We start from the raw sequence: 55,712 nt of genomic DNA, 5'->3' as shown, positions 1-55,712 counted from the left end.
CGCAGGGTCGCGCCGGAGCGGCCCGCGAGGACGGCCACGGCGAGGCCGAGGAGTCCGGCGACGGCGCAGGCGGCCAGTCCGGCCGGGCCCGGGTTGTTGGTGTCGAGCAGCCGGGAGACGGCGCCCTTCAGCGACTGGTTGTCGACCAGTTCGGTGACGCCGACGCGGCGGGGATCCCAGAGGTACTTCGTCCAGAAGCCGTACGAGGCGCCGGGCAGTGCGAGCGCGCCGAGCAGGGTGGCGGCCAGGAAGGTCGCGCCGGAGACCGCGGCCGCCCTGATCCGCCCGGTGAGCAGCAGGTAGACGGCGAACAGGCCGGGGGTGATCTTGATGGCGACGGCCAGGCCGATGCCCACGCCCTTGGACCGGCTGCGGTCCGGCCGGCCGAGGTCCCAGAGGACCAGGCAGAGGATGCCGAGGTTGACCTGTCCGTACTGGAGGGTGGTGAACACCGGCTCCAGCCAGACCCCGAAGCCCGTGGCGAGCAGTACGGCGGCGGCGCGGTGGCGTGCTCCGGGCCAGCCGACCAGCCGGAAGGACAGGAGGGCGACCAGGGCGAGCAGGACCGTGTTGGCGAGCATCACCAGGACCCGCAGGGTGCCGATCTCGAACCAGGTGCTGGGCACGAAGAGCATCGCGGCGAAGGGCGGGTAGGTGGCGGGCAGGTCCCAGCCGGGCAGCCGCATCGCGTACAGGTCGCTGCCGCTGACGACGGCGGCGCCCTCGGCCCGGTAGACGAGCATGTCGACCATGGACGTCTGCTGGAAGTGCCGGACCACGGCGTACACGGCCAGCGAGATGGTCGCCGCGCAGGCGGCGGTGGTGGTGGCGCTCGCCGCCGGCTGCCGGCGTGCGGGTGTGCCGGTGGGGTCCGCCACGTCCGCCTGTCGTGCCCAACGCTCCGGACCGAACCCGCGCACCTCGATGGCACCCCGCTGAGCTAGCCAGATCGATCCCGCGTCAGCGTCTGGATCCGAACACGATATCCGACCCCTCGGATGCGGACCGCGACTCAGGTCACGTCCTGCGTCACCGTGGCGTAACACCTTCGGCGTGGCGGGGCCGGGGTGCGTCGGGGCTTCCGGGTCGGGTTCGGGCCCGCGAGGGCGGGGCGCTTCGTCCTCGACCGGTCGGTCGGGGGAGGGCGCTCCAGGGGGAGGCGGGCCGGAGCCCGGCCGGGGTGCGGGCCGGGCCGCGTCCTCGGCGCCGGAGTTCTCCACAGGCTGTGGACGGCGACCGTGCCGCCGTGTCCGGATCCGTCGGCCCGGCCGTCGGGCACCGGCGTGCCCCTCGCGCCGATCCCGCCGTCGGGCACCGGTCGGGCGACCGTCCGGCGTCCGCTCGGCGTCCAACGGGGTGACATCGCGCCGAGCCGTGACCGGCCACAGTCAAGCGCGAGCTTAGCGTGACCGTATGAATACAGAACGTTCTCTCGGTGCCGCGAGTGGCCCGGCCACCTCCGGCACGCCCCGGCGAAGTGGGCTCGCGGCGGTGTTCGTGCTGGCCCTCGCCCTGCTCACGGCCGTTGCCGCCATCACTCCGGCCGCGGCTGCCGCGCGCCGGGAGGGCGGCATCGTGACCGTCTCCTTCGTGAACAACAGCGACCGCGATCTGATCGGGCTCAGCGTCACCGTGCCGCACGGCTGCGTCACCCCGTTCGTGCCCGGGCGGATCGACGCGGGCACCACCGGCCAGTGGACCGCCGCCGCCTGCGACGACCCCGCCGGCACCGAGGGGACGGTCGTCTACCAGATCGCCGGCGAGAGTGCCGCCACGACCGTCCGGGTGGGGTGGAACGTCCCGATCGTCGCGCCGAACACCTACACCGAGGCGGCCTCCACCGGCTACGTGGTGAGCCACAGCGGCGGCGACGGCGCGGGGGCGGCCGTCCGGTTCACCTTCGACTGCAACTCCACCACCTGCGACGGGATCCCCGACGACTGGAAGCGCAACGGCGTCACCATCACCCCGGGGGACGGCAGTCCCGCGAAGTTCATCGACCTGCCCAAGATGGGCGCGGACGTGAACAAGCCGGACATCTTCGTGCAGCTCGACTGGATGGCCGACACCACCCACAGCCACGCACTGGACCCGGCGGCGATCAGGCGGGTGGTCGACGCGTTCGCGAACTCGCCGTTCAACCGGCACTCCCCGACCACCGGGATCAACCTGCACGTCGACGCCGGCCCGAACAGCATCCTCAACTTCGCGACCAACACGACCTGGGGCGACCTCAGCAGGGCGAAGTCGCAGACCGAGGTCGCCAACCTCGGGACGGCGGACGCGAACAAGATGTACCAGTGGACGGCCTTCAACGCCCTGAAGGCGGCCACCGGAGGCTTCGTCAGCACCGGGCGGTCGTCGATCTTCCACTACGCCGTCTCGGCCCACAACCTGGAGGCCGGGTCCACCTCCAGCGGCATCTCCGCGGGCGCTCCGGCCAGTGACTTCATCGTCAGCCTGGGCAGCTTCGCCAACAGCGTCGGGACGGTCAACCAGCAGGCCGGGACGTTCATGCACGAGCTGGGCCACAACCTCGGCCTGCTGCACGGCGGCAACGCCAGCACGCCGAACCACAAGCCGCAGTACTTCAGCGTGATGAACTACTCGTACCAGATGGGCCTGACCTCCGGCACCACCGGCGGGCTGATGGACTTCGCCCGCCAGCAGGTGCCGCTCAACGAGAACACCCTGAACGAGCGGCAGTACCCGCCCACCAGCAAGGGCTACGACGTCAGCCACTACTGCCCGAACCGCACCGGGGGCGGTGCCTTCGTCACGGTGCCGTCGAGCACCGGGCAGGTCGACTGGGACTGCGACGGCACGATCAGCCAGGTGCCCGTCGCCTTCGACACCAACAACGACAACGCGATCACCACGCTCGGCGGTTTCGACGACTGGAGCGCCCTCCAGCTGCGCGGCGGCTCGATCAGCCACCCCGGCAGCCCGGCCGGCGTCCCGGCGCCGACCAAGGACGACGAGCTGTCCATGGAGGAGGCCATGATGGACCTCCCGGTGGACACCACGGCGCCCGTCACCGAGGCGACGACGCACCCGCACGCGTCGAAGCACGGGGTCTTCCGCGAGGACGTCACCGTCACGCTCACCGCGACGGACGACCTCTCCGGGGTGGCGAGGACGGAGTACGACCTCGACGGCGCCGGCTGGACCGAGTACACCGGGCCGGTCAGGGTGAGCGGTGACGGCGAGCACACGCTGCTGTACCGCTCGATCGACCTCGCGCAGAACCACGAGGAGGACCGGTCGCTGGTCCTGCGGATCGAGTGCGAGGAGGAGGGCTGGCACCGGACGTCGTGACGGGGGCCGCCGCGCTCCGGAGCCGCGCCCCGCGCGGGGCGCCGGAGCGCCGCGGATCCGCGCGACGCTGAACCGACCCCCGTCGAACCCCCGGACCGATCCCGGTCCGGGGGTTCGCGCACGTCCGGGGCGGGCGGCCGTCAGGAGTGCTCGGGCAGGCCGACCAGGGCGGCGTCCTCCCGCACCAGGGCGCCGGCCTGGTCGACCGTCAGCGGCTGGGCGAAGAGGTAGCCCTGGCCGAGCGGGCAGCCCATGGCGGCGAGGAGGTCGCGCTGGGCGGTGGTCTCGATGCCCTCGGCGATGACCTGCACGCCCAGCGTGTCGGCGATCCGGGTGATGCCCTCGACCAGGGCGTACTGCTGCTGGGAGACGCCGAGTCCGTCGATGAAGGACTTGTCGATCTTCAGCAGCGAGATCGGGAACTCCCGCAGGTAGCTGAGCGAGGAGTAGCCCGTCCCGAAGTCGTCGATGGCGATCCGCACCCCGAGGTCGCTGAGCACGGCCATGTCGGCCCGGACCCGGTCGTCGCGGCGCATCAGGACGCTCTCGGTGAGTTCGAGGATGAGCGAGTCGGGCTGGATGCCCGAGGTGTCGATGATCTGCCGCACGGTGTCGACGAAGCCGGCGTCGCGGAACTGCCGGGCCGAGACGTTCACGCTGACGTGCAGCGGCGCTCGGCCCCGGACGGCCCGGGGGGCGAGGCTCATCCGCTGCCACCGGGTGGTCTCGGCGGCGGCGTGCTCCAGCACCCAGGCGCCGAGCGGCACGATCTGGCCGCTCTCCTCGGCCAGCGCGATGAACTCCTCCGGCGGCACCATGCCGCGGCGGGCGTGCGGCCAGCGGACCAGCGCCTCGAAGGCCACCAGCCCACCGCCCGCGAGGTCCACGATGGGCTGGTAGTAGAGGGTGAAGGCCGACTCGGAGATCGCCGAGTCGAGGCTCTCGTTGAGCTCGTGCCGCTCCGCGAGGCCGGCCTGCAGGGCGGGCTGGTACTGGCACCACTGGCGCTTGCCGGAGGCCTTGGCCGAGTAGAGCGCGAGGTCGGCGTGGCTGAGCAGTTCGGTGGAGTCGATGCTGTCCTCGGTGGTGGCCACGCCGACGCTGGCGGACACCCGGACGGCGCCGGCGCTGAGCCGGAACGGCTCGGCGAACGCCGCCAGCACGCTGTCGGCGATCCCGCCGACGTCGGCCGGCGAGCGGGCGTCCTCGACCAGGACGGCGAACTCGTCGCCGCCGAGGCGGGCCGCGGTGTCGGAGGTCCGCAGCGCGGTGGAGACCCGCAGCGAGACGGCGACCAGCAGTTCGTCCCCGACGCCGTGGCCCTGGGTGTCGTTGACCACCTTGAAGTCGTCCAGGTCGAGGAAGAGCACGCCGGTCACGGTGCCCCGGCGCTGACTGCGGGTGAGGGCGTGGCTGACGCGGTCCTGGAAGAGCACCCGGTTGGCCAGGCCGGTCAGCGAGTCGTGGAAGGCCCGGTGGGTGAGTTCGCGCTCCATCTGCCGCTGGTCGGTTACGTCACGCAGGGTGAGGACCAGGCCGTCGACGGTCGGATCGTCCCGGAGGTCGTTGGAGCGCACCTCGACCTCGATGCTCCGGTGGTCGCCGCGCAGCAGCCGCCAGTGCTCGCGCTGTTCGGGGCGGTCGCGGTCGCCCCGGCGCATCCGGGCCAGCGCGAGGACGACGGTGTGGCTGTCCTCGGGCGGGACGAGGTCGGTCAGCCGGGCGCCGACCAGGCCCGGGTGGCCGAGGACCCGCTCGGCCGAGGAGCTGGCGTAGCGGACGGTGTCGTCCTCGTTGAGGATCAGGATGACGTCGGAGGCGCTCTGCACCAGGGTGCGGAAGTAGGCCTCGCTGTTGCGGGCGTTGATCTCCTGGCTGAGGATGACCCGCTCGACGGCCAGTGCCGACTGGGCGGCGAGGATCTCCAGGGAGCTGCGTAAGGCGGCGAGCCGCTGCTCCGTCCCGCCGACGATCAGCACGCCGACCAGGTTGTCGCCGGACGGCCGCTCCTCCAGGGCCAGCGGGCAGACCAGTGCCCGGGGCATGCCGTGGAGCAGTTGCGCCAGCTCCCCGCCGAAGGCCTGGGCCGGCAGCAGCCGCGATCCGCCGGCCTCGGCCGGGGCGGGCAGCAGCCGGGTCTCGCCCACCGCGACCTCGGCCGGCAGCCCCTCGTCGGCCAGGCCGCGGTCCTCGCCGAGGGCGAGCGTGACGACGTGGTGGGGGGTGTCCGGCATCAGCGTGGAGACGGCGGTGCGCACGGCGTCCGTGACCTCGTCCACGGTGACCGCCGAGCTGAGTTCGGCGCCGGCGGCGCGGAGCACGCGCTCCCGGTCGAGGGCCTGCCGGTGGACCAGCACCACGCCCGAGAGCCGGGCGAGGACGAGCAGGAAGAGCACCGCGGAGAAGGCCGCGATCACCCCCGCGTGGCTGTTGTCCCCGTGGGACACCTCGATCAGCAGGACGGCCGGGGCGATCAGTGAGGCGAAGGCGAGCAGGGCGATCCGGCCGCGGGTGATGTGGGTGGGCTGGACCGGGATCGGCTCGGTGAGCTCGACCATCGACGGGTGCAGGGCGGCCGCGCCCCAGAGCGCGTAGAAGGCGGCCCAGCCCAGGTCGACGGGGGTGCCGATGCTCCAGGTGCCGTGCAGCAGGATCAGCCCGTACAGCACGTCGGAGACCAGGATGCCGATGGTGCCGGCGGTCAGCAGCTGCAGGGAGCGGCTCTTGCCCCCGCGGGGCACGAGCAGGCGCAGCAGCATCGCCAGCACCAGGACGTCCCCGAGCGGGTAGGCGATCGAGATGGCCCGCTGCACCCAGGTCAGTTCGGGGTCGCGGGTGTAGGGGAGGATCAGGTAGATCCAGGAGAGCAGCGCGAGACCGACCGTCAGGGTCAGTGCGTCGATGAGGCTGCCGCGGTCCTGATGGGCCGTCCGCCACCGGATGAACCCGAGGACGCCCAGCGCGTAGAGCACGAACTCCGCCAGATAGAAGCCGTCGGCGATCGACGGGAAATTCGTCTGGTGCAGGTAATTCGTCAGGATGACCTGGACGACCTCGCCGGCCGTGAAACTGAAATTGGCGGCGGCCAGGAAATACCAGGGAAGTGCGTGTGCGGGGCGGTTGACGCGGGCCCCCACGATGATGGCGGCGACCCCGCTGAGTCCGATTCCCGTCCACCAGACGATGCGTCCGCCGGGGTACATGTAATAGATGACGGTGAGCAGTGCCATCCAGGCGAAGTAACAGGCCATCAAGCGCTGTCGGCGAGGTGTCAAAGCACTCTCCCCCCTTTGCGGCACTGGTCCGCGGGAAGGTCGATGCAAGGAGGGTGGGCCACCGGTCGGGCCCACTTAGCATACACAACTCCCCATTGCTGGATATAGTCGAGGAGTGGGCCGCCGCTGACGGCGGGCCATGTACTGTCAGTATTCCCTCGTATGCATTTCGAGGTCTGGGCCAGTGGACACGTCTGATATTTCCCGGGCGCGGAATTCCGGGCTGAGTACCGTCCTGCTCGGCGGGAGCGGGCAGTACGCCCTGTGGCCCGGCCACCTAGCGGTACCGGCCGGTTGGCGCAGTGTGTACGGGCCCGCCCCGGTCGCCGCCTGCCGCTCCGAGGTGCGGGGCCGGTGGGCGGACTCGCTGGCGCCCGGAGCCCGCTCCACCGACGCCAGGGCGGCCGACTCCTGGGCGGTGGCCGAGTTCGCACCGCTCGCGGCGCTGAACGGGGCCCGCCGCCCCGGCCCGCCGCCGGGCGACGGCGGACGCCCTCCGCTCGGCGTGCCCGAGCTGTTCCGGCGCAGGGCCGCCCGGGACCCGGACGCCGTCGCGGTGATCGCCGAGGACGGCGAGATCGGCTACGGCGAGCTGGACTCCCGCAGTGATCGGCTGGCCCTGCGGCTGCGCGAGCTGGGCGTGCGGGCCGGGACGGTGGTGCCGGTCTGCCTGGAGCGCGGCGTCGCCATGGTGGGGGCGCTGCTCGCGGTCCTCAAGGCCGGCGGCGCCTTCCTGTCGCTCGACCCGGCGCACCCGGACCGCCGGCTGCGCCAGCTCGTCGAGGACGCGCGCGCCCGCTTCGTGGTGACCAGCGCCGAGCAGGTCCTGCGGTTCCGGACCTGCAGCGTCTCGCCCCTGTTCGCGGAGGAGCACCTGGTGCCGGCGGCCGGGCCCGGCCCGGTGGACGTCAGCGCGCCGGGCGACCTCGCCTACCTGATGTACACCTCCGGCACCACCGGCTCGCCCAAGGGCGTCCTGGTCGGTCACGGTCCGCTCGCCCTGTCGCTGGCCAGGGCCGCCGCGGCGTACCGGCTGACCGCGGCGGACAGGGTCCTGCAGCTCGCCGCGCTGGGCTTCGACACCTCGGTCGAGCAGATCTTCACCCCGCTCATCAGCGGCGCCACCCTGGTGCTCGGCGGACGCCGGACCTGGGCCCCGACCGAGCTGCTGGCCCGGCTGCCGGAGCTCGGGGTGACGGTGGCCGACCTGACGCCCGCGTACTGGCACCAGTTCCTGCGGATGGCCGAGCACGGGGGCCCGCGGGCGAGCGGCCTGCGGCTGCTGGTGGTGGGCGGGGACAGCCTGCGGTCCGACGACTGCCGCACCTCGCTGCGGCTGCTGCCCGGCACCCGGCTGGTCAACGCGTACGGCCTGACCGAGACGGTGATCACCTCCACCCTGTGCGAGATCACCGACGACCTGCTCGCCCCGGAGCCGGCGCCCGTCCCGATCGGGACGCCGCTGCCCGGCAGCCGGGTGTACGTGCTGGACGAGGGGTTGCGTCCGGTGGCGGACGGTGAGCAGGGCGAGGTGTTCATCGGCGGCCGGGTGCTGGCGCGCGGCTACTGGCGCCGGCCCGAGCTGACCGCGGAGCTCTTCCTGCCCGACCCGTTCGCGCCGGAGCCGGGCGCCCGGATGTACCGGACCGGCGACACCGGGCGCCGGCGGCCGGACGGGCGGCTGGAGCTGTTCGGCCGGACCGACCAGCAGGTGAAGGTGCTGGGCTTCCGGGTGGACCCGGGCGAGGTCGAGTCGGCGCTCGCCGCCCACCCCGCGGTCGGCCGGGCCCGGGTGGTCGCGACCGGCCGTCCCGAGGGCGGGCGGGTCCTGACCGCGTACTTCACGCTGCACAGCCCGGCCCGGGCGGACACCTTCCACCGCGGGGTGCGGGCCTACCTGTCCGCGCGGCTGCCCGAGCACATGGTCCCGGCCGCGTTCGTGCACGTCGACCGGATCCCGACCGAGGACGACGGCAAGGAGCTGGTGCGCCCGGCGCGCCCCGAGCCGGCCCGCGGCGGCAGCGGCACGGCGGTGGAGGCCGGGCTGGCGCACCTCTGGTCCGAGCTGCTGGGCGTCGAGCAGGTCGGCCCCGACGACGACTTCTTCGCCCTCGGCGGCAACTCGCTGATCGCCATGGAGATGCTGGCCCGGGCCCGGATCCTGTTCGGGATCGGCGTCACCCAGATCCGCTTCCTGACCAGGTCGCTGCTGCACCACCCGACCCTGCGGGCCTTCGCCGAGGTGACCAGGTCGGCCCGGACGGGCACCCCCGGGGAGGCCTCGCAGCCGGTGGACTTCGTCGCCGAGGCCGCGTTGGGCGTCCCGGTCCGGCAGGGGGACGGGCCCGCCCCGCGCTGGCGGGAGCCGGCCGAGATCCTGCTCACCGGTGCCACCGGGTTCTGCGGCGCGCACCTGCTGAACACCCTGCTGGCGACCACCGGCGCCCGGATCCACTGCCTGGTCCGCGCGCCGGACGAGGAGCGGGGCCTGGAGCGGATCCGGGCCGCGCAGCGCCGGTTCCTGCGGCGGGAGCCGGCCACCGACCGGGTGGTCCCGCTGGTCGGGGACCTCACCGAGCCGATGCTGGGCCTGACCCGGGAGCGGTTCGAGGAGCTGGCCGCGCGGGTCGACGTGATCCACCACTGCGGCGGGCAGGTCAACTTCATCTACCCGTACCAGGACCTGCGGGCGGCGAACGTCGGCGGCACCCGGGAGGTGCTGCGGCTGGCCGGCCACGCGCGGGCGATCCCGGTGCACTACGTGTCCAGCATGGCCGTCATGGCGGGCTTCGGGCCGGCCGGGGTGCCGCTGGTCACCGAGGACACCCCGCTCGGCCATCCCGACCTGCTGTCGGTCGGGTACGTGGAGAGCAAGTGGGTGGCCGAGGCGCTGCTGCACAACGCGGCGGCGGCCGGCCTGCCGGTGGCGGTCCACCGGGCCGACGACGTCACCGGGGATCTGGCCACCGGCGCGATGAACACCGGCACGGAGGTCTGCGCGATGATCAAGTTCATCGCGGAGAGCGGGGTCTGCCCCGACGTCGAGCTGTGGCTGGACTTCGTCCCGGCCGACCGCTTCGCCGAGGCGGTGGCCCACATCGCCGGGCGGGTGCCGGCCGCCGGGGAGGTCTACCACCTCACCAACCCGCGGCACGCGCTGCTCGCCGAACTGGCCGACCGGCTGCGGGCCCGCGGCTACCCGGTCGAGCAGCTCCCGTACCGGGCCTGGGTGCACCGGCTGGTGCGGTTCGCGGCCGGGCATCCGACGCACCCCATGACAGCGTTCGTCCCGCTGTTCGTGGACCGTTGCAGCGGCGCCGACCTGTCGATCAGCGAGATGTACTTCCGGCCGACCCTGCCGCTGTTCTCCCGGACCCGGGCCGAACGAGCGCTGCGCGGCAGCGGGATCGAGTTCCCGCCGGTGGACGCCGAGCTGCTGGACCTCTACCTGGACGACCTGCTGGCCGTCGGCTTCCTGGAGCCGCCGGGGCCGGGGGACTGAGCGCGGAGGTCGGATCGGTGGTCGCGGTGTACGGGTCGTGGAGCTCGGTGGACGTTCGCGCGGCGCTCGTCGACGCCCCGGCGGCGTTCTGCGCGGACCTGAGCCCGGAGGGCCTCCTGGCGGGCTACCGGGCCGGCGCCTACCCGATGCCCGCCGAGGACGAGTACACGCGGTACCTCAGTGAGGCCCGCTTCGAGGACCTGGTCGCCGCCGGCGAGATCCCGGTGATCGGTGCCGGCACCGGCACCGACGAGGTGCCCTACGAGGTGGCCTGGTGGTCCCCGGACCCGCGCCCGGTGATCGCCCCCGCCGCGGCCCGGGTGGGGCGGCGGCTCGCCCGCACCCTGCGCACCCGGCTGGACTGGTCGACCAGTGTGGACCTGGCCTTCGCGCGGGTGGTCGAGGAGTGCCGGGCCGGCCGCGTCCCGCGCTGGCTCACCGACCCGCTGACGGCGGCCCTGGGCGAGCTGCACCGGGCGGGACGCGCGCACAGCGTCGAGGTGTGGGAGGACGGTGAGCTGGTCGGCGGGGCCTTCGGGGTGCGGGTCGGGCCGGTGCTCAGCCTGGACTCGATGTTCCACCGCCGCCCGGGTGCGGCCAGGGTCGCGATCGCCGATCTGGGCGCCCGGTTCGCCGAGGCCGGCGGGCTGCTGCTGGACGCCCAGTGGGACAGTCCGGCGGTGCGCAGCCTCGGCGGCGCGCCGATGCCCCGCACCGAGTACCTGGAGCTGCTGGGCTCCACCCGGGAGGCCCGCCCGGTGGCCGGTCTGCGTCCGGCGGCGGGTGAGCCGGGGCCGACCCCGCAGTGAACGGCCCCCGTACCGGATCACCTGCGGGCGGCCGGGGCGGTGGGAGCGCGAAGGGGAGCGGGGGTGTCGCGTGCGCCGTGGGGCCCGGGTTTCGCGCCCCTCCATCAGGGCTCTGAGCAGCGACGATGGCTAGCATCCGCGACATGAGCGACGGTACGGAACCGGACTGGGCGGAGCTCGCCGACCGCCACGAGGCGGCGCTGCGCCGTCGCCGCCGGCTGCGGGCGGGCGGGATCGTCCTCGGAGGGTGCCTGCTCGCCGCCGGTGCGGGCCTGCTGGCCGTCGGCGGCCCGGGCCACCGGCCCGGCGTCGAGGCCGCGCCGGAGCGGCCCGGCCCCGGGCCCGCCGAGGAGTCGCCGGCCCTGCTCGCCGACCGCTCCGGGCGGGCTTCCGTCGCCCTCGCCCCGGCCGCCCGGGTGGAGGAGGTGCCGGACGGGCACGTCCTCAGGCTGACCGGCGGCCCCGACTCCTACGGCAGCTCGGTGGACCGGGTGGTCGACGTCGGCCGGAGCTTCACCCTCACGGCCTGGGTCTACAACGACGCCCCGAGCGGCTCCCGGGCGGTGATCAGCGAGGGCGACGGCCCGTACTCCTCCTTCGAGCTGGGCCGCGCCGAGCCGAACGGCCGTCCGGCCTGGTCGTTCCGGGTGCGCACGGCCGGGCCGGCAGCTGGCGGGGCCGACGGGGGCGACACCGTCCAGGTCGTTGCGGACGGCGCCGGCACGGTGGCCGTCTGGGTCCTGCTCACCGCCACCTACGACGCCGAGCGGAGCACCATCGCGCTGTACCTGGACGGCGTACCGGCCGCCGCCGCGGCCGTCCCCGGGATCCGGCCCGCCGAGGGACCGTTGCAGTTCGGCCGGAGCCGGCAGCCGGACGGCTGGGGCGGCCACTGGTCGGGCGCGGTCGGCCGCGTCCGGGTCTGGGACCGGGCGCTGGACGCGGCCGGGGTGGCGGCCCTGAGCGCCGGCGCCCCCGGCGCGGCCGGCGCCCGGCCGATCGGCTCCTGGCTGGTCGACTGAGCGGCCGGTGCACCGAGCGGCTCATGCACCGGTGGGCCCGCGGGCCGTTCCGCGCCGCCAGGGGCCGGGGCCGGGTCCGGGGCGAGCCCCCGGCCGGGGCACGGGGTTAGCCTCGGAGAGTGAGCGACGAGAGCCGGACCGAGCGGCCTGAGCAGACGGGCGGGGGCTTCGAGCGGGGCACCGACGGGCCCAAGGTGATCGTGGTCGGGATGGACGGCTCCGAGGCCGCCGCCCGCGCCGCCGCGTACGCCGCCGGGCTGGCCCGGCGGCAGAACGCGCTGCTGGCCGTCGTCTACGTCCAGCCGGTGTACGTCGGCGCGGCGGCACTGGGCGCCGCCGTGAACGAGACCACCGAGGAGGTCGCGGACGAGCTGGTGCGCGAGATCCGGGCGGCGGCGGAGCGGCTGCGCGGGGTCTTCGAGGTCCGCTGGCAGTTCCACACCTTCCGGGGCGACCCGTACCAGGGGCTGGTGCAGGCGGCCGACCGCTTGAAGGCGGACGCGGTGGTGGTCGGGGCCTCCGAGCAGGCCGGGCACCGGATCGTCGGATCGGTGGCGGTCCGGCTGGTCAAGGCCGGGCGCTGGCCGGTCACCGTGGTGCCGTGACCGGCCGCCGACCGGCGGACCTCACTCGGTCTCGTCGAGCTCCAGGTCGAACTCGCCGGCGTCGCTGCCGTCCGGCGTGCCGCTGATCGCGTAGCCCTGCCGGCGGGCCTCGTAGCAGGCGACGGAGGTCGCCGAGGAGACGTTGAGCGAGCCGACCCGGCCCAGCTGCGGGACGAAGGCGACGGTGTCGCAGAGCGCCAGGGCCTCGGCGGTGACGCCGCGGTCCTCGTGGCCGACCACGAACGCGGTCGCCGGGGTGAGCTTCGCCGCGAACAACGGGACGGCCTCGTCGGCCAGTTCGAGGCCGACCACCAGGAACCCGTCGGCCTTGGCGGCCGCGACGGCCTCGGCGACCGTCTCGAAGTGCTCGGCCTTCAGGTACCGGTCGGTGCCCATCGCGGCCTTCTGCGCACCGGCCGAGCGCACCGAGGGGGTGTCGCCGGTCAGGTACAGCTTCTCGGCGCCCATCGCGGACGCCGTGCGGACGATCGAACCCACGTTGAAGGGCGACTGGAGGTTCTCCAGGATGATCGCCAGCCTGAACTCGTTGCTGCGCCGCCACTGGCGGTGCAGGCGCTTCAGGTCGGTCCCGCGGAGCTGCTTCACGACGTCGTACCTCGTCCAGTGTCGGTGCCGGCCGCCTCGGGGCGGGGCCGCGCTTCAAGAATCCGGAATCCGTTGACCGAGGTGACCCGCGTGGTCGGGTAGCCCTCGGTGTTCAGCCACTTCTGCAGCGAGTCCGAACCCAGGTTGCGCTGCACGACGAGGAAGGCCGAGCCGTCCGGCGTCAGCCGCGGCAGCCACCGGTGCAGCAGGCGGTGCAGAGCGCCCTTGCCGATCCGGATCGGCGGGTTGGAGTAGATCGCCGTGAACCGCAGGTCCTCCGGCACGTCGTCCGGCAGCACCGCCTGGACGTTGTTCAGCCCCAGCGCCTTCGCGTTGTCGGTGACCAGGTCGAGCGCCCGGGTGTTGATGTCGACGGCCCAGACGGCGGACCGCTTGCGGCGCGAGGCCCAGGTCAGCGCGATCGGCCCGTACCCGCAGCCCATGTCCAGGATCGGCCCCTTCACCCGGGGCGGCGGCGCGTGCTCCAGCAGGATCCGGGTGCCCGGGTCCAGCCGGCTCCGGGAGAAGACCCCGGTGTCGGTGGTGAGCTCCAGGGTGATGTCAGGCAGGGTCACGGTGATCGGACGCCGCTCGCTGGCGACGTCGGGTGCACCGGTGAAGTAGTGCGAGCCGGACATGATTTCCCCGTCGGGTCGTAAGGGCCGTCGTAAGGGCCTGGGGCCACCGGGTGGGCGCGGGCCGGCCCTGCTTGTTCGGCCCTGATCGTAACCCTTCACCCGCCACCACCCGGATCCGTGCAGGTCAGGCCCCATCCCGACGGGCGCCGATCAGCCGATGCCGGGCACCTTCCTGGTGCTGACGGCGATCCGGTTCCAGGTGTTGATGGTGAAGATCAGCGAGAGCAGTTGGGCCAGCTCCGCCTCCTCGAACTGCTCGGCCGCCCGGTCGTAGACGGCGTCCGGCACGCCGTCGCCGATCCGGGTGACGGCCTCGGTGAGGGCCAGCGCCGCCTGCTCCTTCGCGCTGTACACGCCGGCCGGCGCCTCCCGCCAGACCGACAGCAGGTAGAGCCGCTCCTCGCGCTCGCCGGCCTTGCGGGCGTCCTTGATGTGCATGTCCAGGCAGTACGCGCAGTTGTTCAGCAGCGAGGAGCGGATCTGCACCAGCTCCACCAGCGCCGGGTCCAGGCCCTCCCGGGCGGCGGCGTCCAGGGCGAGCAGCGCCCGGAAGGCCTTCGGGGCGGCCTTCGCGTAGTTGACGCGGGCGGCGGGGGCGGGGGGCGTGGTGCTGGCGGTCGCGGTGTTCTCGGTGATCGTCATGGGGACAACTCTAGGAGTGGAATGCACCCTGTTCATGGTGCATTCCACGTCCTGATTCAAGGGTCAATTCGTCGTTGTGACGGCTGCCCCGGCGCAGCGGCTCAGGCGTCCACCGCGCACCAGACCAGACCGTCCCGGCTGGAGTGCCCGAACCTGTCGGCGAGACCGAGCGCGGGCAGCGCCGCCAGCTGCCGCCCGGGATCGTCGGGCACCGGGGCGGTCAGCAGGTAGCCGGCGGGCGTCCTGGTGAGCCGCACGTCGGTGCCGACGCCGGTGGCCAGCCGGGCGGCGATGGCGTGCGCCCGTTCAACGGCCCGCATCGCGCGCAACACGCACGTCGTCCGCGGGCGGCGTCGCGAACGGTGGCACCCGGTCCAGCCACCGGCCGTCCACGTCCCACTCCACCCCGCCGCCGGCCGGCCGGAGGAAGACCACGGTGCCGACCCGGTCCATAAACACGCCGGTCCGCCCGTTCAGCGTGTCCAGGACCAACTCCCCCGACCTGGAGGGGCGGTGTGGGCGCTCGGGCGGCTCGACCCGTCCACCCCCGGCCGGCGCGGCCGGGTACGGGCTCGCCAGCGTGAGCTCCGCCTCCGGTCGCCCGCCGCAGTTCGCGGGGCAGCGGCAGGCGGGCAGGTTCCGGTCGCCGGCGGCTGGTGCGTGGGCCTTCTGGTCTTCGGGCTGAGGGATCGTCACGATCGTTTCTCCATGGAGGTCTTGGGCTCGGCTGCCCTTACTTTCCGTAGTCCGATCGTCGCGCTCCGGCGCTACGCTGGGAAGGCACGGTATGTCTCACGTTGGAAGCTGGCACACGAAGGAGTGCGCCGATGGTGTTCCGGCCCAATGAGTTGCACCCCACCCGTTCGAACCGCGATCTGTACGGGTGGGAGATGCGCGCTCACCGCAAGCGCGCCGGTGACATGTCGCTCGATCAGCTGACCAATGTGCTGGACGGATTCTCGAAGAGCCATCTGGCCCGGGTGGAGCGTGCGGCGTCCATGCCGTGCGCCCGGCTGTCCCAGGCCCTGGACGCGGCATTCGGTACGGACGGCACGTTCGGGCGGTTGTACGAGCTGGCGAAGAGGGAGAAGTTCCCCGGCAAGTATCGGCGGGCCATGGACCTTGAGGGTCGGGCCGGCATCATCGAGGAGTACACCAGCGCCACGATCCCAGGGCTTCTCCAGACGCCCGGACTGGCCCGGAGATCCCTTGAGGCCGGACATCCACATGCGTCCGCGCAGGAGATCGACGGCATGCTCAGTGCTCGCCTCGACCGGCAGAAGCGGCTCGATTCGGCTCCTGCTCCGCGCTGCTGGTTCATCCTCGACGAGGCGGTCCTGCGTCGCCCGGTGGGCGGGTCGGAAGTGATGCGTGCGCAGTTGGCGGCACTGCTGGATGATCGGCGCTCGCACGTCACCCTGCAGGTGTTGCCATTCGGGGCTGGTGAGCACGCGGAGATGGGTGGCTCGCTCACGCTCTACACGGTGCCCGGGAATCCGCTGATCGCCTGGGTGGAGGGGAGCCACTCGGGTGTGATCATCGAAGACCCGGAAGGCGTCGCCGCGCGTCGGGAGTCCTACGATCTGCTCAGGGCTAAGGCTCTCTCGCCCCGGGACTCCTCGGCGATGATCAGAACCGTGATGGAGGAGTGCTGACGCCATGCGATCCGACGAGAACGAGCAGTGGCGGAAGAGCAGTTACAGCAACAACGACGGTGGGACCTGCATCGAGGTGGACGACGCACGCCCCGGCGCCGTCCGTGACTCCAAGGACCCCGAAGGCCCCCGGCTCCGCTTCTCGCCCGACGCCTGGAGCGCGTTCGTGCGGGCCGTCGCCGACGGGGAGTTCGACGCTCCCTGAATCCGGACGCACGCGTCGGCGCGGGTCGGCTCCCCGGAATTCCGGGGGCCGGCCCGCGCCGTCGTGTTCCGGAGGCGGTCAGCCGGTGACGGACGGGGTGACCTTCACGGTGGGGGCGGTGTGGCCGTCGGCGGTGGCGCCGATCTGGACGGGGAGCTTGTCGCCGCCCATCCAGCCCTTGTCGACGCCGACCCGGAAGGTGTACTCGGCGGTGGCGCCGGCGGGCAGGGCACGCTGCAGGGAGGCGGTGTCGACGGCGAGGTACCCGTCGCAGTCGTAGTCGGCCTTGAGCGCGCGCCACTGGCCGTGGTCCTGGACCATCACGAAGAGGTCGTCGGGCGAGACGACGTGCTGGGTGGAGTCGCCGGAGCCCGGGGCCGTCATGGTCTGCAGCCTGAGCGCCGGGGCCGCCGAACGGAAGGCGCTCCCGGTGGGGTTGGTGACCTTCACGGTGTACCGGGTGCCCTGCTGGCCGACCACCACGGCGCCGGGGCCGCCGGTCACGGTGACCGCGGGGAGGTGGCTGTCCACGACCTTGGTGTCGACGACCTTCTTCTTGCCGATCTCGTTGAACGTGGTGGTGCTCCCGTACGAGGCGGCCTCGACGGACAGGGTGCCCGGGCCGTTGTCGGCGGTCAGGTGGATGCGGTACCGGATGGTGCGGCTGGCGCCGGAGGCGAGCGGGAAGGCGGCCGCCTTGCCGGTGGTGGCGTAGTCCATGCCGCCGCCCTGGCTGAGCGGGAACCCGTGCCAGGCGTTGCCGTCCTTGCGCTCGACGGTGCCGTCGGCCATCGCCAGGGTCCTGGCGCAGTGCGCGCCGTCGTACTGCCGGGAGGAGACGACGGGGACGACCGTGTCGTAGCGCGTGGTGCCGGTGTTGGTCCAGGTGACGGAGAAGGAGACGGTGCCGCCGCCGGCCTCGATCCGCTGGCCGGCGTTCAGGCCGTCGAAGCGGATCTCGATGCCGCCGCCGGGCTTGACCACGCTCGTGGGCTTGGCGGCGGGGGTCTTGGCGGCGGCCGCCGTCGCAGGGGCTGCCGGGGCAGTGGTGCTCGGCGCGGTGGCCGGGGTCTCGGTCGCCGCCGCGGTGGCGAACGGGGTCGCGGTCGCCGACGGCGTGGCGGCGGGGGTGGTGGTCGCCGGGGCGCTCAGGGTGGGGGCGGCGCTCGGTGCGGCGGTGGTGGAGTCGTCGGGGGTGCAGCCGACGGCGATGACGGCGGCGAGCGGCAGGGTGAGGGCCAGGCGGCGGGAGCGGCCCTTGGCGGAGCCGGCGGTGACGATCTTCGCAAAACGGTTGATAACGGACGTGTTCATGATGCAGATCCCCCTGGGAAGTGGTCGTGGGTGTTTTGACTCGGCGAGGCGGCCGGCCTGCCCCCGGCTGTGTTCGCCGGTCCGTCTCGCTGGCCCTCACCCTGATAGACGTGCATCCCCCCGGGGGGTTGCAGGTGGATCCGAAAAACTTTTTCGCCGCTCACCGGCGCCCGCCGACCCGTCCCGGCGAGCCCTCCGTACGGGCCTTCGCAACACGCCCACGCCCGGGCGAGGCGTCGCGTCCGGTGCGCTGCGGACGGATACTTCAAGGGCCCCTTCAGGCAGGACCCGGCAGGGTCCGGGTGGGGCTCCGAGCAGCGAGGACGACGCCATGCCGCAGAATCCCGAGGACTACGTGGACGAGGTCGCCGCCGAGGTCGCCGAGCCGGAGGAGGACGATCCCGAGGCCGACGAGTACGACGAGCTGGTGGAGCGGCGGGCGCTCGGCGCCGATCCCGCCACGGACGTCGCCGACGCGGCGGAGCAGGCCCGGGTGGTCAAGCTGGACGAGGACGAGTACCGCTGACCCGGAGCGCTGCCCGCCACCGCAGCGCCCGCCACCGCATCGCCCGCCACCGCATCGCCCGGCAGCGCCGGACCGGCACTCCGGGCGCCCTGCCGCCCCGTGCTCAGAGCGCCTTGCGGCGCTGGAGCCAGGCGAAGGCCGCCCAGCCCGGCAGGACGGGCAGCAGGAAGGTCAGCAGGCGGTAGAGCACCACGGCGGCCACCGCGGAGCCGTCGTCCATGGCGGCGGTCACCACCAGCATCCGGGGCAGCGTCAGCTCGATCCAGCCGGCGCCCCCCGGGGTCGGCGCGGCGCTGCCCACGGCGTTGCCGACCAGCAGCACCACCGCGACCGAGGCGAAGCCCGGCCGGCTGCCGACGGCCTGCGCGCAGCAGTACAGGCAGGCCACGAGGCAGAGCGACACCAGCAGCTGCCCGGTGACACCGGCGGTCAGCCGGGCCGGGCTGCGCAGCAGGTCGAGCAGCCGCGGCAGCACCTCGGAGGTGAGCGGACGCAGCCGGGCGGCGAGCCAGCGCCGGGCCGGCGGGACGGCCGCGACCAGGGAGAGCAGCACGGCGGCGCCGGCCAGTCCGCCGACCAGGGTCGGCAGCGCGTCCAGCTCGGAGCCGGGATCGGTGCCCAGCAGGTAGACGAAGGCGCCGAGCTGGAGCAGGTGCAGGGTCAGGCCGATCAGCTGGCCCACGCCCACGCTGGACAGCGCCTGCGGAGTCGGGACGCCCGAGCGTTGCAGGAAGCGGGTGTTCAGGGCGATCCCGCCGACCCCGCCGGGCGAGACGATCTTCACGAAGCATCCGGCCACCTGGGCCAGCAGGGCGTGCCAGAGGTTCACCCGCTCGGGCACGAAGCCGACGAAGCCGACGGTGGCGGCGACGTGGCTGGCGGCGGCGGTGAGCACGGCCAGGGCCATCCAGCCCGGGTCGGCGCCGGCCAGGGTGGCGATCGGGTTGTGGTCGGTGGTGAAGAACTGCGGCAGCAGCAGGCAGCCCGCCACCACGCCGCCGACCACGGCGAGCAGCGTGCGCGGCCGGAGCCGCTCCAGCCGCACCGCGCCGACCGCGGCCTGGGGGCGGGTGCGCAGCACCTCGGCCCGGATCGCCTCCAACACCTCGGGTTGCTGCCTGAGGTCGGCCCGGGTCTGGCGGGCCAGCGCTATCGGCTGGAGCAGCGGCAGGGCCGCGCCGACCGCGACCGGTCCGAGCACCGCGACGGCGGAGCGCACCGCCCGCTCGGCCCCGGCGCGCAGGGCGAGGGTGGTGAGCAACTGGGCGGTGTCCGCCCGCAGCACCAGCTCGCTCGCCGCGATGTCGCCGTCCGCGAGGTCGACCAGGTGCACCGCGCCGCACTCGGCGACCAGCACGGCGCCCGGGACGAGCGCCCGGTGCGAGATCTGCCGGGTCTGCAGCAGCTTGAACTGGGCCCAGGTGTCCGCCAGCAGTTCGTCGGTCACCTCCTGGTCGGCGAGCAGGTCCAGGGTCCGGCCGGGCACGTGCTCGTACGCGACCAGCGCCGCGTCCGGGCCGAGCTCGGCGCTGGCGACGACCCTGCGGGTGCGGACCCCGGCGGCCACGGCGGCGTACGAGACCAGCGCCTCGTGCTCCAGGCCGGTGCGCAGTGAGCGCAGGACCCGGGGGTGCGGGGCGGTCCGCAGCCGCAGCCGGCGCCAGACCCGCTGGAAGAGCGCGGCGACCAGGGCCTGCCGGTCCAGCAGCAGCACGTCCAGGTCGGGGCGGCCGTCGTCCTGCCCGACCAGGTAGCGGTCCGGCCCCGACGGGGTGATGGTGCGCGGGCGCAGGCCGACCTGGCGCAGGCTGAGCGCCAGCGCGGCCGGCCGGGGGCGGGGGTCGGGGACCCCGACGGCGTACAGCGTGCCGTGCGCCACCGTGGCACCGATCAGCAGCCCCAGCACCAGGGCGAGCGGGCCGGCGTACCCCGTGAGCAGGCCGGCCACCCCGGACAGGGCGAAGGCGACCCGGGGCCGGTGGCGGTCGCGGGCGCCCGACGCGATGAGGAAGGCCAGCACCGGCGCCAGGTAGCCGTACACCGGCTCGGTGTGGCCGGCGCCGTCGGGCAGCGGGTGGGTGAGGGCGTCCAGCAGCGAGGCGGGCGCCGCGCCGTCGACCCACAGGTCGAGGGCGACGCAGAGGCCGTACGCCACCGTGGCGGCCAGCAGGCCGTCCGCGACCTGCTGGCGCCCGCGCCGGCGGTCGCGGCCGAGCAGCAGCCGGGCGCCGGACACGGCGGGGACGAGCAGCAGGGCCGCGGTGGAGAGCGCGCCGGCGATCCGGGCCACCGCGCGGGGCAGCAGGCCGACCCCCTGGGCGATGTCCGTGTCCATCCCGATGGCGGTGGCCTGGGCGTACTCGGCGAGCAGCAGGGTCAGACAGATCGCGGCCAGGCCGAGCAGCAGCCGGATCAGCGCGGCCGGCTGCCGCACCCGCTCGGCACTGCCGGTCGGCCGGAAGGAGGGCGCGCCGGCGGGCGGTCGGGCGGGACGGTCGGTGCCCGTGCCGCTGTCCTGTCGATCTGTCACCGTGGCCACGCGGCATGCTCCCATGCCGGGCCGCGCCGGGGGAGGGGCGGGCCCGGTCCGGCCGGGCCCCGGGTCCGCCCGGCGGGTGCGGGCGGACCGTACGGCGCCGCCGGGCGGGCGGGCGCGGGCCGGGCGGCGGCCGCCGCCGGTCAGGCCTGGCCGGTGGGCAGGACGATCAGCTGCCGCAGGTTCACCTCGCGGCGCCGGCTGACGGTGTAGCCGATCAGGTCGGCGACGTCCTCGGCGCCGAGGGCCGGGATGGCCGCGAACATGCCGCCCAGCTGCTCGCTGAGCTCCGGGTTGTCGATGTGGTCCCCCAGCTCGGTCGCGGTCAGCCCGGGCTCGACGGTGCTGACCCGGACGGCGCGCGGGCCCAGCTCGCTGCGCAGTGCGGCGGAGAGCTGGGTGAGGGCCGCCTTGGTGGCCGAGTAGACCGCGTAGTCGGGGAAGGTGACGTGCGAGGCGATCGAGGAGACGTTCACCAGGTCGGCGGTGCGGCCCTCGGCGGCCGCGGCGAGGAGATCGGCGGTGAACGCGCGGGTCACCCGCAGGGCGCCGGTCAGGTTGGTGTCGATCATCCGGGTCCACTCGTCGATCCGGCCGTGGTCCAGCGGGTTCGGCAGCATCACGCCGGCGTTGTTGACCACCAGGTCGACCGTGCCGTAGGCGCCCCGGACCCGGGCCGCGGCGGCGTCCACCGACGCCTGGTCGGTGACGTCGGTGGGGACGGCGAGCGCCTGGCCGCCGTCCGCGACGATCTTCGCGGCGAGGCCCTCCAGCCGTTCGGCCCGGCGGGCGAGCAGGGCGACCCGGACGCCGCTCGCGGCGAGCAGGCGGGCGGTGGCCTCGCCCATGCCGCTGGCGGCTCCGGTGACGACGGCGGTGCGTCCGGCGAGGGCGGGGTAGGTCATGTCGTGCTCCAGGGATGCTCGGTGGGGTCGCCGAGGGGCTCGGTACGGCCGCCCCTCGTGCTGGTGGACCCACTCTCGACCGGGGCGCGGCGGCTGCCCAGGGCCGTGGTTTTCCTGGGTACGCCAGGACCAGGCTCCGCCGGACGCGGGAGCGGCCGCCCGGGCGGCGGAGCACCGGCCGGCCGCCGGCGGTCGGCCCCGCGGGCGGGTTCCCGGCCCGTGCGGTGTGGTTCCCGGCCGCCCGACCGGGGCGTCACTACCCTGCCTACATGAGCGCCTGTGAAGACCTTGCGGCAGCCCCCCGGGACATCGTGGCGCAGCCTCCCACGGACGGATGCGCCGACTGCCTGGCCGCCGGCAGCCGGGACTGGGTGCACCTTCGGCTCTGTCTCGACTGCGGGCACATCGGCTGCTGCGACAACTCGCCGCAGCGGCACGCCAGTGCGCACTTCCACAACACCTCCCACCCGGTGATCCGCTCGTACGAGCCGGGCGAGGAGTGGCGCTGGTGCTACGTGCACGAGGCGATGGGCTGAGTGCCCGGCCGGGCCCGGCGGACGGGGCCCCGGCCGCGGTTCGCCCGGTCGGGTGCCGGGCCGCCTCCGCGTGCCGCGCCACCGCGGGCCCGCCCCTAGGTCGGCGCGCGCATCGGGCGGCCCGGAGCGGGTGGGCGGAGCGAGCGGGGCGGGTCCCGCCGACTGGTTTTCGACTGGGCAAAATGTGTATAGCGGTTAAAATCCGGACATACAGCCCGTGCGGCCCCCTCGCCCCGCAACCGCGCCGCGAGCGCCGCCGAAGGGAGGTCAACGATGACCAAGCAATCGTCGGCCCGGATGAGCAAGCTCCAACGCGGCACCCAGGAACTGCTGGAACGCCGAGGGATGGCGGCGACCCCCCGGCCACTCGGCCCGGCGCCGCTCACCAAGGCACCACCGGCCGGAGGAGGCCGGACGTCCTTCGGCGACGCCGCCTTCCGGCACGGCGGGCGTGAGGGCTCCGCCATGTCGATGCAGTCCGCCCCCGCGATGCACGCGGAACTGAAGGGCCACCGCCACCGCGGCGCCGAGAAGCACTCCGCGCACTGAGCCGGCCGGGGGCGGGGGCCGCGGCGCCGCACAGGCCGCGCTCCCGCCCCTGACGCGTGCTCAACCGCGCCTCGGGGGCATCCCCCAGCGGGATCCGGGGCGGCTCGGGGTTCGTCCCGGATGGCCCGGCAGCGATGATCCAGCAGGCTGGTCGGCGGCAGCAACCGCATCCGGACCTCTGGAGCAGACCCCGTGAAAACGCCGACCCGCCAAGCCCGTTGGACATCCCTGGCCGTCACCGGCGCCCTGCTCGCGGCCGCCGTCGCGGCCGGTGCGGGCACCCCGGCGCTCGCCGCCACCGGCGTGGCCGACCCGGCCGGCCGGCTGGACCGGGCCGCACTCGCCCGGGCCGTCGCCGGCCTGCCGGACGCGCAGGTCACCGGTGCGCTGGTCCGGGTCACCGGCCCCGGCCGGCCGTGGTCGGCGGTGGCGGGAGCGGGCGTCGACGCCGACGGGCGGTTCCGGATCGGCAGCATCTCGAAGGTCTTCACCGCCACCGTCGTCCTGCAACTCGCCGCCGAGCGCCGGGTCGACCTCGACGCGCCCGTCCAGCGCTACCTCCCCGGCCTGCTGCCCGCCGACTACCCGGCCGTCGCGGTCGGCCATCTGCTCGACCACACCAGCGGACTGCCGGGCGGCTCCGGCCTCACCTCCGGTGACGGCAGCGCGCAGTGGTTCGCCGACCACCGCACCGACGGCTGGACGCCCGCCGAGGTGGTGGCCGCCGCCGTCACCCGCCCGATGGCCTTCGCCCCGGGCAGCGCCCAGCAGTACAACGGGATCAACACCTTCGTCGCCGGGATGCTGGTCGAGAAGGTCACCGGCCGCAGCTTCGCCCAGGAGGTGCAGACCCGGATCGCCCGGCCGCTCGGCCTGCGCGACACCTACGTCCCCGCCGCCGACGACACCACCCTGCCCGGCGCGTCGGCCCGCGGCCTCCTGACCGTCCCCGGGGCCGGCGGCGCCGACGCCCCCGCGGTCGTGGTGGACGTCACCGAGCAGAGCCCGTGGCCGTGGGCGGAGGGCGGCATGATCTCGTCCGCGGCCGACCTCGACCGCTTCATGACCGCGCTGTTCCGCGGCCGGCTGCTGCCGCCCGCCCAGCAGGCCCGGCTCTTCGGCGTCCCCGACGTGCCCAACGACCACAACAGGAACTGCGAGATCGGCCCGACCGCCGGCCGCGCCTGCTTCAGCATGGGCCTGATGAGCGCCACCCTGCCCGACGGCACCGTGGTCTGGGGCAAGACCGGCAGCCGCCCCGGCTACACCAGCGGCGTCTTCGCCACCCGGGACCTCAGCCGGCACCTCGTCTACTCGCTCAACCCGACCGGCCTCGACGGCGCGGAGTTCCCGCGGGTGTGGGGCATCGTGACGGCCGCCTTCGGGTCGCCGCAGGCGTACTGAGGCCGTGGCACAGTGGGGCGCACGTACGCCCCACGCGCCGGCCCGGTGGCCGCGCAGGTCAGAAGGAGTCGCCATGTCGGACGGCCAGTTGAAGTCGCGCGAGGAGTGGCTCGCCTCGCTGCCCCGGGCGTACTCCGCCGCCGGATGCCTGCTGCGGGACGAGGAGGGGCGGGTCCTGATCGTGAAGGCCGGCTACCGCGAGCACTGGCAGTTCCCGGGCGGCACGATCGACCTCGGTGAAGGGCCGGACGCCTGCGCCGCACGGGAGTTGGAGGAGGAGACCGGGATCGTCCGGGCGGCCGGGGAGCTGCTGGTGGTCGCCTGGACCCACCCCTCGGCCGAACTGGACCACCCCGCGATCCACTTCCTCTTCGACCTCGGATCGGTGCCGGTCGGCACCCCGGTGACCGTCCCGGCCGGCGAACTCGACCACTACCGCTGGGCAGAGGTCGACGAGGCCCTGCAACTCCTCGGCCCGGCCCGCTCGTTGCGGCTGGCGGCCGGACTGGAGGCGGCGGCCGACGGCCGGGTGCGGATCGTCACCAGCCCGGTCTCGGGGTTCTGACCGGGCCGCCCGCCGGCGGGGCCCCCGGCGCGGGGGCGAAGGCACCGGCCCGGCCGTGCGCGGCCGGCGGGGTGGCCCCGTCGCAGGTCGCGGGGGCGCGGTCGGCGCGCACCGGGACACCCCGGTCTCCCGGGCTCCGGCGGCCGTAACCACCGGGGGTGGGCGGGCGTTGTTGGGCGTGGGGGGAGCGGCCGTACCGGTCGGACCCCCGCCCCGGCCGAGCCCCCTCCCGGCCGGACCCGAGACCGTCGGGCCCGTCGGCCCCCACGACCTGGAGCACGCCGGTGAACCGCAGCACCGCGACCGGACGCCGGAGCCCGGCCCCGTCGCACCGGCCCGCCCCGCACCGCCCGCCGAGCCGGCCCGATCGCCCGGGCCCCGCCCCGGGCGGGCGGCCCGGCGGCCGGCGGGGGAGGTCGTCCGGCCGGGAGCGTCCGGGTGGCACGAGCTACGCGCCGCCCGGTGGTCCGGTCGCCCGGGCATCGACGGCCGCCGTCGGTGACCTCCGCCCGGTGGCGGGGGCCGGTGCGCCCGGCGGTCGGGCGGTCGGAGCGGGTTCCTGAGAGCGTCGTGGCCGTGGGCGAACCCCGTTGCGGCGCGCGGTCGGTGGGCCCCGGAACGGCGCCCGCGACCGCGGTGCCGGGTCAGGGCCGGCCGGCCGCCGGCGGAGCGGCCAGCAGGCGACGGCGGACGGCGGCCAGGTCGGCCGGTGCGGCGCCGGCCGCGAGCAGCCGGGCGTCCGGTTCGAAGCCGGCCAGGGTCGCGAGCAGGGCCTCCTCGGCGGTGGTGCCCGCGCGCTCCAGAGCGGCGGTGATCAGGGCGTCCTCGTCGGGGCGGCCCAGCATGCCCCACAGCGGGCGCAGGTTGGGGCCGCTGAGCAGGTAGTCGGCGACGATGGCGGCCGGTTCGACACCCACCAGGGCGAGCAGCAGCAGGGTCGCCAGGCCGGTCCGGTCACGGCCGGCGCCGCAGTGCAGCACCACCGCGCCGGGTCGGGCCCCGGCCACCGCGGCGACGATCCCGGCGATCGCGCCCGGGCACTCGTCGAGGTAGGGGCGCAGCGAGAGCGGGGTGCCGTCGAGCCCGCCCCAGCGCTGCCACCAGGCGGCGCCGGCCAGTTCGTCGAGCGGTATCCGGACGAGGTCGAGATCCGCCGGCAGCGGCAGCAGCGGCTTGTACTCGTCCGCGTTGCGCAGGTCGATCAGGGTGCGGACACCGTGCGCGCGCAGCGCGTCCCAGCCCTCGGCGGTGAGCCGGTCGAGGTTGTCGGCCCGGACGAGCGCGCCGTGGGCGGTGCGACCTCCGCCGGTGGTCGGCAGCCCGCCGAGATCCCGGACGTTGAGGCAGCCGTCCCAGGTCAGAGTGCGTTCGTCGGTCCGCGTGCCGGCCGGTGTCATCGGTTCCCCCCGTGGTCGGTGGGGGCGGTGGCCCCCTCTGTTCTGACTCCCGGGGCGGCCCGGCGGTTCCGGGGCGGGCCGCCCGGTCGGACGGTGCGTCAGGCCGCGGTGGCGGCCGACCCGGTCGCGGCCTCGGCCCGGACGAGCTTCTCCATCGGGTCGGCGGCGGCCCGGCCGAGCAGCGCGGCGAGGACGATCGCGCCCACCAGGAGGACGGTCGACAGCCAGGCCATGGTGCTCACCGGCAGCGTGAAGGCGCCGACGACCCGGGCGACGCACTCGCCGAACAGGGCCAGCCCCCAGACGGACGAGAACAGCCGCTCGTACCGCCGAAAGGCCCGGGAGCCGGCGGCCCGGCCGCCGGCCAGTCGCTCCCACGCCGCCGAGCGGAGCCGGTCCCCCTTGGTGAGGAAGGGCATCAGGACACCCGACATCAGCGGCCGGCCCGCCGCCACCGAGACCAGCACCGCCAGCCCGACGGCCCCGCTCAGCAGGCCGTCCTTGGCGATCATCAGGCGGGCGTCGCCGGTCACGCCGGCCAGCGCCAGGCCGACGAGGTTCACCGCCAGCATCAGGGCCGCCCAGGTGTTGAGCCGGCGGTCGCGGAGCAGCCCGAGGGCCGTCCGGGCGGCCGGGATCACGCCGGCCAGGCCGAGCGCGGCGACCTGGCCCAGGCCCAGCGCCGAGTGCAGCAGGAAGTAGCCGCCGAGCGGGGCCAGCACGTCGACGGCCAGCGGGGCGAAGGCGGCGCCCGGCCGCCCGGCGGCGGTCCGGTCCGTGGCCCGGTCGGCCTCGGTGGCACCGGCGGTGGCCGCGTCGTCGACGCTGTCGGTGGCGATGCTGTCGGTGACGCTGCTGTCGGTGGCGATGCTGTCGGTGGCGCTGCTGGTCAGGGTCTGGCTCATGGTGGCTGCCTCCGCCGGGTCCGCGCCGGGGTCTCCCGCCCCGCGTCGTGCCTCCAGTCTGGCGAGCCGACGACCCGTCGGAGCAGTGCCTTCCGTTGCCGGATCGGCGTGACAACCGTCATGGCGCCGGCCGTGACGGCGGCGCGAATCACTCGGGGAAGAGCCAGAGTTCACGCTCCAGCGTGTCCTGGTAGCGGACCAGCCCGAACCGCTCGTCACCGGCCGAGAGGAACCCCTCGGCGACGCTCCGGAGCACCTGCCGGGCGACCCGGTCGGCCCGGCTCCAGGCGCCGGTGAGGACCAGGGACTTGTCGGCGAGTTCGGCCCGCTGGATCCGGGCGACCGAGGCGGTCAGCAGGGCCGCGTTGACGCCGGCGAGTTCGGCCCGCGAGAGGTAGGTCTCGCCGGTCCGGTCGCGGTCCACCCGCCGCAGCAGTTCGGGCAGCGCGTAGTGCCGCACGGCGGCGACGGCGTCGTCCACGGCCACCTGCCAGCGCGGGCCCGGGAGGATCTCCCACCACACCTCGTCGTCCACGGGCAGCAGTTCCCCGATGCGGGCCCGCCAGGTCTCGACGCCGTACCGGACCCGGGGATCGGGGCGCAGGCCGGGGAGGCCGCTGTCGGCCCAGTCCTGCTTGTCGGTCAGGCTGAGGGCGAGGGTGAAGCGGACCCGGTCGGGCAGCGGGTGCCGGACGACGCCGACCAGGGCCCAGTGGGACTCGTCGGGGAGGCTGAAGGTGTGCCGCCATCCGCTCAGGCCCAGGGCACGCAGGGCGGGCGCGAACTGGTCGCGCATTCCCCGGGTGTAGAGGGCGAGGGCGGTGGTCATCACGTCTCCCTGGTCGGTGGGGCGGGGGTGCGAGCGGGGTCGGCCGGCGGCCGGCGGGGTGGAAGCGGCAGCGGTCGGCGCGAAGTCCGGCGGGGCGGGCCCGGGCCGGGCCAGGATGGGGGTGAACGAGGCAGGGCGGGGCGAGGCAGGGGCGGCGGCGGACGTGCGGCAGCGGGACGGGGACGCGGCCGGCGGGTCGCGGGGCGGGCCCGGGAACGGGCGGGCGCTCGACCGGCCGGGGCCGGGGTCGCCCACACGGAGGATCGGTGGAGGATCGGTGGTGGTTCGGGTGATTCCCACGCTATGCGGGGCCCCGGTATCGGGGCCGCGGGCGAACGGCAGCGGCCCGCGGGACCTTGGGCCCGTCGGGGCAGGGGGTTTGGTCCCGCCGGCCGCAACACGGAGTTCACCGGCCGCCTGGTCCGGCCCGGTCCCGGATGGCCCATGATGGGGCGAGTGCACAGTGCAGAACGTCCCGGCGCGGGTGCCGACCGCGGTGTCGGCACCCCCGGAGTCGTGCCGCCGCCGCGGTCCCGCTCGGCCGACCTCCCCGACCAGCGCCCCGCGCCCCGCCCGGCGGCGAGCCGGCCCGCGAGCCCCGACGGCCCGGCGGCCCAGCCGCCCGACGAGCAGGCGCCGGCCGGCGCGGTCGACCTCTCGGCGGCCGTGCAGGCCGCCCAGGCGGGCGACGAGGAGGCGTTCCGCCAGCTGTTCCGCGCCGTACAGCCCGGCTTGCTGCGCTACCTGCGGGTGCTGGTCGGCGGCCGGCCCGGCGACACCCAGGACGCCGAGGACATCGCCTCCGAGGCCTGGCTGCAGATCGCCCGCGACCTGCACACCTTCTCCGGCGACGCGGACGGGTTCCGGGGCTGGGCGGCCACCGTGGCCCGCAACCGGGCGCTGGACCACCTGCGCAGCAGACGCCGGCGCCCCATCGCGGACCTGCCGCTGGAGTACCTGGCCGAACTGGCCTCGGGCGACGACACCGCCGGCACCGCCCTGGCCACCGTGGGCACCTCCGACGCGCTCGCGCTGATCTCCCGGCTGCCGCGCGACCAGGCCGAGGCCGTGCTGCTCCGGGTGGTGATGCAGCTGGACGCGGAGAGCGCCGCGCGGGTGCTCGGCAAGCGGGCCGGCACCGTCCGGATGGCCGCCCACCGGGGGCTGCGCGGACTCGCCAAGCTGCTGGAGCGCACCGGCGCGGCCGAGGCGGGGATACCGCACCGGAGGGCTCCGCAGAAAAGGCCCCAGCAGGGTGTGACGGAACCGAGGGCCGCGACGCTGAAGGACGTGAGATGAGTACCAACCGATCCCGACGGATCGACCGCGACACGGCCGAGCACCTGCTCGCCCGTGCGGCGGCCGGTACGCCGGACGGTCAGGCCTCCCTCACCGGAGAGGACGGCGACGCGGGGCACCAGGCCCTCGTCGACCTGCTCACCGCTGCGGCTGCCCCGCCGGCGGAGGGCGAACTCCCCGGTGAGGGAGCTGCTCTGACCGCGTTCCGGATGGCCGCGCGTCCCGCCGCAGTCCCTGCCCGCACGCCCGCCGCACCGCTCCGGAGACGATCGATGGCAACCGCCGCGCTGGCCCAGGCCTTCAGCGCCAAGGCCGCCGCCGTCGCGCTCGCGGCCAGCGCGCTGGGCGGTGTCGCGGTCGCGGCCGGGGGCGGCCACCTGCCGGTCGTGCTCGGCGGGGGATCGGGCGGAACCGACCGCGCCGCCGCCGTGAGCAGCGCCGCGGTGCCCGTCGACCCGTCCTCCGCACGGCCGTCGGGCACGCCGTCGGCCACCCGTCCGGGAGCCTCGCCGGGCGGGGCGCCGCTCCCGTCCGCGGGGTCGGCCGGTACGGGTGCCTCCGCCGGTGCCCCGGTGCCCGGGTCGTCGGGCCCGGCCGTCGGCCCCGGCACGCCGTCCGCCGCCGAGCCGGGCACCGGGCAGGTCACCGCGCAGGGGTCGCAGAGCCCCGGCGCCCCGACCGCCGTGCCCGCGCTGCTCACCCTCTGCGAGGAGTTCGCCGCCGAGGAGGCCCACGGCAAGGCCCTGCGCACGATGGCCGCCGACGCCCACTACGCCCCGCTGACGCGGGCGGCGGGTGGCGCGGAGAAGATCAAGGGCTACTGTGCGGCCGTGCGCGCCGGGACGACGGGCAGTGCCCGCGAGCCCGTCACGGCCACCCCTTCGCCCACGGCCGACGGCGGCTCGCGCGGCGGCGGGTCGGACGTCCCGGCCGCCACCGCCACGGCCGCGGCCCCGACCGAGGACAGCGCCGGGCAACTGCCCGGGCGGTCCGGCAGTGCCTCCAGCAGGAGGTGACCCGATCTCCGGACGGGCGGTGGGCGAACCCCCCGGGCCCGCCGCCCGTCCGGACCTTCTCGACCCCAGCCGGGCCCTCGCTCCCGCGGCCCGGCGGGAGCGGCTTCGTAGGGCCGCCCGCGGTCCGGCCGCTATCGTGCACAGGTGCGCCGGGCGGCCGGGAGCCCCGGGCGCGGGACGGTGAGGGGAGCGGTTCCAGTGATCGGACGTGCGCTGAACGGGCGCTACGAGCTCGTCGAGGTGCTCGGCGTCGGCGGCATGGCCACCGTCTGGCGCGGGCTGGACCGGGTGCTGGGCCGTCAGGTCGCCGTCAAGGTGCTCAACGGCGGCCTCGCGGACGACCCGCGCTTCGCCGAGCGGTTCAGCCGCGAGGCGCAGCACGCCGCGATGCTGGCGCACCCGCGGATCGTCATGGTCTTCGACTCGGGAGTGGACCAGGGCTCCCCGTACATCGTCATGGAGCTGGTCCACGGCCGATCGCTGAGCAGCCTGCTGGCCGAGCGGCCGGGCCTGCCGGTGGAGCGCGCGGTGGGCATCGCCGCGGCCGTCTGCGAGGCGCTGGAGGTGGCGCACGCCGCCGGCCTGGTGCACCGGGACATCAAGCCGGGCAACATCATGATCACGCACGACGGCGGGGTGAAGGTCGTCGACTTCGGCATCGCCCGGGCCGGATCCTCGGGCGCCGGGCTCACCCAGGCCGCGACCGTGCTCGGCACCGCCGCCTACCTCTCGCCGGAGCAGGCCACCGCCGCGGCCGTGGACGGCCGCTCCGACCTCTACGCGGTCGGCTGCGTGATGACCGAGATGCTCACCGGCGAGCCGCCGTTCACGGCCGACACCCCGGTGGCGATCGCCTTCAAGCAGGTCTCCGAGCAGCCCGCCCCGCTGTCGGCCCGCCGCGCCGGCATCCCGCCCGCGCTGGACGCGGCGGTGCTGCGACTGCTCGCCAAGAACCCGGACGACCGCCCGTACGACGCCGCCGCGGCGCGCGCCGAACTCCTCGCGGCGGTGCCCCCGCCGGCCGACCGGACGGCCGAACTGCTCGGCGGCGCCCCGGCGCCCGCCACCCAGGTGCTGCCCCCCTTCGCCGACCGCCGGCCCGCTCCCGGTGGGCCGGGGAGCGGCGACCAGCAGCACACCACGGTGCTGCCGCCCGTCCCGGCCGTCGGCCACGCCCCGGCCACCGGCCACGTCCCGCCCACCGGCCGCCCGTCGGGGCCCGCCACCACGTTGATGCCGCCCGTGCCGGTCGCGCCGGCCGGCGGGGGGACGCCCTCGTACGGGCCCGGGTACGGCGCCCCGGACACCGGTGGCCGCGGCGGGTCGCGGAACAGGCCGCTGCTGCTGGGCGCGCTCGGGGTGGCAGGCGTCGTGGTCGCGGTGGTGGTCGCGGTGGCCGCCCTGCACGGGCCGCCGGCGAAGCGGAACGCCGCCCCGCCGACCGCCCCGACCACCGGCGCCGCGGCGGTCAGCCCCACGGCCCAGCCGTCGACGGCCAAGCCGTCCAGCGCTGTCCCGACCACCGCGGCCCCCACCAGGCCGCAGGGCCCGGCGGTGCAGCTCGCCGCGCTGCGGGAGCTGGTGGCGAAGGCGCAGATGCCCAAGGAGCGCGACCGGCAGTCCGACCTCCTGCACTCCCTGGACGACGCCGCCGAGGCGGTCGGCGAGGGCCGGGGGGCGGACGCGCAGCAGGACGTGAAGGAGGCTCAGCGGATCGTCCGGGACCTCGCCAAGAAGCACGCCATCGACACCGCGACCAGTCTGAACTGGCAGGCGAGGCTGACCCTCCTGGCCGGCACGGTGCACTCGCCGGTCGGGGGCGTGAACAGCGGGGTCGACGGTGACGGCGGCAACGGCTGAGACCGGCGGAGGCGGTCGGGGCGCGGGGCCGGCCGGTCAGCCGTCCCCGCCCGGCTCGGCCTTCCCGTCGCTCTCCGGGCCGCTGTCCTCCCGGCCGTCGTGGCCCGCGTCCGTCCGGCCGCCCTTCCCGGCGCCCTCCTCGCGGAGCCGGGCGCTGACCTGGCTGCGCACCCGGTTGCTGAGGGTGCCGGCCGCCGCCGCCAGGAAGACGAAGTTGTAGAAGATCTGCAGGATCACCACCACCCGGGCGTCCTGTCCGGACGGCGTGATGTCGCCGTACCCGACGGTGGACATGGTGATCACCGTGAAGTAGAGGGCGTCCAGCCTCGTCTCCAGGCCGTTGAACTCGTTGTCGCGGGCCAGCGAGAAGTAGGTGGCGGAGAACACCACCATCGACAGGAGGATCAGGAACGCCAGGCCCACCCCGGGACGGCCGCCGACCTGGGTCATCACCTGCACCATCTTGCGCAGCAGCAGGTAGGTGAGCAGGGTCAGGGCCGCGCCGAAGGCCACCCAGCTGAAGACCGGCCGGTCGGGGCCGAAGACCTGCAGCGGGAGGGTGAAGTAGCAGATCATCAGGCCCGCGAAGCCGCCGACGAGCAGGGCGCCCTCCCGGATGACCCTGGGGGTCCACGGCTTCAAGGGCACCATCCTGCGGGGCAAGGGCCCTCCGGGGTCGGCCGGGGCGGGGCGGGGCGCGGCTTCGGGGCGCGGTCCCTCCCAGCCTGTGCCGCGGCGGCGTCGGCCGCTCCCACGGTTGGTCCGTTCGGGGGGTGCGGCGTCGGGCCCGCCGGTCGCCGCCGGGCCCTGGAATCCGCCGACCCGCCCGGGGCCCGTCAGTCGAGGGCGGCGAAGGCCCGGGCGGAGGCGTCCTCCTGGGCGAGCCGGTGCAGCGCGGTGATCAGCGCGTCGCCCAGGACGGTGCCGAGGACGACGCCCTCGACCTGGCTGTCCGGGTCGGGGCGGCGGCCGACGGCGGCGATCTCCGAGGCGGCGAGCACCTCGACGGCGTCGGCGTAGTCGTCGATCACGACGAGCAGGTCCTGCTGGCCGAGCTCGTGGTAGCTGTGCAGGATCTGGGCGAGGGAGTCCCGAGCCGGGCCGGGGCACTCGACGAGCCAGCCCCGGTCGGCGATCAGCTGGTCGGCGCGCTGCCGGGCCTCCTCCAGGTCCGGGGAGTCGGGGTCGCCGGCGGGCGCCGGGTTGACGGCGTGCTGGGCGATGCCGAGCCGGTCGTGGAGCGAGTTGTCGGGGGAGTCGATCGAGTCGAGCACCGTGCGGGTGGCGGCGATGGACAGCTTGCCGACGTCCAGCAGTGCGCGGACCAGCTTGAGCCGCCGCACGTGGGCGTCGCCGTACTGGGCCTGGTTGGGGCTGGTGAGCTCGCCGGCGGGCAGCAGGCCCTCGCGCAGGTAGTACTTGATCGTCGGCACCGGGACGGCCGTCCGGCTGCTCAGCTCTCCGATGCGCATCGACTCTCCTTCTCCAACGGTATGGATAGCTTACATCTCCACTTTTTGCCCGGAAGGTCTTGTGCTTCCGCGGGATGGATATCCATACTGTCCATTATCGATAGTGAACAGTATTGCTATCCATAAGGAGCCCCGGTCATGTCCGAGAACCGGTCACGAGCGCTGCCGGCGCTGCTGGCGACCTCCGTCCCGATGTTCATGGTGTCCCTCGACAACCTCGTGGTGACCAACGCACTCAACGAGATGAGCGCGGACCTGCGGGTCGGGCAGTCCGAGCTCCAGTGGGTGGTGAACGGCTACGTCCTCGCCTTCGCCGGACTGCTGCTGGCCGGCGCCGCGCTCGGCGACCGCTTCGGCCGCCGCCGGGTCTTCCTCGGCGGCGTGGCCCTGTTCACCCTCGGCTCGGCCGCCTGCGGCCTGTCCGGCACGGCCGAGCAGCTCATCGCCGCCCGGGCCCTGCAGGGCGCGGGCGCGGCGGCGATCCTGCCGGTCTCGCTCACCCTCGCGGTGGCCGCCGTACCGGCCGCCCGGCGGGCGCTGGCCGTCGGCGTCTGGGGCGGGGTCAACGGCCTCGGCGTCGCGGTCGGTCCGCTGGCCGGCGGCCTGGTGACGGAGGGCCTGGACTGGCACTGGATCTTCTGGATCAACGTCCCGGTCGGCCTGCTCGCCCTCCCGTTCGTACGACGGGCCGTCCGGGAGAGCCGGGGCCCCGAGGGCGCCCTCGACGTCACCGGGATCGCCCTGATCACCGCCGCCGTGGTCGGCGCGGTCTGGGGCATCGTCGGCGCCGCCGACCACGGCTGGACGGGCCCCCGCACGCTGGTCGGCCTCGGCGGCGGACTCGCCCTGCTCGCGCTCTTCGCCGTCCAGCAGCGGCGGGCCCGGCTGCCGCTGGTACCGCCGCGGATGTACCGGATCAGGTCCTTCATGCTCAGCAACACGGTGGCGCTGGCGATGTACTTCGGCGTCTTCGGCTCGATCTTCTTCCTCGCCCAGTACCTCCAGGGCCCGATGGGCTACTCGCCCTTCGAGGCCGGACTGCGGACCCTGCCCTGGACGGCCGCCCCGGTGGTCGTCGTCCCGCTCGCCAGCGCCCTGGTGCCCCGGATCGGCGGCGGCCTGCTGCAGGCGGCCGGCTGCGTGATGCAGGCCCTGGCCCTCGGGTGGCTCGCGCTGCTGGTCGGCCCGGGCGTCTCGTACGGCTCGCTGGTACCCGCCCTGGCCCTGGCCGGCCTCGGAATGGGCCTGGTCTTCGCCGCCAACCCGGCGACCGTGATCGGCAGCGTCGCCGAGCACGAGCACAACAAGGCCTCCGGGGTGAACAACACCGTCCGCGAGTTCGGCGGCGCGCTCGGCATCGCGGTGCTCACCACCGTCTACAGCCAGGCGTTCAAGGCCCACGCGGCGGCCGGGCCGGGCCCCGCCTTCGAGTACGGGCTGCGCCAGTCGCTCTGGCTCGGTGCGGCGGTGGTGCTGCTCGGGGCGGTGGCCGGACTGCTGATCCGCCGCCCGCGGCCCCGCCCGACCGCCGCCGGGGCGGAGCGCACGATGGCCTCGGCGCGCTGACCGCGCGGGGCCGGGCGGCCGGGGCCCGACGGGCCGGGGGCGAAGCTCGGGGTGCGGCGCCGGCCGCCGCACCCCGAGCCCCCGGACCGGCCCTACCGCCCGGCCGGCCGCAGGATCGCCGGCAGCGCGTGGTGACCGTTGGAGATGAACGACTCCACCGGCCGCAGGCCCTCCGCCGGCTCCGCGAGGGCGAGCTCCGGAAAGCGCTCGAACAGCCCCGGCAGGGCGATCGCCGCCTCCAGCCGGGCCAGCGGCGCGCCGAGGCAGAAGTGCACGCCGTGACCGAACGCCAGGTGCTCCTTGCCGGCCCGGGTCACGTCGAAGACGTCCGCGTCGGCGCCGTGCACGGCGGTGTCCCGCCCGGCGGCGGCGTACGCGGCGAGGATCGCCTCGCCCTTGCGGATCAGCACGTCGCCGACCTGCACGTCCTCCACCGCGTAGCGCAGCGGCAGGTTGGCCACCGGGGACCGCAACCGCAGCGCCTCCTCGATCACGTCGTTCCAGGAGGCCCGGCCGGCCCGCACGTGCGCCAGCTGCTCCGGGTGCGTGAGCAGCAGGTGGATGGCGTTGTCCAGCAGGTTGACGGTGGTCTCGTGGCCCGCGCTGATCAGCAGCAGCAGGGTGTCGACCAGCTCGCTCTCGCTGAGCTCCGCGGCGCCCTCGCCGTCCGCCTCCTCGTCGCGCACGCCGAGCAGCACGCTGGTGAGGTCGTCCCCCGGCTCCTTGCGCTTGAGCGCGACCAGCTCGGTCAGGATGCCGTAGATCGCGACGACGTTGGCCTGGGCCTCCTCGGGCGTCGCGTTGGTGTTGAAGATGCCGTCCACGCAGGCCCGCAGCCCCGCGTGCGCCTCCTCGGGCACGCCGAACAGCTCGCAGATCACCTGGATCGGCACCGGGTACGCGTACGCCTCCCGCAGGTCGACCGGCTGCCCCGCGGGCGCGGCGTCGAGGGCGGTCAGCAGGTCGGTGGTGATCCGCTCGACCCGGGGCCGCATGGCCTCGGTCCGGCGCGCGGTGAACGCGGCCGAGACCAGCTTGCGCAGCCGTCGGTGCTCGGTGCCGTACGCGGTGAACATGTTCTCCACGGCGACCCAGAGGTTCAGCGGCCAGTCCGCCGGGACGTCACCGTTGATGAACGCCGTCCAGTGCTGGCGCGCGCTCTTGGAGATCCGGGGGTCGGTGAGCAGCTGCTTGAGCAGCTCCTGGCTGCCTACCGACCACGCAACCACGCCACCAGGGAGCTCCACCTGCGCGACCGGCCCGTCCCGGTGGACGGCGGCGGCTTCGCCGTGGATGTCGCTGCCGGTGGGGTCGAGGGCGTAGGGGCAGACTGCGGCGGAGTCTGCCGAAGGGGCGGTAGGGGCTGCCATGGGGTCTCTCCAGAGGTCTCGGCGGGGCGTCCGTGGGCGGTGCGCGGTGCGGCCGTGCTTGCCGCGGCGCCCTGCGGCGCGGCGGTGGAGGGAGTGGCGCTGTACTGGTCGGCGCCGCGCTGGTCGGCGTCGTACCGGTCGGGGGCGTGGCGGTCCGCGCCGTACGGGTCGGTGCCGTACGCGTCGGAGGTGTCCGGCGAGGTCTGCTGCGGCGGCGCGCCGACCCGGGCGCCCGGCGCCGCCACGGCCACCGGCACCGGCGGGAAGTGCACCGGCAGGGCGGCCAGGGCACGGTGGAACGGCCCGGGACGCCAGGGCAACTCGTCGGCGGGGACGGTCAGTTCCATGTCCGGCAGGCGGTCCAGCAGCTTCTCGACCGCGACGGTGGCGATCAGCCGGGCCGGGCTCTGCGCCGGACAGGTGTGCGGGCCGGCGCTCCAGGCCAGGTGGGCCCGGTTGCCGGCGCGGTGCTCGGCGGCCAGCACGGGGTCGTTGTTGGCGGCCGAGAAGCTGATCACCACCGGATCGCCCTCCGGCAGCCGGACGCCGGCCAGTTCGGTGTCCCGGACGGGGAAGTGCACGGCGTAGTTGGCCATCGGCGGGTCGGTCCAGAGCACCTCGTCGAGGGCGTCGTCGACCGGCAGGCTGCCGCCGGCCAGGCTGCCGGCGAAGCGGTCGTCGGAGAGCAGCAGCCGCAGCGCGTTGGTGATCAGGTTGAGCTGCGGCTCGGTGCCGGCGCCCATCAGCAGCACGAGCTGGTGCAGCATCTCCTCGTCGGTCAGCCGCGACGGGTGGGACATCAGCCAGGAGGTGATGTCGGGCCCGGGCCGGGAGCGCTTGAGCGCGACCAGCTCCAGCAGGCAGGCGGTCAGCTCCTGGTTGGCCCGCTCGGCGTCCACGCCGTCGAAGATGCCGGACATGCCGGCCACCAGCCGGTCGCCGAACTCCGCCGGGGAGCCGAAGAGTTCGTTGAACACCAGGAGCGGCAGGGTGCGCGCGTAGTCGCCGACCAGATCGGCCTCGCCGAGCCCGGCGAAGCGGTCGATCAGGATGTCGGCGCTGCGCTCCACGTATCCGCGCAGCGCGACCGGGTCGACCTGCTCCAGGCTGTCGTTGATGGCGCCGCGCAGCCGGGCGTGGTCGGCGCCGTCGGTGAACAGCGCGTTCGGCCGGTAGGCCATCATCGGCAGCGCGGGGCTGTCCGGGGCGATCGCGCCGCGGTTGAGGTCCGTCCAGCGTCGCGGGTCCTTGGAGAAGGTCTCCGGGGTGCGCAGCACGTCCAGCGCGGCGGCGTACGAGGTCACCAGCGTGGCCCGCACCCCGGGGTACAGCTCGACCGGGGCGGCCGCGCCGTACTGCCGCAGGTGCTCGTACACGCCGTTCGGGTCGGTCGCGAACTCCTTGTCGTACAGCGGGAATCCGAAGGGCGAGGCGGCGCCGTCGGCGGCGTGCGCCGGGCAGCCCGGGGGCGGGGCGGGGTGGGTCACGCGGGCTCCAGTTCGGTGGGGTCCTCGACGCGGTCGGACAGGTACTCGACGAGCGTCACCAGGGCGCGGGTCGCCGAGCCGGTGTCCCTGGCGTCGCAGCTGACCAGGGGGGTTTCGGGGAGCAGGTCGAGCGCCTCGCGCAGCTCCTCCTCGGCGAACTCCGGCGCGCCGTCGAAGCGGTTGACGGCCACGGCGTACGGCAGGCCGTGGTCCTCCAGCAGGTCCATCACGGCGAAGGACTGCTCCAGCCGGCGGGTGTCGGTCAGCACCAGCGCGCCGAGCGCCCCGTACGCCATGTCCCGCCAGAGCGGGGTGAACCGCTGCTGGCCCGGTGCGCCGAACAGGTACAGCACCAGGCTCTCGCTGAGGGTGAGCCGGCCGAAGTCCAGCGCCACCGTGGTGGTGTCCTTGCCGTGCACGCCCGCCAGGTCGTCGACCAGCGCGCCGGCCTGGGTCATCCGCTCCTCGGTGCGCAGCGGCGGGATCTCCGAGAGGGTGCCGACGAAGGTGGTCTTGCCGACCGCGAAGTGGCCGACGACCAGCAGTTTGACGGCCGTCCGCACGCTCGGGGCCAGGTAGATGTCAGAGGCGGGCCCGGAGGCCATGCAGTACCTCCCGCAGGAGCTGGGTGTCGGGTTGCGGGGTGCGCGGTACGGCAGCCCGGGTGATGATGTGGCCGCTGTCGACGAGGTCGCTCAGCAGTACCTTGGTGACGCTCACCGGCAGGTGCAGGTGCCCGGCGACCTCGGCCACCGACAGCGCGCCGAGCAGGCAGAGTTCGACGATCCGGCGGCGCTCCGGGCTCAGCCCGGCGAGCGGCCGGTCGGGCATCGCGCTGACCAGGGTGACCAGGTCGAAGGTGTTCCGGCTGGGGTGGGACCTGCCGTCGGTCACCACGTACGGCCGCACCAGCCCCTTGAGCCGCCGCGGCGCGGTCATGTTCGCAGGCCCGCGTCGTGCCGCGGCGGGCTGGTGAGTTCCTTGCCGAGCCGGTCGACCAGCTTCTGCATCCGGAAGCTCACCGCCTCCATGTCGACGCTGTCGCTCGCGGACACCGCGAGGTAGGCGCCCGGTCCGGCCGCGACCAGGAAGACGTAGCCGTCGGCGAACTCGATCAGGGTCTGCCGCCAGGGCGTGCCCTCGCGGCCGGCGAAGCCCGCGGTGGAGCGGCTGATCGACTGGAGGCCGGAGAGGGCGGCGGCCTGCCGGTCGGCCTCGTCGCGGGAGATCCCGCGCGAGTGCGCGCGCAGGAGGCCGTCGGCGGACAGCAGGATGGCGTGCCGGGCCTCGGGCACCAGCAGGACGTCGTCGAGCATCCACCCGAGTTCGTTGTCCAGGTGGGTGGTGAGCGGGCTGTTCATGCCTGCGGGGTCCCTTCGGGGTCGGTGGAGTCGGCGCGGCCGGCCCGGGTGCCGCGGGCGAAGGCGCCCATCCGGCGTGCGGTCTCCTCGGCGGAGCGCCCCCAGACGTCGTCCCAGTCGGCCTCGGCCCCGAGCCGGGCGTCGGCGGCGCCCTGTCCGGCGGCCGCGTCCGGCGGGGTCTGGCGCCGGCGCCGCTTGGGCAGTCCGCCGGCGGTCTGCCGGCGGGGCTCGACCGGGAGGGCCTGCCCGGGCACCGCGGGGGCGGGGGCCGGGGCGGGGTCGGGCGAGCGGAGGGTGTGCCCGGCGTGAGCGGCCGGCTCCGGCTCGGTCTCCTGCTCGGGCTGGGTGAGCAGGGCGCTCGGGAGGAAGAGCACGGCCCGCACCCCGCCGTAGGGCGAGCGGGTGTCGACGGAGACGCTGAAGCCGTAGCGGGCGGCGAGCACCCCGATCACGGCGAAGCCGAACTGCGGTGGGTCGCCGAGCCGGGTGACGTCCACCGTCCGCTGCCCGGAGAGCAGTTGACCGGCCCGCCGGACCTCGCGCTGGTCCATGCCGACCCCGGCGTCGTCGATCACCACGCAGGCGCCGTTGTGCGCCGGCTGGAGGTTGACCTCGACCGTGGTGTTGGGCTGGGAGTGCCGGGCCGCGTTGTCGAGCAGCTCCGCCACCGCGAGCACCACCGGCTCCACGGCCCGGCTGACCACGGCGAGTTCGAGTTGGGTGCGGAGCTCGACCCGCCGGTAGTCGCGGATCCGGGACTTCGCGCCGCGGACCACGTCGGAGAGGGCGGAGACGTGCCGTTGACGCCCGGGCCAGGAGCCGCAGAGCACGGCGATGGCCTGCGCCCGCCGGCCGAACTGGGAGTTGGCGTGGTCGATCTCCAGCAGGTCGCGCAGCACGTCGGGGTCGTCATGGCGGTCCTGCATGTCCGAGATGGAGAGCTGCTGTTCGTTCGCCAGGCCCTGCAGCGAGCGGACGGCACCCTTCAGCGCGGTCTTGGCCGACTGGTCGGCGCGGTCCCGTGCGAGCGCCGCGGCGCCCGCGAACTGCTCCAGCACGCTGTGCAGATGGCCGGCGAACCGGGTGCCGGCCAGTCTGGGGTCGGTGGGGACGGACAGGCCCGCGGCGGAGGCGTGCGGCGCGGCGGCGAGGGCCGGCGCCTGCACGGAGGCCAGCCGCTGGGCGGCCTCGTCCCGGGCGGCCACGGACTCCTCCAGGGCGCCGATCCGCTCGCCGAGCGAGCCGGTGATCCGCCGCTGGCGCACCAGCAGCACGGCGGCGGCGAGCGCCCCGGCTGCCAGGCACCATGAAACGGCGTCCGGTATGTGTGGGGTCATCAGATCCTCGTGGCGGAGTGGGATCCGCCGGTGGGTGACAGGCCGCGGTCATCCTAAGCGGATCCGCGACGCATTGTCAGAGGATCGTCTCGCATGGTGATCTGATGAACACTTTTTGATGATGCGTCAATGTGACTGAAACAGAGCAGTTTTGTCTGGATTGACGTCGTTCGGGGCGGGTCCGTCGAGGGAATCCGGTGCTCCCGGTGCCATCGCGGCGCCCCTCGTCGGCCAAATCGCCACCGAAGCCGCCGGATAGCTCCACAGGGCCTCCGGGCCCGCGGTGCCGGCAGGGGCACGGCACCGCGGACGGCCGGTCACGGAGCGGCCGGGCCGCCCGGCGGCGGACGAGGGCCCGACAGTGCCGCGGCGGAGCCCGGCGGCCGGGCGGGCCTACGACGACGGGGCCCGCGATCCGTCGAAGGACGGATCGCGGGCCCCGGAGAGGCGTGCGCTGCGGCCGGGCTCAGGCGCCGGTGGCCGACTTGGTGTTCTCGGAAGCCGTCGTCACGGTCGAGGGCGCCACGACCGCCGGACGCGGCTGCTCGGCGGCCGGCGACGCGGTGGAGGCCGCGGTCGCGTTGGGGGCGGCGCCGTCGGCCGGGGCGTCGTCCTCCCGCAGGGCCTTGGTCTCCGCCTTGAGGATGCGCATCGACTTGCCGAGGCCACGGGCCATCTCGGGCAGCTTCTTCGAGCCGAAAAGCAGGATGATGACAGCCAGCACCACCAGGAGGTGCCAGGGCTCCAGACCGTTACGCAGCATCCCTGACCACCGGTCCCTTCGATTCTCGCCGTTGTGTGGCCGGGCAAATCGCCCGGCCTGGCCAGTATGCCTGTCCAAGGCGTCGAACGTATACACCGGCCGGGAAACGGTGGTCAAAGAGCCGAAGCCGTCGGAGTGGACTCGCGGGGTGTGCCGAGCACCCTCCCGGCGGCCCGTCCGGTGCCGTGAAACCGCCGCCGACCTGCGGCGCGATCGCACCGCGAGCCCCCTCCCGGCCGGGAGGGGGCTCGCGGTGACCGGCGGGGGAGGGGCCCCGGGCGATCACCCGGGCGGGTGGCGGTCGGGCCGGTGGCTGCGGTTGCCCCGCGTGCCCGCCGGCCTCTCCTGCCGCCCCGCCGGCCGGTGCCGCGGCGTGGGGCGGGCCGCCGGGGCGGCCGTTCAGACGGCGGCCGGCTCGGGCTGCTCGGTCGCGGCCGGGGCGGCCGGCACCGGCAGGTGCCTCATCAGCCGGTAGGCCGCGAGCGAGGCGCCGACCAGGAAGACCAGCCCGACCACCGCGGCCACGTGCATCCCGTCCGTGAACGCCGACCGGGTGGCCTCCAGCAGGTCGCCGCCGAGCCGGCCCGGCAGCCGCCCGGCCACCGCGACCGCTCCGCCGAGCGTGTCCTGGGCGGCCTGCGCCGCGTCGCCGTCGAGCCCGGCGGGCAGCCGACCGTCCAACCGGACCTGGTAGACCGCGGCGCCGGCCGCGCCGAGCAGCGCGATGCCCAGCGAACTGCCGAGCTCGACCGCGGTCTCCGAGGTGGCGGACGCGGCGCCGGCCTGCTCGGGCGGCGCGGCGGCGACCACCATCTCGGCGGTGAGCGTCATGGTGCCGACGCTGCCGGCGGCCAGCACGCCGGCGGCGACCAGGATCAGCGCGAGCGGGGAGTGCGGGCCGACCAGCGTCATCATCCCGAAGCCGACCGCGCCCACCAGGAACCCGCCGGCCATCAGGTGGGCCGGGCGGACCCTGCCGGCCAGCGCGCCGCAGACGCCGACGGCCGCACCGACGCCGACGCTGGGGGCCAGGGACCAGAGCGAGGCGGCCAGCGGGCTCATGCCCTTGACCAGTTGCAGGTACTGCGAGGTGAAGAGGGCGAAGCCCATCATGGCGAACATCGCGACGCTGTTGACGGTGATCGCGCCGCTGAAGGTGCGGATGCGGAACAGGCCGAGGTCGATCAGCGGGTGGGCGGCGGTGCGCTGGCGCAGCAGGAAGGCGGCGCCGATCAGCAGCCCGGCCGGGACGGCGAGGGCGGGCAGGAGGCTCCAGCCGTCGACCGCCAGGGTCTTGATCCCGTAGACGATCGGGAGGATCGCGGCCATCGACAGCAGGGCGCCGGGCAGGTCGAAGCGGCCGGACCGCGGGGCGCGGTACTCGGGGAGCAGGAACGGGCCGACGAGCAGGACCAGGGCCATGACGGGGATGGCGACCAGGAAGGCCGACCCCCACCAGAAGTGGTCGAGCACCAGACCGCCGGCCACCGGGCCGAGGGTGGCGCCCGCGGTGAGCACCCCGCCCCAGGCGGCGAGCGCGACCTGGCGCTGCTTCGGGTCGTGGAACATGTTGCGGATCAGCGCGAGGGTCGAGGGCATCACGGTGGCCCCGGTGATCCCGAGCAGGGCCCGGGCGGCGATCAGCTGGTCCGCGCCGCCGGAGTAGGCGGCGAGCAGCGAGGCCCCGGCGAAGCCCGCGGCGCCGATCATCAGCAGTCGCCGGCGGCCGATCCGATCGCCCAGGGCGCCCATGGTGATCAGGAACCCGGCGAGCAGGAACGAGTACATGTCCATGATCCACAGCTGCTGGGTGCCACTCGGCTCCAGGCTCGTGCTGATGAACGGGACGGCGAAGAAGAGCACGCCCATGTCCATGCTCAGGACCAGGACGGGGAGCAGGAGGACGGCGAGGCCCGTCCATTCGCGGCGGCCGGCGAGGCCGTGGGTTGCGGTCATGAGGAAGACAGTACGAACGTGTCAGACGTTTGTCTAGTACGTATGTCTAGATCGATCGTCTTGCTCTTATGTCTTACTCATACGTCTGGTTCATATGTGCAAGACATCCGTCCAGGGCTGTCGTAGCATCGAGCCATGGGAAATCGAGAAGACCTGCTGGCCGGGGCCAAGCGCTGCCTGTACGAGAAGGGCTACGGGCGCACCACCGCCCGGGACATCGCCTCCGCCTCGGGGGTCAGCCTGGCGGCCATCGGCTACCACTTCGGCTCCAAGGAGTCGCTGCTCAACCTGGCGCTGATCGAGGCGGTCGGTGAATGGGGCGGCGCGCTGGCCGGTGCGGTGGCGCGGGCGGACGGCGGCACCGACGACCCCGAGGAGCGGTTCGTCGCCGTCTGGGACGGCGTCCTGGAGACCTTCGTCGAACACCGCGGCCTGTGGGCCGCCCAGTTCGAGGCGATCGCCCAGGTCGAGCATGCCCCCGAACTCAAGGAGCAGCTCGCCGCCGTGCAGAAGGAGGGCCGGCTCGGGCTGGCCGCGCTCTTCCAGGGCCTGCCCGAAGTACTGGACAACGAGACCGAGCTGGCCCGCGGCATGTTCTACCAGGCCCTGCTCGCCGGTCTGGCGGCCCAGTGGCTGGCCGCGCCGGAGCTGGCCCCCACCGGCCGGGACGTGCTGCGCGGCCTGCGGCTGGTCGACGACAGCGTGCCCCGGCCGGTCGCGGCGACCTGAGGACCAGCCGAGGGCCGGCAGGCCCTCGGGCCCCTTCCGCCGTCCGCCGGGTCAGTTGGTGACGGCGGTCAGCAGGACGACCGAGTCCACGTGCGCCAGCAGCCCGTGCCGCTCCTGCGGGATCGGGTGCAGCTGACCGGTGGACAGTTCGAGGCGCCGGCCCGCGATGGTCAGCGACACCCGCCCGCGCAGCACCTGCAGGCTCGCGGCGCTCGGCGCGTTGTGCTCGTCCAGGGCGGTGCCGGCGGTCAGCGCGATCACGGTCTGCCGCAGCACCCCGTCGTGGATCACCAGGTGGGCGCTGCGCCCGTGGGTGCTGGCGGCGGCCTTGGCGGCCTGTTCGTCGGCGAGCTGTACGAGATCGTCCATCGCGTCCTCCTGGAACGGGCCCCGTTCGCGACCCTAAGGCCGACCCGTCCCGTTCCGCACGCCGGCCGGCCGGCGTGCCGACCCGTCGGCGGAGCACGGTGACGGGTGCCCGCGGGGCACCTCCCGGGAGTCGCGGAACCCTGTCGGAGTACCGCCGGGCCGCCCGGGGTGCGGGGTCGGGCACCCTCCCCGATGGTGGACTCATGGCGAATCAGAATGTCCTCAGTGGAATCCAGGTCAACCGGGGCCTCCTGGTCGGCGGCGCGGTCCTCACCGGTGTCGGAGCCGTTCTCGGGCTGGCCGGCGCGGCGATGGTGGGGGTCGCCCTCGCCTCGGCCGGCCGCAGCTTCGTGCAGCGGATGGACACCCCGCCCACCGAGCTGGCGGCCCGCAAGCTCCAGGACGCGAAGGCGGCGTCACTGGCGGGCTGGGAGGTCTGGCGGACGCAGCAGCACTCCTCCAACTGACCGTCGGGCGCCGGTCCGGTCCGGATGAGGGCCGGCCGTTCGGGCCGCCCCGGCCACCGTGCCGCGGCGGCCTCGCGGCGTCCCGCGTCGCGTCGACCTACCCGGGCGGCCGGGCCGTGAGCTGCTCGCGCAGGGCCCGCTTCAGCAGCTTCCCGATGGGGTTGCGGGGCAGCGGCCCGGGGTGGAACACCAGGTGGGCGGGCACCTTGAAGGCGGCCAGCCGCCCGGCGACGTGTCCGCGCAGCCCGTGCTCGTCGGCCGCGGTGCCGGGGCGCAGCACCACCACCGCGGCGACCTCCTCGCCGAGCAGCGGGTGCGGTACGCCGACGACCGCGGCGTCCGCCACCGCGGGGTGGTCGCAGAGCACGCCCTCGACCTCCACGCAGTACACGTTCTCGCCGCCCCGGATCACCACGTCCTTGAGGCGGTCGACGACGTACACCTCGCCGTCCCTCAGCCTGGCGAGGTCGCCGGTGCGGAACCAGCCGTCGCTGAACGCCGCCGCGGTGGCCGCCGGATCGCCCCGGTAGCCGCGGAAGACCGGCTGGCCGCGCAGCCACAGTTCGCCGACCTCGCCGTCCGGCACGCTCGCGCCGCCCGGGCCGGCGATCCGGAGCTCCACACCGGGGTTGGGGCGGCCGACGCTGTCCGGGTGCTCCCGGTAGCGGTCGCCGAGGTTGGCGAGCACGCCGCCGCAGGTCTCGGTGAGGCCGTAGCCGTTGCGCGCCTCGACCCGGCCGGCGAAGCGGGCGGTGATCCTGGCGGCGAGCGCGGGCGGGGCCGGCGCGCCACCGGTGCTGATCACCCGCAGCGCGGGCAGCTCGGACCCGGCCAGGTCGGCGGCGTCCAGCAGGCCGAGCGCCGTGGTGGGCACCCCCACGAAGGTGGTCACCCGGTGCCGCTCGACCAGCCGCAGGGCCTCGACCGGGTCCCACCGGTGCATCAGGACGGCCGTGCCGCCGTGTCCCATCAGCGGCAGCAGGGTGCTGAAGGCCGCCACGTGGAAGAACGGATAGGTCATCAGGGTGGTCTGCGGCCGGACGTCGGCGAGGTCGCCGCCGGCGCAGAGCACCGCGCTGGCGGCGAAGAAGCGCGGGCCGAGCAGGGCCGCGCACCAGGCCGAACCGGTGGCCGCGACCGCCTTCGGCCGCCCGGTGGTGCCCGAGGTGTAGATCAGGGTGGCGTCGCCCTCGGGGTCGAGCGGGACGTCGGGCAGCGCCGGGGCGCCGGTCGGCGCGGGCAGGTCCTCGAAGCGTTCGGCGCCGGGGCGGGCCCGGTCGCCGACGGTCAGCAGCCGGGGCGCCGCCCCCGTACGGCGGGCGAACCAGGGGTGCATCCGGTCGGCCCGTTCGGCGTCCGCCACGACCAGGGCGGGTGCGCAGTCGTCCAGCGCGTACGCCAGTTCCTCGCTCTGCCACCAGGCGTTGAGCAGGACGGTGACCAGGCCGGCGGCCTGGCCGGCCCAGAAGGCGATCTGCCACTCGGGCAGGTTGCGCATCGCGATCACCATCCGGTCGCCGGGGCGCAGGCCGTACTCGCCGAGCAGGCGGCGGGCGAGCACGGCGGCCCGGGCGTGGAACCCGGCGTAGTCGAGCGTCCCGCCGGGGCCGGCCAGGAAGGGGCGTTCGCCGTGCGCGCGGGTGGAGTCCAGGAACTCGCGCAGGGTGCGCGGGCCGCCGGTGTACCGCGGCCCGGCCGGGCCCGTGGTGACGGCGAAGGGCATGCCGGGCGCGCGGAGTGCCGCCTGCACGCGGGTGACCAGGCGGAGCGATTCGCTCGTCATGACGTCCTCGGATGCTGCGGGTCCCGCCCGGGGTCGGGCGGCGGGCGGGCGACCGGCGGCGGGGTCGGGGGCCGGCGCCCCGCCCCGCCGCCGGAACGCGCCTACAGGCCCAGCGACTTGGCGATGATGGTGCGCATGACCTCGCTGGTGCCGCCGTAGATCCGGAACACCCGGTTGTCGGTGTAGAGCCGGGCGATCGGGTACTCCAGGATGTAACCGTAACCGCCGTGCAACTGGAGGCACTTGTCGATCACCTCGGAGGCCGACTCGGTGCAGAACAGCTTGGCGGCGGCGGCGTCCGCGACCGTCAACTCGCCGTTCTGGTAGAGCTCCAGGGCGCGGTCGACCATCGACTGCTGGGCGACCACCTGGGCCTCGCAGTCGGCCAGGGTGAACTTGGTGTTCTGGAACTCGGCCACCGCCTTGCCGAACACCTTGCGGTCCTTCACGTACCGGACGGCGAACTGCACGGCCGCGGCGGCCGAGGCGTACGCGCCGACCGCGATGGCCAGCCGCTCCTGCACCAGGTTGTGGGTCAGGTACGCGAAGGCCTTGCCCTCCTCGCCGAGCAGGTCGGCGACCGGCACCTTGACGTCGGTGAAGGAGAGTTCGGCGGTGTCGGAGGTGCGCAGGCCGATCTTCTGCAGCTTGCGGCCGACCGCGTAGCCCTCGGAGGTGGTGTCCACGCACAGGATCGACAGGCCCGCCCGGCGGTCGGCCGGGTCGTGCGGCGCGGTGCGGCAGACCACCAGCACCAGGTCGGCGAGCACGCCGCCGGTGATGAAGGTCTTGGCGCCGTTCAGCACGTAGTGGGTGCCGTCCTCGGACAGCCTGGCCGTGGTGGTGATGCCGGCGAGGTCGGAGCCGGCGCCCGGCTCGGTCATCGCGATCGCCGTCATGATGTCGCCGGAGACGAAGCCCGGCAGCCAGCGCAGCTTCTGCTCCTCGGTGGCGTACTCCATCAGGTACGGCAGCACCAGGCCGGTGTGCACGCCGGAGGAGCCGAAGGTCACGCCCGCCCGGGCGCACTCCTCGCTGACCACCGCCTGGTACTTGAAGCCCGTCTCGCCGGCGCCGCCGTACTCCTCGGGGACCTCGATGCCGTAGACGCCCAGCGCGCCGAGCTTGCGGTAGAAGTCGCGCGGCGGGTGGCCCGCGGCCTCCCAGCTCTCGTAGACCGGGACGACCTCCTTCGCGATGAAGTCCCGGATGGTCTCCCGGAAGGCCTCGTGGTCCTCGTTGAACACGGTGCGGCGCACGGTGGCGCTCCCTTCGGTGGTGCTCCAGCGGGGGGCCTGGCGCGCGCGGCGGCCAGGAGGATCGCGGCACAAGTTAATCGCGGGTAGCTTCCACTGTCCAGAGCTCTCGCCGGGGTTTCCGGCAGGCCGTCCAAGGACGGCTCACCTGGGACGATCCGGCGTCAAGTGAATCCTTGCTAGGCTGCCGGCCGGTGTACCGCGGGGTGCCCCGCACCTGGGGCGGGCCGGCGGGCGCGGGCAACGGACGGCGGGCGCGGGTTCGGCCGCGCGGGGGGCGAGCGGAGGATACGGCGGTGGAGACGCGCAGGGAGCGCCCCGGCGGCGGGCGCCGGCCGGCCGGACGCCGCGCGCAGATCCTCGCGCTGGCCGCGGACCGGTTCCACCGCAGCGGCTACCACCAGGTCTCGATGGCCGAGGTCGCGGCGGGCCTCGGCATCACCGCGCCGGCCCTCTACCGGCACTTCCGCGGAAAGCCGGAACTCCTGCGCCAGGTCGTCGGATCCGGCCTCGACGCCCTCGCCGCCGCCCTGGCCCCGGTCGGCGGAACGGACGAACTCTGCGCGGCGCTCGCCTCCACCGCGATCGACCAACGCCCGCTCGGCACCCTCTGGCAGCGGGACGCCCGGCTGCTCCCGCCCGCCTGGCGCGCCGGGCTGCGCCGCGAACTGCGCGCCGCCGTCCGGCTGATGGCCGCCGCCCTGGGCGCCGACCGGCCCGACCTGCCGCCCGTCGACGTCGAACTGCTCTGCTGGTCGGCGCTCTCGGTGTACGGCGGGCTGTCCAACCACACCTTCGCGCCGCCCCGCCGCCGGTTCGAGCGGCTGCTGCGGGACATCGGCGCCGCCCTGCTGGCGGTCTCCTTCGACGGCGCCCGGCCCCGGCCGCCGGTGACCGCGTCGGTGGCGCCCCCCGGCGCCGGGCAGCGCCGCGAGGAGCTGCTCTCGGCCGCCGTCCGGCTGTTCCACGAGCGCGGCTTCGACAACGTGAGCACCGACCGGCTCGGAGCCGCGGTGGGGATGTCGGGGCCCAGCGTCTACCACCACTTCGACAGCAAGGCGGCCCTGCTGGCCGCCGCGCTGGTCCGCAGTCGCGAGCGGCTCTGGCACGAGGTGGAGGCCGCCCTCGCCGCCGGCGCCGCCGAGGGCGCGGCGCTGGAGGCCGGCCTGCGGGCGTACATCGACTTCGCCCGGCGGCACGGGCACTACCTGGGGGCGATGGTCGGCGAGACCGAACGCCTGGCTCCGGCCGACCGCCGGGCGGCCCTGGACTTCCGCCGGGACTTCCTGCGGACCTGGGTCGGACTGCTGCGGCAGCTGCGCCCCGAGTACGACGACGCGGAGGCCAGGATCCGGGTGCACTCGATGTTCGCCCTGGTCAACGACGGGGTCCGGAACCGGCCGCACAGTGCCAGAGCGGATCTCGCGGACTGCCTGGAGCGGATGAGCCGGGCCGTCCTCGGCCTCTGAGGCCGGCAGGCCGGCGGGCCGGGCGCCCGCCCCCGCGCTGGTGGGGCGGCCGCCCGGCCCGGGGCCGGCCGCGCGCGGGCCGCGAAGCCCGGGCGCGGCCTCGGCCGGCTAGTACAGGACGAAGGGGTAGTAGACCTTGGCCGAGAGGTTGCCGTTGCCCTGGAGGGCGCCGACGTCGCCGGCGTTCCCGGCCACCCCGGCGGAGTTGTTCTGGTTGGCGCCGCCGGAGCCGGTGGCCGACTGCTGCGAGCCGTTGGCGTTGCCGAGGACGCCGCCGACGATGTTGCCGGACCCCACGTTGCTGACGACGCTGCTGTTCGAGTCGAGCGCGGAACCCGCGCCGTTGTCGGCCTGGGCGGTGCCGATGCCCGCGAGGAGGAACGCCCCGAGGGCGGTGACGGCGGCGACTGCGCGAATGCGGGACACGATGGTCTCCTGGAGGTCGGTGCGAGAAGTGGCGCCTCCGGAGTGGCCGCCCCGGGTGCGCCGTTGCCTGGCGTCGCCCGACCAGCATTCACCAGGGCCCGGTGGGGATCCACCGAATGGAGCACAATTCGCCCGATGGTGTCACAAAGGCGGAATAAACGGAGAACCCTCGGGTGATCTCCCGGGACGCGGTCGATCGGTGAACCTCCTTCGGGCGCAGGCTCGTTCGGGACGGAAGGCCGGGCTCGACGTCGATGCGGGCGAAGTGGCGGGCGGCCCGGGCGGCGCCGCGTCCGTTCCGAGCTGACGAAGGGTCCGGTCCGGACGGTCCGCCGAATAAGCAATGGTCCGGGCGATAGTCGTACTGGCACACTGGGGCCTCATGTCTGAAGGCCACCGCCCCGACCCCGCGCCCGTCGAGGATCTGCGTACGACCGAGGTCGACCTCGGCGGTCTGGTGAGCGTCCTCGCCACGCACCTCTACTCCACACCGCTGGTCGCGCTGCGCGAACTCGTCCAGAACGCCCACGACTCGCACACCAGGCGCCGGCTGGAGGACCCGGACGGCGGCCACACCCCGCTGATCCGGGTGCGTGGCGACGCGGCCCGGCGCACCGTCGGCATCGAGGACACCGGCGCCGGCCTGACCGAGCCGGAGATCCACGCCTACCTCGCCACCGTCGGCACCGGCTACACCCGGCTGCTGCGCGAGGTCACCGGCAACGACGAGCTGATCGGCGCGTTCGGCCTCGGCTTCCTGTCGGCCTTCTCGATCGCCGACGAGGTCACCGTCACCACCACCTCGCACCGCGAGCCCGGCCTCGGCCACCGCTACCGCAGCCGGGGCGGCGAGCAGTACAGCGTCGAGCCGGTCGCCGCCCGCGCCACCCCCGGCAGCGCCGTCGAGCTCACCCTCAAGACCGAGCACGCCCACCTGGCGGACGAGCACGCGCTGCGCGAGGTGCTCACCCGCTACTGCGTGCTGCTGCCCATCCCGGTCTTCGTCGGGGACGACGAGCGGCCGGTCAACGACGTGCCGGTGCCCTGGCGGGGGCCCGCCGAGGGCGACCGCCACGAAGCCCGGATGCGCTTCGCCGCCGCCTTCGGCCGCCGCTTCGAGCCGCTCACCGCCTTCCCGCTCACCCCGGCGGGCGCCGACACCGACGCGGTCGGCCTGCTCTGGGTGCAGGACGGCGGCACCTACGGCAGCAGCGACAACCGCGACCTCGCGGTGTACCTGCGCGGCATGCTGCTCTCCGACGACGCCCGCGACCTGCTGCCCGGTTGGGCCGGCTTCATCGGCGGCGTCGTCGAGTCCAACCTGCTCACCCCCACGGCGAGCCGCGAGGACCTCCAGCGCGACGGGCACTACCGGGCCCTGCAGCGGGCCCTCACCGACGCCATCGTCGACGGACTGTACGAGACCGCCCGGCTCCGGCCCGCCGCCTGGCGCCGGATCCTCGCTCGGCACGGCCAGGACCTGCTCGGCGCCGCGCTCTGCGACGACCGCCTGTTCACGCTGCTCGCCGACGACGTCCCCGTGCCCACCTCGCAGGGCGACCTGACCGCCGGTGCGCTGCGGGCGGCGGGCGGCGGCGCGGTGCACATCGCCCTGGGCAGCGGCGGCGGCTTCGAGGAGATGCTGTACCGCGCGATGCGGGTGCCGATCGCGCGCGGCGACCGCTACGCGGTGCTGCCCTTCCTGCGCCGCTACGCCCAGCTGCGGGACTGCCGGATCGTCGAACTCGGCAGCGCGGACGGCAACCGCGAGCTGTTCCGCGACCCCGAGCGCCCGCTGCCGGCCGAGGAGAGCGCCTGGCTGGCGGCGGCCCTCGCCGACGAGGGCGAGCAACTCGTCCCGGCCCGCTTCGAGCCGCCCGGCCTGCCGCTCGTCCTCGTCCCCGACCGGGAGGCCGAGCTCAAGGCCCGGATCGAGGACGACCGGGCGGACGCCCGGATCCCGTCCGCTGCCCTGCGGCTGGCCCGCGCCTTCACCGCGCGCACCGACGGCGAGGTCAGGGCCAGGCTCTACCTCAACCTGGCCGCGCCCGCCGTGCAGGACCTGCTCGCCGCCTACCGCACCGGGCACACCGGCGCCGCCACGGCGGCCGGGCTGCTGCGATCGCTCAAGGTGATCATGGCCGCGGCGGCCGGCCCCTCCGCCGGCTCGCCCGCCGGCGACCTGACCGCGGCACTGGCCGGGATCGGCACCGCGGTCTCGGCCCTGACGGCGGCTCTGCCGCCCGGCCTGCCGACGGTGCCGGACACCCTGCCTGACGGTCCGCCGGACACCCTGCCTGACGGTCCGCCGGACACCCGGTCGGACGGCGCGGACACCGGACCGGAGCAGGGGGCCGGAGCCTGAGCCCGATCCGCCGGCCCGTGGCCCGGGCCGTCCGCACGCCGCCCGGTCGTGCGCCCGCCGCCCGGTCGTGCGCCCGCCGCCCGGTCGTGCGCCCGCCGCCCGGTCGTGCGCCGGTGCCGGCACCGGCCGCGCGCCCGTCAGCAGCACCCCGTTGAGCAGCACCCCGTTGACCTGTACCCCGTTGACCTGCAGCCCGTTCACCAACAGCCCGTTGACCAGCAGCGCGTCCGTCCGCCGCGCCCAGTACCGCCCGCAGGGGGAGAACGCATGAGCACCGACATCTGGGCCTGGGTCCACGACACCCACCAGCAGCTGGCCGAAGCCGGCCACCACCGGCTGGCCGAGGCCATCTACGAACTCCCCGGCCACGCCAACGAGGGCCGCAACGAGCAGCTCGACGCGGTGTTCCCCGAGGCGCTGGCCGCCGCGCGGGCCCTGGAGCTGCCCTGGGTCGAGGTCTACCTGCGGCACTGGCGGATGCAGAACCTGCTGAACAAGCGCCACCAGGGCGAGCAGGCACTCCCGGAGGCCGTGGACCTGCTGGAGTTCGCCCACCGCGAGCAGACCGAGGGCTGCCCGCAGTCCGTCTGCGTGGTGCAGGACTTCGCGATCTGCCACGCCCGGGTCGACGGCCCCGGCTACGTCCCCGAGCGGCTCGCCGTCCTCGGCGAGACCCTGGAGCGGATCGAGCCCGCCCGGGCCTGCTTCGACTGCCTCTCCCGCGAGTACTCCGACGCGTTGGAGGACGACGGCCGGCCCGAGGAGGCGCTCACCCACCTCGACACCGCCGGCGCCCGGATGCAGGCCGCGGGCCAGCGGCTGTCGCTGCACTTCCACCACTCCCGGGCCGGCACCCTGCACCTGCTCGGCCGGGACGAGGAGGTCCTCGCGCTGCTGGACGGCGCGGAGAGCCGCGAACGGGCCCGCGGTCGCGAACTCGACGACAGCGACCGCCGCTGGGGAGCCCTGCTCCGGGCCAGGGCGCTGGCCCGGCTCGGCCGTACCGGCGAGGCCCTCGCCCTGCTGCCACCGCTCGCCGAGGCCGAACAGCACGCGGACCTGCGGCCGGCCTGGGTCACCACGGTCGAGACCCTGGTCGCCGCCGGCGCCCACCCGAACACCGCCGAACTCGGCGTCGCCGTCACCGGCTGGGTCGGCTACCTCGACGCCGCCGGCGCCCACCGCCCCTGCCTGGACCTGCTGCTGGCGGCCGGCCGGCTCGCCCTCGGTCGGGGCGCCCGGACGGTGGCCCTGACCCTCGCCGCCACCGGGGAGCGCAAGCTCACCCGGCTGCGCCGCACCGAGGGCGTGGCCGAGCAGGTCGCGGCGCTGCGGGCGGACGCCGAGGCCCTGCCCGAGCCGGAGCTTCCGGTGCCGCCCGGTGAGCTGGTCGCCCTGCTCGCCGCCCGCGAGGGGGCGGGATCGCCCGAGACCGACGTCGACCTGGTCGCGGCCGCCCGGAGCCGGCACCGGGGGCACCCGGCCGAGGCCACCGACCTCGTCCTGCACCTCGCCGGGCTGCTCGGCGGGCTCGGCCACACCCGGGCCGCCGCCGACCTGCTCTGGGAGCGGCTGGAGCAGGATCCGGGCCACGAGCAGCTCACCGGTCTGCTCGGCGCCGTCCTGATCGACGCCGGGGACGGCGACGGAGTGCGCCGCCTCGCGGACCGGCTGATGGCCACCAGCCCCGCCGACGCGCACTGGACGAGGGCCCGCTGGGCCGCCGCCGAGAGCCGCTGGGCCGAGGTCGGCGAGCACTGCGCCGCCCTGCTGGCCGAGGAGCCCACCCGGATCAACACCCGGCGGCTGGCCGCGGCCGCCGCCACCGAGCTCGGCGACCACGCGCGGGCGCAGCGGCTGTACGAGGAGATCCTGCTGCACGCGCTGCCCGCCGAGGGCACCGCGCCCGAGGAGCAGCACCGCACCGTCCAGGAGCCCGACCTCTGGCACCTGATCACCGCGGCCACCGCCAACCGCGACTGGGCCGCCGTGCGTTCGGCCGGGGCCCGGATCGGCATCGAGTTCGACCGGCCGGACGGCCCGGTGGACGAGGAGTGGCAGCTCGTCACCGTCCGGGCCACCCGGACCAACGGCGCCACCGCCGACCTCCCGGCGGTGCGCACCGGGCCGGCCACCGCCCGCCTGCTGCCCGTGCTCGGGGACGACCTGGCCCTCAACCACGGCGACGTGGTGGTCTTCGCCCCGGCGCTGCTGGATCCGCCGCCCGGCGAGGACGCGCCGGAGCAGGTCCGGGAGCGCTGGCGGCCGGTCTTCCGCCTGCTCACCCTGCTGGACCCGGCGGGCTTCACCACCTACTGGATCGACGGCGCCTGGCCGGGCGACCGGAAGTGGACGGCGTTCCGGCGGGCCCTCGCCGAGGCCGGGTACGGCGTGTGGGCCTACAGCTCCGACGAGTACGCCGTCACCGACCCGAAGGACGCGGACGAGATGCTCCCCGGCATCTACGCGGCCGTCGGCGTCCCGCCCACCGCCCGGGCGGCCGAGGCGGACGCCCTGCTGCAGCGGCTGACGAAGCGCTGGAAGCACCCGCTCGCCTGGGTGGACCTGGCGAAGGCGGCCGGCGCGGACACCGCCCGCCACCAGGAGATCGTCGAGCGCTACGGCCTCTGAGCCCGCAGGCCCGGGCCGCACCGCCCGGGCCTGCGGCGTGCCCTCCGGCCCGGCGGCGTACGCCGGGCCGGGTGGGCGCGGGCCCGTTCGAGTAGCGTCGCCGGCCCCTGAGGTTCGTCCACGAACTCCCTCGCCGTCCCGACTCTCCCGCGAATCCCGTGAACCCCGTCGCCGCCGGTGATCTGACGGGCCGTCCCGGGCGCACGCCCCGGTACTTGGCAAATGCTTTACTCTTTCATTGCCAAGCGTCGACCTTTCAGGAGTGCCGCCACCGTGACCAGCCTTGCCCTCGGCCCGTCCTGGCTCGACCCGACCACCCTGATCTCCACCTTCGGGCTGGTCGGGATCCTCGCCATCGTGTTCGCCGAGTCGGGCCTGCTGATCGGCTTCTTCCTGCCCGGCGACTCGCTGCTCTTCACCACCGGCATGCTGGTGGCCGGCGGCACGTACCTGCAGCAGCCGCTCTGGCTGGTCTGCGTGCTGGTGGTGGCCGCCGCGGTGGCCGGCGACCAGGTCGGGTACCTCTTCGGCCGGAAGGTCGGCCCCGGCCTGTTCAGGCGGCCCGACTCCCGGCTGTTCCAGCAGGAGAACGTGGAGAAGGCCGCCGCGTTCTTCGAACGGCACGGGCCCAAGGCGATCGTGCTGGCCAGGTTCGTGCCGATCGTGCGGACCTTCACCCCGGTCATCGCCGGGGTGAGCCGGATGAACTACCGCTCCTTCGTGCTCTTCAACGTCATCGGCGGCGTGCTCTGGGGCGCGGGCGTCACCGTGCTCGGCTACTTCCTCGGACAGATCGCCTTCGTCAGGGACAACATCGAACCGATCCTGATCGCCATCGTGCTGGTCTCCGCGGTGCCGGTCGCGATCGAGCTGCTCCGCGCCCGCCGCGTCGCCGGGCGGGGCCCCCCGGGGCCGCCCGCCGGCCCCCCGGGGGCGGGGGGGGGCCGCCGCCCCCCGGGGGGTATAAAAAAAGGAGCGGGCCGCCGC

General features: G+C 74.8%; 49 protein-coding genes (1 of these 49 running past the window's edge). 22 read left to right on the top strand and 27 right to left on the bottom strand.

Features of this window, described 5'->3' with window-relative positions:
* Positions 1 to 878, bottom strand: partial view of a glycosyltransferase 87 family protein gene (locus tag ACFTWP_RS05210; RefSeq protein WP_380262876.1) — the 5' portion only. Its footprint begins 394 nt before the window's first position; 878 of the gene's 1,272 nt are visible here — the first part of the coding sequence; the start codon lies at positions 876 to 878; its stop codon lies beyond the left edge, outside the window.
* 535 nt (positions 879 to 1,413) lie between these two features.
* Between ACFTWP_RS05210 and ACFTWP_RS05205 the strand changes: the two genes are divergently transcribed.
* A complete protein-coding gene (locus ACFTWP_RS05205; protein ID WP_380262874.1) occupies positions 1,414 to 3,318 on the top strand; it encodes an OmpL47-type beta-barrel domain-containing protein in 1,905 nt (634 codons plus the stop codon).
* Between the two features lie 140 nt (positions 3,319 to 3,458).
* Here ACFTWP_RS05205 and ACFTWP_RS05200 read toward each other — a convergent pair whose 3' ends face one another.
* On the bottom strand, positions 3,459 to 6,593 hold the full coding sequence (locus ACFTWP_RS05200; protein ID WP_380262872.1) for a putative bifunctional diguanylate cyclase/phosphodiesterase: 3,135 nt from the start codon (positions 6,591 to 6,593) through the stop codon (positions 3,459 to 3,461).
* 139 nt (positions 6,594 to 6,732) lie between these two features.
* Here ACFTWP_RS05200 and ACFTWP_RS05195 point away from each other — a divergent pair, with 139 nt between their 5' ends.
* The 4 genes from ACFTWP_RS05195 to ACFTWP_RS05180 all read left to right on the top strand — a co-directional run bounded on the left by ACFTWP_RS05195 (position 6,733) and on the right by ACFTWP_RS05180 (position 12,531).
* Entirely contained in the window at positions 6,733 to 10,095 is a 3,363-nt protein-coding gene (locus tag ACFTWP_RS05195) for an amino acid adenylation domain-containing protein (RefSeq protein WP_380262870.1), read from the top strand.
* 47 nt (positions 10,096 to 10,142) lie between these two features.
* Positions 10,143 to 10,904: a leucyl/phenylalanyl-tRNA--protein transferase gene (locus ACFTWP_RS05190; RefSeq protein WP_380262868.1), complete on the top strand. Its 762-nt coding sequence runs from the start codon at positions 10,143 to 10,145 to the stop codon at positions 10,902 to 10,904.
* Positions 10,905 to 11,047: 143 nt separating this feature from the next.
* Positions 11,048 to 11,926, top strand: a complete 879-nt coding sequence (locus ACFTWP_RS05185; protein ID WP_380262866.1) for a LamG-like jellyroll fold domain-containing protein — start codon at positions 11,048 to 11,050, stop codon at positions 11,924 to 11,926.
* Positions 11,927 to 12,045: 119 nt separating this feature from the next.
* The gene (locus ACFTWP_RS05180) at positions 12,046 to 12,531 is read left to right on the top strand and encodes a universal stress protein (protein WP_380262864.1); all 486 of its coding nucleotides are present in this window, start codon (positions 12,046 to 12,048) and stop codon (positions 12,529 to 12,531) included.
* A 21-nt stretch (positions 12,532 to 12,552) separates the two neighbouring features.
* On the opposite strand, the gene ACFTWP_RS05175 is transcribed toward ACFTWP_RS05180, so the two are convergent.
* From ACFTWP_RS05175 to ACFTWP_RS05155, 5 genes are all read right to left on the bottom strand, one after another.
* Entirely contained in the window at positions 12,553 to 13,137 is a 585-nt protein-coding gene (locus ACFTWP_RS05175; RefSeq protein ID WP_380262862.1) for a TrmH family RNA methyltransferase, read from the bottom strand.
* Positions 13,134 to 13,775, bottom strand: coding sequence for a class I SAM-dependent methyltransferase (locus tag ACFTWP_RS05170; RefSeq protein WP_380262860.1), 642 nt, complete (start codon positions 13,773 to 13,775; stop codon positions 13,134 to 13,136). The genes ACFTWP_RS05175 and ACFTWP_RS05170 overlap by 4 nt, the downstream gene beginning before the upstream one ends.
* A gap of 150 nt (positions 13,776 to 13,925) precedes the next feature.
* Positions 13,926 to 14,417 (bottom strand): carboxymuconolactone decarboxylase family protein, encoded by a 492-nt coding sequence (locus ACFTWP_RS05165; RefSeq protein WP_380262858.1) that lies wholly within the window; start codon positions 14,415 to 14,417, stop codon positions 13,926 to 13,928.
* Positions 14,418 to 14,518: 101 nt separating this feature from the next.
* Positions 14,519 to 14,737 carry a hypothetical protein gene (locus tag ACFTWP_RS05160; protein WP_380262856.1) on the bottom strand — a complete coding sequence of 73 codons (219 nt, stop codon included), beginning with the start codon at positions 14,735 to 14,737 and terminating at the stop codon, positions 14,519 to 14,521.
* The gene (locus tag ACFTWP_RS05155; protein WP_380262854.1) at positions 14,724 to 14,909 is read right to left on the bottom strand and encodes a hypothetical protein; all 186 of its coding nucleotides are present in this window, start codon (positions 14,907 to 14,909) and stop codon (positions 14,724 to 14,726) included. Before ACFTWP_RS05155 ends, ACFTWP_RS05160 begins: the two co-directional genes overlap by 14 nt.
* 335 nt (positions 14,910 to 15,244) lie before the next feature.
* On the opposite strand from ACFTWP_RS05155, the gene ACFTWP_RS05150 reads away from it, so the two are divergent.
* Both ACFTWP_RS05150 and ACFTWP_RS05145 read left to right on the top strand, forming a co-directional pair.
* Positions 15,245 to 16,072: a DUF5753 domain-containing protein gene (locus ACFTWP_RS05150; RefSeq protein WP_380262852.1), complete on the top strand. Its 828-nt coding sequence runs from the start codon at positions 15,245 to 15,247 to the stop codon at positions 16,070 to 16,072.
* A gap of 4 nt (positions 16,073 to 16,076) precedes the next feature.
* Positions 16,077 to 16,277, top strand: coding sequence for a DUF397 domain-containing protein (locus ACFTWP_RS05145; RefSeq protein ID WP_380262850.1), 201 nt, complete (start codon positions 16,077 to 16,079; stop codon positions 16,275 to 16,277).
* A 78-nt stretch (positions 16,278 to 16,355) separates the two neighbouring features.
* On the opposite strand, the gene ACFTWP_RS05140 is transcribed toward ACFTWP_RS05145, so the two are convergent.
* Positions 16,356 to 17,591 carry a hypothetical protein gene (locus tag ACFTWP_RS05140; protein ID WP_380262848.1) on the bottom strand — a complete coding sequence of 412 codons (1,236 nt, stop codon included), beginning with the start codon at positions 17,589 to 17,591 and terminating at the stop codon, positions 16,356 to 16,358.
* 331 nt (positions 17,592 to 17,922) lie between these two features.
* Here ACFTWP_RS05140 and ACFTWP_RS05135 point away from each other — a divergent pair, with 331 nt between their 5' ends.
* Positions 17,923 to 18,117 (top strand): hypothetical protein, encoded by a 195-nt coding sequence (locus tag ACFTWP_RS05135; protein WP_380262846.1) that lies wholly within the window; start codon positions 17,923 to 17,925, stop codon positions 18,115 to 18,117.
* Between the two features lie 103 nt (positions 18,118 to 18,220).
* Here ACFTWP_RS05135 and ACFTWP_RS05130 read toward each other — a convergent pair whose 3' ends face one another.
* Entirely contained in the window at positions 18,221 to 20,647 is a 2,427-nt protein-coding gene (locus tag ACFTWP_RS05130) for a lysylphosphatidylglycerol synthase domain-containing protein (protein ID WP_380262844.1), read from the bottom strand.
* A 149-nt stretch (positions 20,648 to 20,796) separates the two neighbouring features.
* Positions 20,797 to 21,558: an SDR family oxidoreductase gene (locus ACFTWP_RS05125; RefSeq protein ID WP_380262842.1), complete on the bottom strand. Its 762-nt coding sequence runs from the start codon at positions 21,556 to 21,558 to the stop codon at positions 20,797 to 20,799.
* A gap of 269 nt (positions 21,559 to 21,827) precedes the next feature.
* On the opposite strand from ACFTWP_RS05125, the gene ACFTWP_RS05120 reads away from it, so the two are divergent.
* From ACFTWP_RS05120 to ACFTWP_RS05105, 4 genes are all read left to right on the top strand, one after another.
* Entirely contained in the window at positions 21,828 to 22,094 is a 267-nt protein-coding gene (locus ACFTWP_RS05120) for a UBP-type zinc finger domain-containing protein (RefSeq protein WP_380262840.1), read from the top strand.
* 273 nt (positions 22,095 to 22,367) lie between these two features.
* Positions 22,368 to 22,643 carry a hypothetical protein gene (locus ACFTWP_RS05115; RefSeq protein WP_380262838.1) on the top strand — a complete coding sequence of 92 codons (276 nt, stop codon included), beginning with the start codon at positions 22,368 to 22,370 and terminating at the stop codon, positions 22,641 to 22,643.
* Positions 22,644 to 22,835: 192 nt separating this feature from the next.
* Complete coding sequence (locus ACFTWP_RS05110) at positions 22,836 to 24,047, top strand: serine hydrolase domain-containing protein (protein WP_380262837.1); 1,212 nt, start codon at positions 22,836 to 22,838, stop codon at positions 24,045 to 24,047.
* Positions 24,048 to 24,120: 73 nt separating this feature from the next.
* The gene (locus ACFTWP_RS05105; RefSeq protein WP_380262836.1) at positions 24,121 to 24,612 is read left to right on the top strand and encodes an NUDIX domain-containing protein; all 492 of its coding nucleotides are present in this window, start codon (positions 24,121 to 24,123) and stop codon (positions 24,610 to 24,612) included.
* A 644-nt stretch (positions 24,613 to 25,256) separates the two neighbouring features.
* Here the strand turns inward: ACFTWP_RS05105 and ACFTWP_RS05100 are convergent.
* From ACFTWP_RS05100 to ACFTWP_RS05090, 3 genes are all read right to left on the bottom strand, one after another.
* Positions 25,257 to 26,009 (bottom strand): tyrosine-protein phosphatase, encoded by a 753-nt coding sequence (locus tag ACFTWP_RS05100; RefSeq protein ID WP_380262834.1) that lies wholly within the window; start codon positions 26,007 to 26,009, stop codon positions 25,257 to 25,259.
* Positions 26,010 to 26,107: 98 nt separating this feature from the next.
* Complete coding sequence (locus ACFTWP_RS05095) at positions 26,108 to 26,914, bottom strand: VC0807 family protein (RefSeq protein ID WP_380262832.1); 807 nt, start codon at positions 26,912 to 26,914, stop codon at positions 26,108 to 26,110.
* A 148-nt stretch (positions 26,915 to 27,062) separates the two neighbouring features.
* Positions 27,063 to 27,743 (bottom strand): hypothetical protein, encoded by a 681-nt coding sequence (locus ACFTWP_RS05090; protein WP_380262830.1) that lies wholly within the window; start codon positions 27,741 to 27,743, stop codon positions 27,063 to 27,065.
* A gap of 456 nt (positions 27,744 to 28,199) precedes the next feature.
* Between ACFTWP_RS05090 and ACFTWP_RS05085 the strand changes: the two genes are divergently transcribed.
* The 3 genes from ACFTWP_RS05085 (at position 28,200) to ACFTWP_RS05075 (ending at position 31,918) form a co-directional block, all read left to right on the top strand.
* Positions 28,200 to 29,042, top strand: coding sequence for an RNA polymerase sigma factor (locus tag ACFTWP_RS05085; protein WP_380262828.1), 843 nt, complete (start codon positions 28,200 to 28,202; stop codon positions 29,040 to 29,042).
* The gene (locus tag ACFTWP_RS05080) at positions 29,039 to 30,058 is read left to right on the top strand and encodes a hypothetical protein (RefSeq protein ID WP_380262826.1); all 1,020 of its coding nucleotides are present in this window, start codon (positions 29,039 to 29,041) and stop codon (positions 30,056 to 30,058) included. Before ACFTWP_RS05085 ends, ACFTWP_RS05080 begins: the two co-directional genes overlap by 4 nt.
* A gap of 198 nt (positions 30,059 to 30,256) precedes the next feature.
* Complete coding sequence (locus tag ACFTWP_RS05075; protein ID WP_380262824.1) at positions 30,257 to 31,918, top strand: protein kinase; 1,662 nt, start codon at positions 30,257 to 30,259, stop codon at positions 31,916 to 31,918.
* A 36-nt stretch (positions 31,919 to 31,954) separates the two neighbouring features.
* On the opposite strand, the gene ACFTWP_RS05070 is transcribed toward ACFTWP_RS05075, so the two are convergent.
* Together ACFTWP_RS05070 and ACFTWP_RS05065 are read right to left on the bottom strand one after the other, a co-directional pair.
* On the bottom strand, positions 31,955 to 32,569 hold the full coding sequence (locus ACFTWP_RS05070; RefSeq protein WP_380263084.1) for a potassium channel family protein: 615 nt from the start codon (positions 32,567 to 32,569) through the stop codon (positions 31,955 to 31,957).
* A 185-nt stretch (positions 32,570 to 32,754) separates the two neighbouring features.
* On the bottom strand, positions 32,755 to 33,390 hold the full coding sequence (locus ACFTWP_RS05065) for a MerR family transcriptional regulator (protein WP_380262822.1): 636 nt from the start codon (positions 33,388 to 33,390) through the stop codon (positions 32,755 to 32,757).
* A 138-nt stretch (positions 33,391 to 33,528) separates the two neighbouring features.
* Between ACFTWP_RS05065 and ACFTWP_RS05060 the strand changes: the two genes are divergently transcribed.
* Entirely contained in the window at positions 33,529 to 34,956 is a 1,428-nt protein-coding gene (locus tag ACFTWP_RS05060) for an MFS transporter (protein WP_380262820.1), read from the top strand.
* A gap of 92 nt (positions 34,957 to 35,048) precedes the next feature.
* On the opposite strand, the gene ACFTWP_RS05055 is transcribed toward ACFTWP_RS05060, so the two are convergent.
* From ACFTWP_RS05055 to ACFTWP_RS05020, 8 genes are all read right to left on the bottom strand, one after another.
* Positions 35,049 to 36,185 (bottom strand): cytochrome P450, encoded by a 1,137-nt coding sequence (locus ACFTWP_RS05055; protein ID WP_380262818.1) that lies wholly within the window; start codon positions 36,183 to 36,185, stop codon positions 35,049 to 35,051.
* Positions 36,167 to 37,813 carry a cytochrome P450 gene (locus tag ACFTWP_RS05050; protein WP_380262816.1) on the bottom strand — a complete coding sequence of 549 codons (1,647 nt, stop codon included), beginning with the start codon at positions 37,811 to 37,813 and terminating at the stop codon, positions 36,167 to 36,169. Before ACFTWP_RS05050 ends, ACFTWP_RS05055 begins: the two co-directional genes overlap by 19 nt.
* Positions 37,810 to 38,418, bottom strand: a complete 609-nt coding sequence (locus ACFTWP_RS05045) for an ATP/GTP-binding protein (RefSeq protein WP_380262814.1) — start codon at positions 38,416 to 38,418, stop codon at positions 37,810 to 37,812. The genes ACFTWP_RS05050 and ACFTWP_RS05045 overlap by 4 nt, the downstream gene beginning before the upstream one ends.
* On the bottom strand, positions 38,396 to 38,752 hold the full coding sequence (locus tag ACFTWP_RS05040) for a DUF742 domain-containing protein (RefSeq protein ID WP_380262812.1): 357 nt from the start codon (positions 38,750 to 38,752) through the stop codon (positions 38,396 to 38,398). The genes ACFTWP_RS05045 and ACFTWP_RS05040 overlap by 23 nt, the downstream gene beginning before the upstream one ends.
* Positions 38,749 to 39,174 carry a roadblock/LC7 domain-containing protein gene (locus tag ACFTWP_RS05035; protein WP_380262811.1) on the bottom strand — a complete coding sequence of 142 codons (426 nt, stop codon included), beginning with the start codon at positions 39,172 to 39,174 and terminating at the stop codon, positions 38,749 to 38,751. Before ACFTWP_RS05035 ends, ACFTWP_RS05040 begins: the two co-directional genes overlap by 4 nt.
* Positions 39,171 to 40,511, bottom strand: a complete 1,341-nt coding sequence (locus tag ACFTWP_RS05030; RefSeq protein ID WP_380262809.1) for an ATP-binding protein — start codon at positions 40,509 to 40,511, stop codon at positions 39,171 to 39,173. Before ACFTWP_RS05030 ends, ACFTWP_RS05035 begins: the two co-directional genes overlap by 4 nt.
* A gap of 466 nt (positions 40,512 to 40,977) precedes the next feature.
* Positions 40,978 to 41,274, bottom strand: coding sequence for a Sec-independent protein translocase subunit TatA (gene tatA / locus ACFTWP_RS05025; RefSeq protein WP_380262807.1), 297 nt, complete (start codon positions 41,272 to 41,274; stop codon positions 40,978 to 40,980).
* 399 nt (positions 41,275 to 41,673) lie between these two features.
* The gene (locus tag ACFTWP_RS05020; RefSeq protein ID WP_380262805.1) at positions 41,674 to 43,230 is read right to left on the bottom strand and encodes an MFS transporter; all 1,557 of its coding nucleotides are present in this window, start codon (positions 43,228 to 43,230) and stop codon (positions 41,674 to 41,676) included.
* Between the two features lie 135 nt (positions 43,231 to 43,365).
* On the opposite strand from ACFTWP_RS05020, the gene ACFTWP_RS05015 reads away from it, so the two are divergent.
* Positions 43,366 to 43,959 (top strand): TetR/AcrR family transcriptional regulator, encoded by a 594-nt coding sequence (locus tag ACFTWP_RS05015; RefSeq protein ID WP_380262803.1) that lies wholly within the window; start codon positions 43,366 to 43,368, stop codon positions 43,957 to 43,959.
* Between the two features lie 51 nt (positions 43,960 to 44,010).
* Here ACFTWP_RS05015 and ACFTWP_RS05010 read toward each other — a convergent pair whose 3' ends face one another.
* The gene (locus ACFTWP_RS05010; RefSeq protein WP_380262801.1) at positions 44,011 to 44,328 is read right to left on the bottom strand and encodes a cupin; all 318 of its coding nucleotides are present in this window, start codon (positions 44,326 to 44,328) and stop codon (positions 44,011 to 44,013) included.
* Positions 44,329 to 44,531: 203 nt separating this feature from the next.
* Here ACFTWP_RS05010 and ACFTWP_RS05005 point away from each other — a divergent pair, with 203 nt between their 5' ends.
* Positions 44,532 to 44,795 carry a hypothetical protein gene (locus tag ACFTWP_RS05005; RefSeq protein ID WP_380262799.1) on the top strand — a complete coding sequence of 88 codons (264 nt, stop codon included), beginning with the start codon at positions 44,532 to 44,534 and terminating at the stop codon, positions 44,793 to 44,795.
* A 97-nt stretch (positions 44,796 to 44,892) separates the two neighbouring features.
* On the opposite strand, the gene ACFTWP_RS05000 is transcribed toward ACFTWP_RS05005, so the two are convergent.
* Together ACFTWP_RS05000 and ACFTWP_RS04995 are read right to left on the bottom strand one after the other, a co-directional pair.
* Positions 44,893 to 46,578: a class I adenylate-forming enzyme family protein gene (locus ACFTWP_RS05000; protein ID WP_380262797.1), complete on the bottom strand. Its 1,686-nt coding sequence runs from the start codon at positions 46,576 to 46,578 to the stop codon at positions 44,893 to 44,895.
* A 101-nt stretch (positions 46,579 to 46,679) separates the two neighbouring features.
* A complete protein-coding gene (locus tag ACFTWP_RS04995) occupies positions 46,680 to 47,837 on the bottom strand; it encodes an acyl-CoA dehydrogenase family protein (RefSeq protein WP_380262795.1) in 1,158 nt (385 codons plus the stop codon).
* Between the two features lie 293 nt (positions 47,838 to 48,130).
* On the opposite strand from ACFTWP_RS04995, the gene ACFTWP_RS04990 reads away from it, so the two are divergent.
* Positions 48,131 to 49,303: a TetR/AcrR family transcriptional regulator gene (locus ACFTWP_RS04990; protein WP_380262793.1), complete on the top strand. Its 1,173-nt coding sequence runs from the start codon at positions 48,131 to 48,133 to the stop codon at positions 49,301 to 49,303.
* Positions 49,304 to 49,411: 108 nt separating this feature from the next.
* Here ACFTWP_RS04990 and ACFTWP_RS04985 read toward each other — a convergent pair whose 3' ends face one another.
* A complete protein-coding gene (locus ACFTWP_RS04985; RefSeq protein WP_380262791.1) occupies positions 49,412 to 49,729 on the bottom strand; it encodes a hypothetical protein in 318 nt (105 codons plus the stop codon).
* A 382-nt stretch (positions 49,730 to 50,111) separates the two neighbouring features.
* Between ACFTWP_RS04985 and ACFTWP_RS04980 the strand changes: the two genes are divergently transcribed.
* From ACFTWP_RS04980 to ACFTWP_RS04970, 3 genes are all read left to right on the top strand, one after another.
* Entirely contained in the window at positions 50,112 to 52,094 is a 1,983-nt protein-coding gene (locus ACFTWP_RS04980) for an ATP-binding protein (RefSeq protein WP_380262789.1), read from the top strand.
* Between the two features lie 267 nt (positions 52,095 to 52,361).
* Positions 52,362 to 54,725, top strand: coding sequence for a hypothetical protein (locus tag ACFTWP_RS04975; protein ID WP_380262787.1), 2,364 nt, complete (start codon positions 52,362 to 52,364; stop codon positions 54,723 to 54,725).
* A 273-nt stretch (positions 54,726 to 54,998) separates the two neighbouring features.
* On the top strand, positions 54,999 to 55,712 hold a 714-nt coding region (locus ACFTWP_RS04970; RefSeq protein ID WP_380262785.1), incomplete at its 3' end, for a DedA family protein.

The sequence above is a fragment of the Kitasatospora sp. NPDC057015 genome (assembly GCF_042673745.1).
In the GTDB taxonomy this organism is placed as follows: domain Bacteria; phylum Actinomycetota; class Actinomycetes; order Streptomycetales; family Streptomycetaceae; genus Kitasatospora.
Note: the sequence above shows the minus strand (reverse complement) of the source record. Positions and strands in the feature narration are given on the sequence as shown.

Excerpts from the sequence above, each read along its gene's own strand:
- ACFTWP_RS05005 (WP_380262799.1), top strand. The coding sequence starts at position 44,532 with ATGGCGAATCAGAATGTCCTCAGTGGAATCCAGGTCAACCGGGGCCTC.
- ACFTWP_RS05070 (WP_380263084.1), bottom strand. The coding sequence starts at position 32,569 with ATGGTGCCCTTGAAGCCGTGGACCCCCAGGGTCATCCGGGAGGGCGCC.
- ACFTWP_RS05010 (WP_380262801.1), bottom strand. The coding sequence starts at position 44,328 with ATGGACGATCTCGTACAGCTCGCCGACGAACAGGCCGCCAAGGCCGCC.
- ACFTWP_RS05205 (WP_380262874.1), top strand. The coding sequence starts at position 1,414 with ATGAATACAGAACGTTCTCTCGGTGCCGCGAGTGGCCCGGCCACCTCC.
- ACFTWP_RS05100 (WP_380262834.1), bottom strand. The coding sequence starts at position 26,009 with ATGACACCGGCCGGCACGCGGACCGACGAACGCACTCTGACCTGGGAC.
- ACFTWP_RS05015 (WP_380262803.1), top strand. The coding sequence starts at position 43,366 with ATGGGAAATCGAGAAGACCTGCTGGCCGGGGCCAAGCGCTGCCTGTAC.
- ACFTWP_RS05080 (WP_380262826.1), top strand. The coding sequence starts at position 29,039 with ATGAGTACCAACCGATCCCGACGGATCGACCGCGACACGGCCGAGCAC.
- ACFTWP_RS05125 (WP_380262842.1), bottom strand. The coding sequence starts at position 21,558 with ATGACCTACCCCGCCCTCGCCGGACGCACCGCCGTCGTCACCGGAGCC.
- ACFTWP_RS05145 (WP_380262850.1), top strand. The coding sequence starts at position 16,077 with ATGCGATCCGACGAGAACGAGCAGTGGCGGAAGAGCAGTTACAGCAAC.
- ACFTWP_RS05115 (WP_380262838.1), top strand. The coding sequence starts at position 22,368 with ATGACCAAGCAATCGTCGGCCCGGATGAGCAAGCTCCAACGCGGCACC.
- ACFTWP_RS05000 (WP_380262797.1), bottom strand. The coding sequence starts at position 46,578 with ATGACGAGCGAATCGCTCCGCCTGGTCACCCGCGTGCAGGCGGCACTC.
- ACFTWP_RS05060 (WP_380262820.1), top strand. The coding sequence starts at position 33,529 with ATGTCCGAGAACCGGTCACGAGCGCTGCCGGCGCTGCTGGCGACCTCC.
- ACFTWP_RS05150 (WP_380262852.1), top strand. The coding sequence starts at position 15,245 with ATGGTGTTCCGGCCCAATGAGTTGCACCCCACCCGTTCGAACCGCGAT.
- ACFTWP_RS05195 (WP_380262870.1), top strand. The coding sequence starts at position 6,733 with ATGTACTGTCAGTATTCCCTCGTATGCATTTCGAGGTCTGGGCCAGTG.
- ACFTWP_RS05095 (WP_380262832.1), bottom strand. The coding sequence starts at position 26,914 with ATGAGCCAGACCCTGACCAGCAGCGCCACCGACAGCATCGCCACCGAC.
- ACFTWP_RS05160 (WP_380262856.1), bottom strand. The coding sequence starts at position 14,737 with ATGCGGGCCGTTGAACGGGCGCACGCCATCGCCGCCCGGCTGGCCACC.
- ACFTWP_RS05105 (WP_380262836.1), top strand. The coding sequence starts at position 24,121 with ATGTCGGACGGCCAGTTGAAGTCGCGCGAGGAGTGGCTCGCCTCGCTG.
- ACFTWP_RS05135 (WP_380262846.1), top strand. The coding sequence starts at position 17,923 with ATGCCGCAGAATCCCGAGGACTACGTGGACGAGGTCGCCGCCGAGGTC.
- ACFTWP_RS05185 (WP_380262866.1), top strand. The coding sequence starts at position 11,048 with ATGAGCGACGGTACGGAACCGGACTGGGCGGAGCTCGCCGACCGCCAC.
- ACFTWP_RS04980 (WP_380262789.1), top strand. The coding sequence starts at position 50,112 with ATGTCTGAAGGCCACCGCCCCGACCCCGCGCCCGTCGAGGATCTGCGT.
- ACFTWP_RS05020 (WP_380262805.1), bottom strand. The coding sequence starts at position 43,230 with ATGACCGCAACCCACGGCCTCGCCGGCCGCCGCGAATGGACGGGCCTC.
- ACFTWP_RS05040 (WP_380262812.1), bottom strand. The coding sequence starts at position 38,752 with ATGACCGCGCCGCGGCGGCTCAAGGGGCTGGTGCGGCCGTACGTGGTG.
- tatA (WP_380262807.1), bottom strand. The coding sequence starts at position 41,274 with ATGCTGCGTAACGGTCTGGAGCCCTGGCACCTCCTGGTGGTGCTGGCT.
- ACFTWP_RS05170 (WP_380262860.1), bottom strand. The coding sequence starts at position 13,775 with ATGTCCGGCTCGCACTACTTCACCGGTGCACCCGACGTCGCCAGCGAG.
- ACFTWP_RS05165 (WP_380262858.1), bottom strand. The coding sequence starts at position 14,417 with ATGACGATCACCGAGAACACCGCGACCGCCAGCACCACGCCCCCCGCC.
- ACFTWP_RS05140 (WP_380262848.1), bottom strand. The coding sequence starts at position 17,591 with ATGAACACGTCCGTTATCAACCGTTTTGCGAAGATCGTCACCGCCGGC.
- ACFTWP_RS05030 (WP_380262809.1), bottom strand. The coding sequence starts at position 40,511 with ATGACCCCACACATACCGGACGCCGTTTCATGGTGCCTGGCAGCCGGG.
- ACFTWP_RS05090 (WP_380262830.1), bottom strand. The coding sequence starts at position 27,743 with ATGACCACCGCCCTCGCCCTCTACACCCGGGGAATGCGCGACCAGTTC.
- ACFTWP_RS05120 (WP_380262840.1), top strand. The coding sequence starts at position 21,828 with ATGAGCGCCTGTGAAGACCTTGCGGCAGCCCCCCGGGACATCGTGGCG.
- ACFTWP_RS04975 (WP_380262787.1), top strand. The coding sequence starts at position 52,362 with ATGAGCACCGACATCTGGGCCTGGGTCCACGACACCCACCAGCAGCTG.
- ACFTWP_RS05065 (WP_380262822.1), bottom strand. The coding sequence starts at position 33,390 with ATGCGCATCGGAGAGCTGAGCAGCCGGACGGCCGTCCCGGTGCCGACG.
- ACFTWP_RS05035 (WP_380262811.1), bottom strand. The coding sequence starts at position 39,174 with ATGAACAGCCCGCTCACCACCCACCTGGACAACGAACTCGGGTGGATG.
- ACFTWP_RS05045 (WP_380262814.1), bottom strand. The coding sequence starts at position 38,418 with ATGGCCTCCGGGCCCGCCTCTGACATCTACCTGGCCCCGAGCGTGCGG.